45 protein-coding genes are annotated in these 44,340 nt (G+C 65.9%); 20 read left to right on the top strand and 25 right to left on the bottom strand.

The features are described from left to right. The 6 genes from VNW74_RS31490 to VNW74_RS31515 all read right to left on the bottom strand — a co-directional run. The coding region (locus VNW74_RS31490; protein WP_325684262.1) for a prolipoprotein diacylglyceryl transferase at window positions 1–1,394 on the bottom strand (1,394 nt) is incomplete at its 3' end. After that, window positions 1,391–2,206 carry a tryptophan synthase subunit alpha gene (gene trpA / locus VNW74_RS31495; RefSeq protein WP_325684338.1) on the bottom strand — a complete coding sequence of 272 codons (816 nt, stop codon included), beginning with the start codon at window positions 2,204–2,206 and terminating at the stop codon, window positions 1,391–1,393. The genes VNW74_RS31490 and trpA, both read right to left, overlap by 4 nt. Continuing rightward, window positions 2,206–3,480 carry a tryptophan synthase subunit beta gene (gene trpB / locus VNW74_RS31500; RefSeq protein WP_325684264.1) on the bottom strand — a complete coding sequence of 425 codons (1,275 nt, stop codon included), beginning with the start codon at window positions 3,478–3,480 and terminating at the stop codon, window positions 2,206–2,208. The genes trpA and trpB overlap by 1 nt, the downstream gene beginning before the upstream one ends. Before the next feature lie 125 nt (window positions 3,481–3,605). Next, window positions 3,606–4,424: an indole-3-glycerol phosphate synthase TrpC gene (gene trpC, locus VNW74_RS31505; protein WP_325684266.1), complete on the bottom strand. Its 819-nt coding sequence runs from the start codon at window positions 4,422–4,424 to the stop codon at window positions 3,606–3,608. Window positions 4,425–4,508: 84 nt separating this feature from the next. Next, window positions 4,509–5,192: a TIGR02234 family membrane protein gene (locus VNW74_RS31510; RefSeq protein ID WP_325684268.1), complete on the bottom strand. Its 684-nt coding sequence runs from the start codon at window positions 5,190–5,192 to the stop codon at window positions 4,509–4,511. Window positions 5,193–5,202: 10 nt separating this feature from the next. Then, entirely contained in the window at window positions 5,203–6,735 is a 1,533-nt protein-coding gene (locus VNW74_RS31515) for an anthranilate synthase component I (protein WP_325684270.1), read from the bottom strand. A 62-nt stretch (window positions 6,736–6,797) separates the two neighbouring features. On the opposite strand from VNW74_RS31515, the gene VNW74_RS31520 reads away from it, so the two are divergent. The 3 genes from VNW74_RS31520 to VNW74_RS31530 all read left to right on the top strand — a co-directional run bounded on the left by VNW74_RS31520 (window position 6,798) and on the right by VNW74_RS31530 (window position 9,465). Further along, window positions 6,798–7,256: a peroxiredoxin gene (locus tag VNW74_RS31520; RefSeq protein WP_325684272.1), complete on the top strand. Its 459-nt coding sequence runs from the start codon at window positions 6,798–6,800 to the stop codon at window positions 7,254–7,256. A gap of 48 nt (window positions 7,257–7,304) precedes the next feature. Beyond that, window positions 7,305–7,856 (top strand): hypothetical protein, encoded by a 552-nt coding sequence (locus VNW74_RS31525; RefSeq protein WP_325684274.1) that lies wholly within the window; start codon window positions 7,305–7,307, stop codon window positions 7,854–7,856. Between the two features lie 79 nt (window positions 7,857–7,935). Beyond that, window positions 7,936–9,465, top strand: coding sequence for a protein kinase domain-containing protein (locus tag VNW74_RS31530; RefSeq protein ID WP_325684276.1), 1,530 nt, complete (start codon window positions 7,936–7,938; stop codon window positions 9,463–9,465). A gap of 1 nt (window position 9,466) precedes the next feature. Here the strand turns inward: VNW74_RS31530 and VNW74_RS31535 are convergent, their stop codons facing one another. The 9 genes from VNW74_RS31535 to hisD all read right to left on the bottom strand — a co-directional run bounded on the left by VNW74_RS31535 (window position 9,467) and on the right by hisD (window position 18,481). Further along, window positions 9,467–11,638 (bottom strand): bifunctional diguanylate cyclase/phosphodiesterase, encoded by a 2,172-nt coding sequence (locus VNW74_RS31535; protein ID WP_325684277.1) that lies wholly within the window; start codon window positions 11,636–11,638, stop codon window positions 9,467–9,469. Between the two features lie 476 nt (window positions 11,639–12,114). Continuing rightward, window positions 12,115–12,465 (bottom strand): phosphoribosyl-AMP cyclohydrolase, encoded by a 351-nt coding sequence (hisI, locus tag VNW74_RS31540; RefSeq protein WP_325684279.1) that lies wholly within the window; start codon window positions 12,463–12,465, stop codon window positions 12,115–12,117. Continuing rightward, the gene (hisF, locus tag VNW74_RS31545) at window positions 12,462–13,259 is read right to left on the bottom strand and encodes an imidazole glycerol phosphate synthase subunit HisF (RefSeq protein WP_325684281.1); all 798 of its coding nucleotides are present in this window, start codon (window positions 13,257–13,259) and stop codon (window positions 12,462–12,464) included. Before hisF ends, hisI begins: the two co-directional genes overlap by 4 nt. Continuing rightward, window positions 13,249–14,049: an inositol monophosphatase family protein gene (locus VNW74_RS31550; RefSeq protein WP_325684283.1), complete on the bottom strand. Its 801-nt coding sequence runs from the start codon at window positions 14,047–14,049 to the stop codon at window positions 13,249–13,251. Before VNW74_RS31550 ends, hisF begins: the two co-directional genes overlap by 11 nt. 7 nt (window positions 14,050–14,056) lie before the next feature. Then, window positions 14,057–14,791 (bottom strand): bifunctional 1-(5-phosphoribosyl)-5-((5-phosphoribosylamino)methylideneamino)imidazole-4-carboxamide isomerase/phosphoribosylanthranilate isomerase PriA, encoded by a 735-nt coding sequence (priA, locus tag VNW74_RS31555; RefSeq protein ID WP_325684285.1) that lies wholly within the window; start codon window positions 14,789–14,791, stop codon window positions 14,057–14,059. Window positions 14,792–14,803: 12 nt separating this feature from the next. Next, on the bottom strand, window positions 14,804–15,424 hold the full coding sequence (gene hisH, locus VNW74_RS31560) for an imidazole glycerol phosphate synthase subunit HisH (RefSeq protein ID WP_325684287.1): 621 nt from the start codon (window positions 15,422–15,424) through the stop codon (window positions 14,804–14,806). Further along, window positions 15,421–16,035 (bottom strand): imidazoleglycerol-phosphate dehydratase HisB, encoded by a 615-nt coding sequence (gene hisB, locus VNW74_RS31565; RefSeq protein ID WP_325684289.1) that lies wholly within the window; start codon window positions 16,033–16,035, stop codon window positions 15,421–15,423. The genes hisH and hisB overlap by 4 nt, the downstream gene beginning before the upstream one ends. Then, a complete protein-coding gene (locus tag VNW74_RS31570; RefSeq protein WP_325684291.1) occupies window positions 16,032–17,156 on the bottom strand; it encodes a histidinol-phosphate transaminase in 1,125 nt (374 codons plus the stop codon). Before VNW74_RS31570 ends, hisB begins: the two co-directional genes overlap by 4 nt. Beyond that, entirely contained in the window at window positions 17,153–18,481 is a 1,329-nt protein-coding gene (hisD, locus tag VNW74_RS31575) for a histidinol dehydrogenase (RefSeq protein ID WP_325684340.1), read from the bottom strand. The genes VNW74_RS31570 and hisD overlap by 4 nt, the downstream gene beginning before the upstream one ends. An 84-nt stretch (window positions 18,482–18,565) precedes the next feature. On the opposite strand from hisD, the gene VNW74_RS31580 reads away from it, so the two are divergent. Next, window positions 18,566–18,976, top strand: a complete 411-nt coding sequence (locus tag VNW74_RS31580; RefSeq protein WP_325684293.1) for a nitroreductase family deazaflavin-dependent oxidoreductase — start codon at window positions 18,566–18,568, stop codon at window positions 18,974–18,976. Here VNW74_RS31580 and VNW74_RS31585 read toward each other — a convergent pair. Next, window positions 18,973–20,001: an alcohol dehydrogenase catalytic domain-containing protein gene (locus tag VNW74_RS31585; RefSeq protein ID WP_325684295.1), complete on the bottom strand. Its 1,029-nt coding sequence runs from the start codon at window positions 19,999–20,001 to the stop codon at window positions 18,973–18,975. The two genes, VNW74_RS31580 and VNW74_RS31585, sit on opposite strands and share 4 nt — an antisense overlap. Before the next feature lie 40 nt (window positions 20,002–20,041). Between VNW74_RS31585 and VNW74_RS31590 the strand changes: the two genes are divergently transcribed. Genes VNW74_RS31590 through VNW74_RS31605 form a run of 4 tightly spaced genes read left to right on the top strand, consistent with a single transcriptional unit; the run spans window position 20,042 to window position 22,813 of the window. Next, complete coding sequence (locus VNW74_RS31590) at window positions 20,042–20,608, top strand: TetR/AcrR family transcriptional regulator (RefSeq protein ID WP_325684297.1); 567 nt, start codon at window positions 20,042–20,044, stop codon at window positions 20,606–20,608. Between the two features lie 44 nt (window positions 20,609–20,652). After that, window positions 20,653–20,961 (top strand): hypothetical protein, encoded by a 309-nt coding sequence (locus VNW74_RS31595; RefSeq protein ID WP_325684299.1) that lies wholly within the window; start codon window positions 20,653–20,655, stop codon window positions 20,959–20,961. A gap of 12 nt (window positions 20,962–20,973) precedes the next feature. Further along, complete coding sequence (locus VNW74_RS31600; protein ID WP_325684301.1) at window positions 20,974–22,044, top strand: hypothetical protein; 1,071 nt, start codon at window positions 20,974–20,976, stop codon at window positions 22,042–22,044. A 25-nt stretch (window positions 22,045–22,069) separates the two neighbouring features. Next, a complete protein-coding gene (locus VNW74_RS31605) occupies window positions 22,070–22,813 on the top strand; it encodes a class I SAM-dependent methyltransferase (RefSeq protein ID WP_325684303.1) in 744 nt (247 codons plus the stop codon). Window positions 22,814–22,816: 3 nt separating this feature from the next. Here VNW74_RS31605 and nadC read toward each other — a convergent pair whose 3' ends face one another. From nadC to nadA, 3 genes are read right to left on the bottom strand one after another with little or no spacing between them, the layout of a single operon-like run. Then, window positions 22,817–23,674: a carboxylating nicotinate-nucleotide diphosphorylase gene (gene nadC, locus VNW74_RS31610; protein ID WP_325684305.1), complete on the bottom strand. Its 858-nt coding sequence runs from the start codon at window positions 23,672–23,674 to the stop codon at window positions 22,817–22,819. Continuing rightward, a complete protein-coding gene (locus VNW74_RS31615) occupies window positions 23,674–25,260 on the bottom strand; it encodes an L-aspartate oxidase (protein WP_325684307.1) in 1,587 nt (528 codons plus the stop codon). The genes nadC and VNW74_RS31615 overlap by 1 nt, the downstream gene beginning before the upstream one ends. After that, window positions 25,257–26,330, bottom strand: coding sequence for a quinolinate synthase NadA (nadA, locus tag VNW74_RS31620; protein WP_325684309.1), 1,074 nt, complete (start codon window positions 26,328–26,330; stop codon window positions 25,257–25,259). The genes VNW74_RS31615 and nadA overlap by 4 nt, the downstream gene beginning before the upstream one ends. 48 nt (window positions 26,331–26,378) lie before the next feature. On the opposite strand from nadA, the gene VNW74_RS31625 reads away from it, so the two are divergent. Beyond that, the gene (locus tag VNW74_RS31625) at window positions 26,379–27,092 is read left to right on the top strand and encodes an NUDIX hydrolase (RefSeq protein WP_325684310.1); all 714 of its coding nucleotides are present in this window, start codon (window positions 26,379–26,381) and stop codon (window positions 27,090–27,092) included. A gap of 740 nt (window positions 27,093–27,832) precedes the next feature. Continuing rightward, window positions 27,833–29,170: a lipase family protein gene (locus VNW74_RS31630; RefSeq protein WP_325684312.1), complete on the top strand. Its 1,338-nt coding sequence runs from the start codon at window positions 27,833–27,835 to the stop codon at window positions 29,168–29,170. Here the strand turns inward: VNW74_RS31630 and VNW74_RS31635 are convergent. From VNW74_RS31635 to bioB, 3 genes are read right to left on the bottom strand one after another with little or no spacing between them, the layout of a single operon-like run. Beyond that, window positions 29,165–29,794, bottom strand: a complete 630-nt coding sequence (locus VNW74_RS31635; protein ID WP_325684314.1) for a DUF2567 domain-containing protein — start codon at window positions 29,792–29,794, stop codon at window positions 29,165–29,167. The two genes, VNW74_RS31630 and VNW74_RS31635, sit on opposite strands and share 6 nt — an antisense overlap. After that, window positions 29,791–30,033 (bottom strand): hypothetical protein, encoded by a 243-nt coding sequence (locus VNW74_RS31640; protein WP_325684342.1) that lies wholly within the window; start codon window positions 30,031–30,033, stop codon window positions 29,791–29,793. Before VNW74_RS31640 ends, VNW74_RS31635 begins: the two co-directional genes overlap by 4 nt. A 28-nt stretch (window positions 30,034–30,061) precedes the next feature. After that, window positions 30,062–31,096 (bottom strand): biotin synthase BioB, encoded by a 1,035-nt coding sequence (bioB, locus tag VNW74_RS31645; RefSeq protein ID WP_325684316.1) that lies wholly within the window; start codon window positions 31,094–31,096, stop codon window positions 30,062–30,064. Between the two features lie 200 nt (window positions 31,097–31,296). Between bioB and VNW74_RS31650 the strand changes: the two genes are divergently transcribed. The 4 genes from VNW74_RS31650 to VNW74_RS31665 all read left to right on the top strand — a co-directional run bounded on the left by VNW74_RS31650 (window position 31,297) and on the right by VNW74_RS31665 (window position 35,129). Further along, entirely contained in the window at window positions 31,297–31,485 is a 189-nt protein-coding gene (locus VNW74_RS31650) for a hypothetical protein (RefSeq protein WP_325684318.1), read from the top strand. Window positions 31,486–31,648: 163 nt separating this feature from the next. Next, window positions 31,649–33,403, top strand: coding sequence for a hypothetical protein (locus VNW74_RS31655; RefSeq protein WP_325684344.1), 1,755 nt, complete (start codon window positions 31,649–31,651; stop codon window positions 33,401–33,403). A 5-nt stretch (window positions 33,404–33,408) separates the two neighbouring features. Beyond that, the gene (locus VNW74_RS31660) at window positions 33,409–33,774 is read left to right on the top strand and encodes a hypothetical protein (RefSeq protein ID WP_325684346.1); all 366 of its coding nucleotides are present in this window, start codon (window positions 33,409–33,411) and stop codon (window positions 33,772–33,774) included. Then, on the top strand, window positions 33,771–35,129 hold the full coding sequence (locus tag VNW74_RS31665; RefSeq protein WP_325684320.1) for a hypothetical protein: 1,359 nt from the start codon (window positions 33,771–33,773) through the stop codon (window positions 35,127–35,129). The genes VNW74_RS31660 and VNW74_RS31665 overlap by 4 nt, the downstream gene beginning before the upstream one ends. A gap of 8 nt (window positions 35,130–35,137) precedes the next feature. Here the strand turns inward: VNW74_RS31665 and alsS are convergent, their stop codons facing one another. Next, entirely contained in the window at window positions 35,138–36,808 is a 1,671-nt protein-coding gene (gene alsS, locus VNW74_RS31670; protein WP_325684322.1) for an acetolactate synthase AlsS, read from the bottom strand. Window position 36,809: 1 nt separating this feature from the next. Continuing rightward, a complete protein-coding gene (gene budA / locus VNW74_RS31675; RefSeq protein ID WP_325684348.1) occupies window positions 36,810–37,535 on the bottom strand; it encodes an acetolactate decarboxylase in 726 nt (241 codons plus the stop codon). A 295-nt stretch (window positions 37,536–37,830) separates the two neighbouring features. On the opposite strand from budA, the gene VNW74_RS31680 reads away from it, so the two are divergent. Continuing rightward, window positions 37,831–38,931 (top strand): GGDEF domain-containing protein, encoded by a 1,101-nt coding sequence (locus VNW74_RS31680; RefSeq protein ID WP_325684324.1) that lies wholly within the window; start codon window positions 37,831–37,833, stop codon window positions 38,929–38,931. 78 nt (window positions 38,932–39,009) lie between these two features. Continuing rightward, entirely contained in the window at window positions 39,010–39,549 is a 540-nt protein-coding gene (locus VNW74_RS31685) for a tat pathway signal sequence (RefSeq protein ID WP_325684326.1), read from the top strand. A 19-nt stretch (window positions 39,550–39,568) separates the two neighbouring features. On the opposite strand, the gene VNW74_RS31690 is transcribed toward VNW74_RS31685, so the two are convergent. After that, a complete protein-coding gene (locus VNW74_RS31690) occupies window positions 39,569–40,246 on the bottom strand; it encodes a GntR family transcriptional regulator (RefSeq protein ID WP_325684328.1) in 678 nt (225 codons plus the stop codon). Window positions 40,247–40,426: 180 nt separating this feature from the next. Between VNW74_RS31690 and VNW74_RS31695 the strand changes: the two genes are divergently transcribed. The 4 genes from VNW74_RS31695 to VNW74_RS31710 all read left to right on the top strand — a co-directional run. Further along, a complete protein-coding gene (locus VNW74_RS31695; RefSeq protein WP_325684330.1) occupies window positions 40,427–41,209 on the top strand; it encodes a hypothetical protein in 783 nt (260 codons plus the stop codon). A 51-nt stretch (window positions 41,210–41,260) separates the two neighbouring features. Next, complete coding sequence (locus tag VNW74_RS31700; RefSeq protein WP_325684332.1) at window positions 41,261–42,109, top strand: aldo/keto reductase; 849 nt, start codon at window positions 41,261–41,263, stop codon at window positions 42,107–42,109. Between the two features lie 117 nt (window positions 42,110–42,226). Beyond that, window positions 42,227–43,255 (top strand): cupin, encoded by a 1,029-nt coding sequence (locus tag VNW74_RS31705; RefSeq protein WP_325684334.1) that lies wholly within the window; start codon window positions 42,227–42,229, stop codon window positions 43,253–43,255. Window positions 43,256–43,423: 168 nt separating this feature from the next. After that, the coding region (locus tag VNW74_RS31710) for an NAD-dependent formate dehydrogenase (RefSeq protein WP_325684336.1) at window positions 43,424–44,340 on the top strand (917 nt) is incomplete at its 3' end.

Below are 44,340 nucleotides of genomic sequence, written 5' to 3' on the forward strand. Positions count from 1 at the left end.
AGACTTGACACCAGTTCCTCCGCTGATGTGCTCTCGTCGCCGGCCGATTCTGTGAGTTCCACCGCTTCGGCGGCTTTCGGCGCGGGGCTTTCGGTGTCGGGTACGTCGGCCCCTTCGGGTTCCTGCCCCTCAGCGCTGACCACCTCGGCGTCCTCAACCTCGCCAGCCGTCTCACCGGCGCCAGACACGTCAACCCCTTCGGGTTCCTGCCCCTCAGCGCTGACCACCTCGGCGCCCTCAACCTCGCCAGCCGTCTCACCGGCGCCAGACACGTCAACCGCTTCGGTGACCTCGACCTCGAGCGCGTCCAGCTCTGCCGCGTCCGCCTCCTCCACGACCGCTGCAGCTTCCGGTCCGTCCAGCGCGGTCACCTCCGCCGTTTCCGTATCCGCGGCCGCCGCAGCGACGGGTGCTGTCGACTCTGTCGACCCGGCGGCCGCTCGAGCGGTCGCGGCGACGGGGCCGACGGACGGCGAAGAAACTGTCGGCGCCTCTTCAACCGAGTCCGGCACCAATCGATCAGCAGCTGAACCACTGAGCGTCGCCGGATCCTCACGGCCCTTGGGCGCCAGGATCAGATACACCACCGCGCCGATGAAGACAAAAGTCGCTGTGAAGGAGTTGATCCGGATTCCGGCGATGTGGGTGGCCGCATCGTCACGCAACAGCTCGACGCAGAAGCGTCCTATGCAGTACCCGGCGACATACAGCGCGAATAGCCGACCATGTCCCATCGTGAAACGCCGATCCAGGTAAATCAGCACGGCGAACACCAACAGGTTCCAGAGCAATTCGTAAAGGAACGTGGGCTGCACAACCATCGCGAGCTGTCCGGTCGACACGCCATCAAGCGAATGCACATCCACGAATCCGGCCGGGTCACGCCGGTAGAAAATCTCCAAACCCCAGGGCATCGTGGTCTCGCGGCCGAAGAGCTCCTGGTTGAAGTAGTTTCCCAGCCGGCCGATCGCCTGGGCCAGAACGATACCGGGAGCGATGGCGTCGCCAAAGGCGGGAAGCGGAATTCCGCGACGCCGGCAGGCGATCCACGCACCCACACCCCCCAGTGCCACCGCGCCCCAGATGCCCAAACCGCCGTCCCAGATGCGCAGCGCCGCAAGCAGTCCCGCGCCACCCTCACCGAAGTACGTGCGCCAATCAGTGGCCAGGTGATAGAGCCGGCCTCCGATGAGTCCGAAAGGTACGGCCCATAGCGCGATGTCATAAATCACACCGCGCTCGCCGCCACGGGCCACCCATCGCCGATCACCGATCAGCAGCGCGGCGACGATGCCGATGATGATGAACAACGCGTACGCGCGGATGGGCACCAGCCAGATGTGCCAGACTCCGCGCGGCGGGCTCGGGAAATACGCGATGACGGTCGTGGTCATAACCCGGAAATCCTTTGGCGCACCCCGGCCGCCAGCTCCTCTGTCAGCCCCCGCAATGCCGGCAAACCCGTAGTCAATGCGGAGACAAGCGCCGAACCCACGATCACACCGTCGGCATAGCTCGCGATTTGAGCCGCCTGTTCCCGCGACCGCACGCCCAGGCCGACGCCGACAGGGATGTCAGAGACCGCCTTGACCCGGCCTACCAATTCAGGTGCGGCCTGCGATACGGCATCGCGGGCACCGGTCACACCCATGATCGACGCCACGTATACGAATCCGCGCGATGCCTCGACCGTCGACGCCAACCGCTGCGGCGTCGACGACGGCGCGACCAGAAAGATGCGAGCCAAGTGGTGGTGGTCCGACGCCGCCAACCACTCGTCAGCCTCATCGGGGATTAAGTCCGGCGTAATCAAACCGTGCCCACCGGCCGCGGCGAGGTCGCGCGCGAATGCGTCAACCCCATAGCGCAACACCGGGTTCCAGTACGTCATCACGACGGCATGACCACCGGCTGCACTGATCCTCTCAACGGCCGTCAGCGTGTCCCGAACTCGTACACCTCCGCGCAACGCAACCTCTGACGCCGTCGCGATGGTCGGGCCATCCATACCCGGATCCGAATAGGGCACGCCGACCTCGATGAGGTCGCAGCCGGATTCGATCAACGCCGTCATCGCATCGATCGACGTCCGCACATCCGGGTACCCGGTCGGCAGGTAGCCGATCAGTGCCGCTCGGTTGTCGCGCTGACACGTCTCGAAAAGCGCAGTCAGACTACTTGGTTCGCTCTGTTTGACGATCATGATCAGCTGCTGCCCGCATCGTCGCCGTCCTGTATTAGACCGAACCACTTCGCGGCGGTCTCGACATCTTTGTCGCCGCGGCCAGACAAATTCACGACGATAACTGCCCCGCTGCCCATCTCGACGCCCAATTTGACCGCCCCGGCCACCGCGTGCGCCGATTCGATCGCCGGGATGATGCCTTCCGTCCGGCAGAGGAGACGAAACGCGTCCATCGCCTCGCTGTCGGTGATTGGCCGGTATTCGGCACGCCCGTTGTCTCGCAGCCACGCGTGTTCGGGGCCCACACCCGGATAATCCAGGCCGGCCGAAATCGAATGCGATTCGATGGTCTGCCCGTCCTCGTCCTGCAGCAGAAACGAGAACGATCCCTGAAACGCCCCGGGCGACCCGCCGGTGAACGTCGCCGCGTGCCGGCCGGTCTCAACGCCGTCGCCAGCAGCCTCGAACCCGACCAGCCGCACGCCCGGGTCGTCGAGGAAGGCGTGGAAGATCCCGATGGCGTTGGATCCTCCACCGACGCACGCGGTGACGGCGTCGGGCAGTCGTCCGGCCTGATCCTGAATCTGCACACGCGTCTCGAGCCCGATGATCCGCTGGAAGTCGCGGACCATCGTCGGGAAAGGATGCGGCCCGGCGGCGGTGCCGAAGCAGTAGTAGGTGCTGTCGGCGTTGGTCACCCAGTCGCGGAACGCCTCATTGATCGCGTCTTTGAGTGTCTGCGAGCCCGATTCGACCGACACCACCTCGGCGCCCAGCAGTCGCATCCGCGCCACATTGAGTGCCTGCCGCGCGGTGTCGACGGCGCCCATGTAGATGACGCAGTCAAGGCCGAGCAGCGCGCAGGCGGTGGCGGTAGCCACCCCGTGCTGGCCCGCACCAGTCTCGGCGATCACCCGGGTCTTGCCCATCTGCCGGGCCAGCAGAGCCTGGCCCAGTACGTTGTTGATCTTGTGAGAACCGGTGTGGTTCAAGTCTTCTCGTTTGAGAAATATGCGTGCGCCGCCGGCGTGCGCGCCGAGCCGAACAGCCTCGTAGAGCGGCGACGGCCTGCCGGTGTAGTGCACCTGCAACTTATCCAGAGCGTCCAGGTATTCCTGGTCGGTGCGCGCCTTCTCGTAGGCGGCGGTAACCTCCTCGATCACCGCCATCAATGCCTCGGCGACATAGCGGCCCCCGTACACACCGAAATGCCCCCGGGAGTCGGGATCGTGGTGGGTGGGCTCGGCGATCGCCGCGCTGGAACGCGGAAGTTCCGGGCGCAAAATGTCTGCCATCACGAAGGCTCAACGCGCAAGCGGCTCATAGGGTTCAACCATTTCCCTGCATGCGCCTCATGAATGCCTAGCCAAATTGCCCGGCTCCTCCTCATTGCGCTACGCGCTCCAGTATCGTCGCCGGGCTAGCGGGCCGGCTTCGGACACGACGGATGCCTACCCGCGGTGACGAGGTCGGCGACGGCTGCACGGGGATCGCCGCTGGTGACGACGCCCTCGCCCACCAATACAGCGTCCGCACCCGCGCCGGCGTAGGCCAGTAGGTCGGCCGGGCCACGCACCCCAGATTCGGCAATCCTGATCACGCCGGTGGGCAGCCCCGGCGCGATGCGCGCGAAGCAGTCTCGATCAACTTTCAGCGTCTTGAGGTCTCGGGCGTTGACGCCGATCACCCGCGCGCCGGCCTGCAGCGCCCGGTCCGCTTCCTCCTCGGTGTGTACCTCGACCAGTGCGGTCATGCCCAGCGACTCGATGCGCTCCAACATCGACTCCAGCGCGGACTGGTTCAGCGCCGCGACGATCAGCAGCAGCATGTCGGCGCCGTGCGCGCGGGCCTCATGAATCTGGTACGGCCCCACCACAAAATCTTTGCGCAGCACCGGCACCGCCACCGCCGCGCGCACCGCGTCGAGATCGTCCAGCGAACCGTTGAAGCGTCGTTGTTCGGTCAGCACACTGATGACGCGCGCACCGCCGTCCTCGTACGCGCGCGCCAATTTGGCCGGATCGGAGATCGACGCAAGTTGTCCCGCCGACGGGCTGGCGCGCTTGACTTCTGCGATGACACCGATACCGGGCTCGCGCAACGCCGCCAGGACGTCCAATGGCGACGGCATGGCCTCGGCGGCCGCCTTGATCTCGGACATGCTCACGACGGCCTCACGAGCGGCGACGTCTGCGCGGACTCCTTCAATGATGGAGTCGAGCACGGTTGCCGAACTCATGTTGGTGCTTCTCCTTTTGGCCCCACGGCTGCCAGCAGATCGATGGCGTCCTTCGAAGGGTAGCGACCGTCGGCGCGCGGTCCGTCACCGACCCTCGCTGTCAGCTTCGTGTCGCACTTCGCGATCCGGCCGGGTCGCCGACTCGTGCGGTTGATCGGTCGGGTCCTGAGTTGGGTCCTCGCCTTCGTCGAGCGCATCCCAGATCATTCGCTCCGACATGATCTTCTCGTCGCGCTGCGCCACCAACCGGCGCGCAGCGGGCGTCACGTATTTCGTGTCTGCGCCGCGACCCGAGGCCGCCGCCCGCATCAACAGCACGGCACCGACCAGCGTGCACACCGCGGTCGCGAGGGTGATCGCCGGACCCGGGAAGTGCCGCTGGCTGCCCACCAACCACAGCACCGGGACGTGTGCGAGGTCGGCTGCGCGCACGGCCACATCGCGGATCACCAACAGGCTGATCGCCAGATATCCAGTCGCCAAGCTGGCGATAGCCACCACCACCGCAAGTATCCGCAGCGGCCAGCCGCGCACCGCCAACGCGGCGACGGCGGTAACCAGCAGCACCAGCGCCAACGGGACCAGCGCGGACGACCATGCCGCGCCGGACAGCGCGATGAGCTTCGGCGGGCCCAGCCCGTCGAACGTCCGCAGGTCGACCCAGGTCAGCCCCGCTGACGCCCACAATCCGGCGGCGGCGGCCACCAGCAGGGCCTGTGCTATCCGGATGGTCCGCCGGCCCGGGCGGTCGGGCTGGGCATCAGCCATCCTGGCCACGTTAATTGCCATCGGGGGCGGCCAAAGTCTCCGCCGCCGCGATCGCGTTCAGCACCGCCCGCGCCTTGTTCGTCGCCTCGGTGTGCTCGTAGGGCCCGTTGGAGTCGGCCACCACTCCGCCGCCGGCCTGAACGTAGGCGGTGCCGTCACGCATCAGAGCCGTGCGGATCGCGATCGCGAAGTCGGCGTTACCGGCGAAATCGAGGTAGCCGATCACGCCGCCGTAGAGGCCACGACGGGTCTTTTCCACCTCTTCGATCAGTTCCATCGCGCGCACCTTCGGGGCACCGGACAGCGTTCCGGCCGGGAAGCAGGCCGTCACGGCGTCCAGGGTGGTGCGACCCTCAGCAAGCATCCCGGTCACCGTGGACACCAGGTGCATGACGTGGCTGTAACGCTCGATGTGGCTGTAGTCCTCAACGCGAACGCTGCCCGGCACACAGACTCGACCCAGGTCGTTGCGGCCCAAATCGACCAGCATCAGGTGCTCGGCGCGTTCCTTCTCGTCGGCCAGCAGCTCCTTTGCCAGCAGCTGATCCTCTTCTTCGGAATGCCCCCGCCATCGAGTTCCGGCGATCGGATGCGTCGTCGCCCACCGATCCTGGACGGTCACCAGCGCTTCGGGACTCGACCCGGCGATCGAAAACGCCGTTCCGCCAGCGTCATCCGGGACGTGCAGCAGATACATGTACGGGCTGGGATTGGACACCCGCAGCATCCGGTACACATCAATCGGCTCAACGTCGGTGTCCATCTCGAAACGCTGTGAGGGCACCACCTGAAATGCCTCGCCGCGCTCGATTTCGTGGACGAGATGCTCGACGATCGCCCCGTATTCCTCGACAGTGCGCTGCGCGCGGTGCCGCGGCTCGGGTCGGGTGAACGTGGCGACGGTCGAGGGTAGCGGCTGGCCCAACGCGGCGGTCATCACGTCGAGTCGGGCGATCGCGTCGTCGTAAGCCTCGTCGACCCGCTCCTGGGTGCCGTTCCAGTTCACCGCGTTGGCGATCAACGTGATGGTGCCCTCGTGGTGATCGACGGCCGCCACGTCGGTGGCCAGCAGCAGCAGCATGTCCGGCAAGTTGAGGTCGTCGACGGCCAACTCGGGCAGCCGTTCCAACCGTCGCACCAGGTCGTAGGCGAAGAAGCCCACCATGCCGCCCGACAACGGCGGCAGCCCGGGCGGCGCGGCGGTGGCCAGCAACTCGCACGTGGCACGCAGGGCTTGCAGCGGGTCCCCGCCGGTAGGGGCATCCCGGGGCACCGCGCCGAGCCACACCGCCTCCCCGTCACGCACCGTCAACGCCGACGGTGCCCCCGCCCCGATGAATGACCACCGCGACCAGGACCGGCCATTCTCGGCTGACTCCAGCAGGAAGGTGCCCGGCCGGTTGGCGGCCAGCTTGCGGTACGCGGACAGCGGTGTCTCGGCATCGGCCAGCACCTTGCGGGTCACCGGCACCACACGATGCTCGGCCGCCAGCATGCGAAAATCATTCCGCGAGGTGGTGGCCGCGGGGAGGTTGGCGTTCACCCTTCTATCTTCCAAGTGGTCTCCCCAGATGCCGCAGCGACCCCCGGCGTAACCTTACGGCCATGAAAACCGGTGACACGGTGGCCGACTTCGAGCTTCCCGACCAGACTGGCAACCCGCGCAGGCTCAGCAGCCTGCTGTCCGACGGGCCAGTGGTGCTGTTCTTCTATCCGGCCGCGATGACACCCGGCTGCACCAAGGAGGCCTGTCACTTCCGCGACTTGGCCGGAGAATTCGCTGCCGTCGGGGCCAACCGGGTCGGTATCAGCGTCGATCCTGTTGCAAAACAAGCCAAGTTCGCCGACACGCAGGGTTTCGACTACCCGTTGCTGTCCGACAGCGACGGCGCGGTAGCCGCCCAGTTCGGTGTCAAACGAGGGCTGTTGGGCAAGTTGATTCCGGTCAAACGCACAACGTTCGTCATCGATACCGATCGCAAGGTGCTCGACGTGATCTCCAGCGAACTGAGCATGGACACCCACGCCGACAAGGCGTTGGTCGCGCTAAAATCACGTAAGTAACTCTTCGCAGTTCTTCTGCCGCATTCGAAGAATCCCTATTCTCTCGGGATGGCAAACCGTCCCGTCGGCACGGTGTCGCTATCCGTTGCGGCACTCGCCTTGCTGTTCGGGTGCTCGTCGTCGCCTGAATATTCGGCTCGCCAATCGTTCACCGTCGGCAACAGTGCGGTAGCGCAGCTCGTCCAAGAAACAGTCGGCGGTGACCGATTTGCCGCGCCGATCGAGGGCTCACCGATCGTCACCTGCACTGGGCGAACGACGTGCACCATCAGCTACACGGTTCGGGAGACCACCAACACGATTTTTCACAAGGAAGTCGCTGCCGATATGCAATTGTTCTTGCCGACGGCGCCGATGTGGCAAGCGTTATTCGCCGATCCGCAGTTTCAGAGCGGAACGGTCACCGTAAGGGGTCCGGCGGACATTTCCGATAGCCACGGCGAAACCGCAACCTATTTCACGCTGACCTGCGACCGCGCGGATGCAGCAAAAATCGACTGGGGTGCCGTGGACGGTCATGGCATCCGTACCCAGTGCGACTACAAGCCTGAGGCTCAAGGCCTACCTGACCACACCGAATCGTCGCAGGCGGAACGTTAGCAACGTTCCCGTCGGCGCGGACGTGCCCGATCAGCAGCAGGTGGGCGCCTGGGGACGGTCGCCTTTGTAGCATGCTCGCATGCCGCTGAACCAGGGAGACGTGTTCGCCGGATACACGATCGTGCGGCGGTTGGGATCCGGAGGGATGGGCGAGGTCTATCTGGCCCAACATCCGCGGCTGCCCCGCCGAGACGCCCTCAAGGTCCTACCTGCCACCCTGACTACGGATCAGGAGTACCGGCAGCGATTGAGCCGTGAAGCAGACATCGCCGCGGAGTTGTGGCATCCCCACATTGTCGGAATCCACGACCGCGGCGAGTTCGAAGGACAGCTGTGGCTTTCGATGGACTATGTCGAGGGAACCGACGCCGCCGAGTTGCTGCGCACCCGGTATCCATCCGGGATGCCGAAAGCCGAAGTGTTCGGGATCATCACTGCCGTCGCTGACGCGCTCGATTACGCCCATCTCCGGGGATTGCTGCACCGCGACGTCAAGCCCGCCAACATCTTGCTGACTGAGGCCGATCATCGGGGACGGCGAATCTTGCTGGCCGACTTCGGCATCGCCAGAGAGATCGGTGGTATCAGCGGTCTCACCGCCACGAACATGGTGGTCGGGACTACCGCCTACGCCGCGCCCGAACAACTCATGGGGTCAGACATCGACGGGCGCGCCGACCAATACGCCCTCGGCTGCAGCGCTTTTCACCTGCTGACCGGGGCAGCGCCGTATCAAAACTCCAATGCGGCAGTGATCATCACCCAACACTTGTCCGCGCCGCCCCCGCATATCGGCGAACGACGACCGGATCTGGCGGACCTCGACGAGGTGATGACCAGAGTGCTGGCAAAGGATCCGGGTGATCGCTATTCGAACTGTTCGGATTTCGCCACAGCACTTACAGGCCGACCGGGTGTTGGCGCGGCACAGACGGTCGCTGGGCGCGCAGCCGCGGCACAGACGACCCGCGTTACCGCGCCGCAGCAGTCCACGCCGCCCAAAGCACCGCGTCGCGGACTGCGGCCGGCAATCGTGATATCCGCCATTGCCACGCTGTTGGTGCTCGTGGTGGCGGGAGTCGTTGGTGTAGGACTCCTGCGTCATCGCGCCAACGAGGCGGGCAGCAACGCCGCGATCGACGCCAACCAGCCGGGCAACAGCGCCAGCCCTGCCCCGAGCGAGCCGGGCAACAGCGCCACCGCAGCACCGCCGTCGGTCCAACTCACCAGGTACATCACCGATTCCTCACGCGTTTTGACCCCTGCCGGCCGCACCGCCGTGGAGGGCGCCATCTCGAAGCTCTACACTCAACGCAACGTCCACCTATGGGTGGCATACGTCCACGATTTCTCCGGGCTCACCCCGTACAGGTGGGCTGAGGACGTCATGCGCTCCAACGGATTCAGTGATACCGACGGACTTTTGGCTATCGCCACCGCCAACCGGTCCTTTGCGTTTCGACCACCGGCCGCGATGACCAACGGGACCAACGGAACTCGCGTCAACGCTGAGCTCATTCGGAAGGATCGAATCGCGCCCGCGGTGCGGCGCGACGAATGGTCCCGGGCAGCAGTAGGGGCTGCCAACGGACTGGAGGCTGGCCGCTAAGTCATCGTGGCGCTGGTGATGCGATCAACTCCATTATCGCGGGGGCCGTGACGGGCGGGCTGTAGTAGATGCCTTGCGCGACTTCGCATCCACAGTTCCGCAGGTATGCTGCGGTCTCGGCGTTCTCCACGCCCTCAGCGACAGTTGTCACGTTAAGAGCGTGCGCCAGATCAATGACAGCGCGCACGATGGCGTCGGCTCGCGGGTCTGTCAATACATTGCCGATCAAGTCCTGATCAACTTTGACCTCATCGATGGGCAGCTTGCGTAGATAGGTCAATGCCGAGTAGCCGCTGCCGAAATCGTCAAGCGCGATGTGAATGCTGCGCTCCCGCAAGGCTTCAAGTACATTGCGGGTTCGATCGATATTGTCCAGGACTAAGTCTTCGGTGATTTCGATGATCAATGACTGGCCCGGCAGGTTGTGTCGTGCCAGCGCATCGAAGATACGGCTGGGCAGGTTGACGTCTCCTACCAGCGGGGGAAAGAGGTTGACGGCGACTGGCACATCAACCCCTCGGAGCCGCCATTGGGCGGCGTCGCCCAGGGCTTGGTCCAGTACCAAATCGGTGACCGTGCGCATCAGGCCGTGTTGGCGCACCAGCGGCAGGAACTGCTGGGGGCGCACCAATCCGAAGACGGGGTGCGGCCACCGAACGAGTGCTTCGGCGCCCACCACGTCGGCGCTGCGCAGATCGACCTTGGGCTGATACAGCACGGTCAGGGCATGACGGCCGATCGCCTGACGCAGGTCGCTGAGCAGACGGACCTCGACCAACCCGCCGCGCGACGGCAGGGCATCGGATGCGGGAAAGCCCGGGCCGGCGTCGTCTCTGACATGCATGTCGGGACTGTATGTTTGCAGGCCGCCGCGCAGCCGCTTGGCCGAATACATTGCCATATCAGCGTGTTTGAGCAGCTCGGCGGCGTAGAGGTCGGAATCATCGGCATCGGCTACAGCCAGGCCGGCGCTGGGTCTCATGAAGATGACTTCGCCGTCGGTGCTAAACGGCCGTTCGAACGCTTCCATGATCTGGTAGGCGATGAGATGGGCGTTCTCTCCCGCGTCCTCGATGAGCACGGCGAATTCGTCACCGCCGAGTCGGGCGACGGTGTCCCCGGGTCGCGTGCAGCCCAGCAGCCGTTGTGCGGTTTGGATCAGCAGCGCATCGCCGGCCGGATGGCCCAAGTTGTCGTTGATGAGTTTGAAGTCGTCGAGGTCCATCGACAGCACCGCCACCGAGCGCTTGTCCCGGTGATAGAGCTGAATTGCATGCTCGAGCCGGTCGTGGAACAAGACCCGGTTAGCCAGGCTGGTCAATGGGTCGCGCAGTGCACGATCGGACACACTGTGCAGCAGTCGGCGATTCTCGGCGACCACCAGGAATTGGCGGGCCAGGACCGCGATTACCAGCCAGGGCACGACGGCGAACGCGGGATCGGATTGCACGCTGTTGCGGAACACGACGAGTTCCAAGCCGCCGGCGATGGCCAACGGTATATAGGGCAGCGACAGCGAGACCGGCGCGGTCAGCGATGCTGGCGGCTCCAACGGCGCATAGGGCGGCTCCGGCGGACAGCTGAGCGCAGCGATTCCCACGATCACCACCCCTGCCGACCAGCCGAGACCCACGGGGTTGTCAAAGGCGTAGCTGTTACGCGCAAACAGGTACTCGTAAGCGCTGCCGGACGCGGCGACCAGAGTCAGGCCCACCGTCAGCAGAGCGACCGTCACACGCCAACGGGCGTGCGCTCGGGCGAGCACCAAAACCGCCACGGTGACGGTCACGACCTCCGACACCGGATAGGCCAGCGACACGATCGCGGCGGAGTTTTTCACTCCTGTCGCGGCGTACGCATGGCGCAGCACCACCACCCAGGACACAACGAACAGCGCTGCCGCGACGATTGCGCCGTCCAACACCATCCGAAACCGATTGCCACCCGGATAACCGGCCGGTAAGACCAGCATCGCTACGCAGGCGGCCACCGGAAAGAGCAAGAACCCGGCGTTGGCTACGGATGGGTACAAGGGGTGGACACTACCGAGCCAGACTCGGTGATAAACCACCACTAGCTCACTGAACGTCCAGGCAGCCAGCCCGACGGTCATGTACACCCACGCCCGTCGCTGCCGGCCGCGGGTTCGTCGCGCGGCCAATCCGGCGCTCACTGCCGCGAACGATGGGAATCCGAGCCCTCCCACGACTATCAGCACGCGCATCGTTGATGGGCCGCCCCATCCTGTGAGCCACCAGATGGAGAATGCAAGGAACGCGGTGGTCGGGACCGCTGCGATACGTAAGAGGCGTGAGTGCGCCGCCGGTGATCGTGCCACTCCGCCCATGGCCCATCTCCGCGTTGTAGTCGCCGGCCCCCACGGTGGCGTATCACGCCACGCTAGCAACTGTGCTGCCGCTTCGCCGTGACATTTGCGCAGATCGTCATATGTTTGCCATCACGTCGAGCAGCAAGCAAAGCGGTCGAGTGCGGCAGCGGTCGTCGGGTCGGACTACCAGGCCGATTGTCCGGACTCAAATATCGGATGCCTCCGCGTCCAGCGGGACGAGAACGTGTCGCTGACGTTGCCGTCAATACTCGGTGCTCGCGCCCCAACCAGTATTTGCGGTCGCATAGCAACCGATCCCGTCAGGCATCGTCGGGGTCCAGCAGCATGTCGGCGTCGAAGCAGCTGTGGTCGCCGGTGTGACAGGCGCCGCCGACCTGGTCTACCACAAGCAGCACCGCGTCGCCGTCACAGTCCAGTCGCACCGAATGCACGTGCTGGGTGTGGCCGGAAGTCGCGCCCTTGACCCACTGTGCGCCGCGGGACCGCGAAAAGTACGTCCCTTCCCGGGTTTCCAGCGTCCGGGCCAGCGCCTCGTCGTCCATCCAGGCGACCATCAAAACGTCGCCGCTGCTGCGCTCCTGGACGACGGCGGTGAACAGTCCGTCGTCGTTGCGCTTGAGGCGCGTGGCGATGGCGGGGTCGAGCGTCATCGCACGGTGATCCCTTCCGCGGCCATGGCCGCCTTCACCTGTCCGATCGTCAACTGCCGGAAATGAAAGACGCTGGCGGCCAACACCGCGTCAGCACCCGCGGCGACGGCCGGGGCGAAATGCTCGGCCGCGCCCGCGCCTCCGCTGGCGATCACCGGCACCGTCACCGCTGCCCGAACCGCCCGCAGCATCGCCAAGTCGAAGCCGGCCTGAGTGCCGTCGGCATCCATCGAATTGAGCAGGATCTCCCCCACGCCGAGTTCGGCACCGCGGGCCGCCCATTCGACAGCGTCGATGCCGGTACCGCGCCGCCCGCCGTGAGTGGTGACCTCCCACCCCGATGATGTGGGGGCCGAGCCAGCAGGCACGGTGCGCGCGTCGACCGACAACACGATGCACTGGGAGCCGAACTGGTTAGCCATTTCGGCCAGCAGCTCCGGCCGTGCGATGGCGGCGGTGTTGATCGATACCTTGTCCGCTCCCGCACGCAGCAACACGTCGACGTCCGCGACCGTACGCACCCCGCCGCCCACGGTGAGCGGGATGAACACCTGCTCGGCGGTGCGACGCACCACCTCAAGCATGGTGGCTCGTCCCGACGACGACGCGGTCACGTCGAGAAAGGTCAGCTCGTCGGCGCCCTCGGCGTCGTAGGCCGCGGCGAGTTCCACGGGATCGCCTGCGTCGCGCAGGTTCTCGAAGTTGACGCCTTTGACCACCCGACCGTCGTCGACATCCAGACAGGGAATCACCCGCACCGCCAGGCTGCTGCCGCAATAGGCTTCAGTACTCATCCGGTCGTCCTACCTCGTGCAGAATCTCGAGTATCTGAGCGTGCACACCGGGGGCGGCGGCCAACGCGGACCGTGAGTCGGGGGTCCACTCGTCGCCGGCCAGGCTCGTGACGACGCCACCGGCGGCCCGGACCAGCGCCACACCCGCCGCGTGATCCCACACGTGGTGACCGAAACTGATGGCACCGCCGAGAATCCCGTCGGCAACATAAGCGAGGTCGATGCCGGTCGCACCATGCATCCGTAGCCGTGAGGACACCCGGCTGAGCTCTTCGAGCACCGCCAGCCGGTAGCGCCCGGGAAATCGGCCACGCGAGTCGGCATTGAAAGTTCCGATACCGATGACCGAATCCGAGAGCTCGACCTTGGCCAACGGCGCTTGCGGGACACCGTTTTTCATCAGCGGACCGCCCGAGACCGCGACGTAACGCTCGCCGGTGAACGGTAGCCACGTCAGGCCGGCCACCGGATCTCCGTCGTGCAGCAGACCCAGCAGAATCGCAGCCATCGGCGAGCCTGCGGCGTAGTTGAAGGTCCCGTCGATCGGGTCCAGAATCCACACCCACGGCGAGTCGATTTCGGCGCCGCCGAACTCCTCGCCGTGCACTTCGATGCCGGTGGTCTTCACCAGCGCGTCGACGACCTGGCGCTCGATTTCCAGATCAACGTTGGTGGCGAAATCGTCGCCGCGCTTGCTGACCGCCGATTCCGCGCCGTGACCGGCGATGAACGGCTCCGCTGCGGCGTCCAGGATCACCGACGCCTCGGTCACCAGCGCGTCGAGATCCATTGCGGTCCTACCCCGCCACCGCTGCCAGCGCCTGCGGCAGGGTAAACCGTCCGGCGTAGAGCGCCTTGCCTACAATCGCGCCCTCGACCCCGCTACCGGTCAGCGTGGCGATAGCGCGCAAATCGTCGAGGCTGGACACACCGCCGGAGGCGATCACCGGAGCGTCGGTGCGCCCGGCGACCGCGCCAAGCAGATCGAGATTGGGCCCGGTCAATGTGCCGTCCTTGGTGACATCGGTCACGACGAACCGCGAACACCCTTCGCTGTCAAGGCGTTCCAGCACTTCCCACAGGTCCCCGCCGTCGGTCTCCCAGCCGCGGCCGCGCAACCGATGATCGCCGTCGATGATTTGCACGTCCAGCCCGACAGCGACCTTGTGGCCGTGCTCGGCGATCACCTGAGCACACCACCGTGGATTCTCCAACGCCGCGGTCCCGAGGTTGACCCGAGAGCATCCGGTCGCCAGTGCGGCGGTCAACGACTCGTCGTCGCGGATACCACCGGAAAGTTCGACCCGTACGTCGAGCTTGCCCACCACCTCGGCCAGCAGTTCGCGATTGGAGCCGCGGCCGAACGCCGCGTCCAGATCGACCAGATGAACCCACTCTGCGCCATCGCGCTGCCAGCCCAGCGCGGCGTCCAATGCAGAGCCGTACTCGGTTTCGCTGCCGGCCCGGCCCTGCACCAAGCGCACGGCCCTACCCTCGACCACGTCGACGGCGGGCAACAAAATCAACGGCACGGCTTAACCCCTCTATAACCCTTCGACCCAATTGCTCAACACTGCCGCCCCCGCGTCCCCGCTCTTCTCCGGATGGAATTGGGTGGCGGCCAACGGTCCATCCTCGACGGCGGCCAGGAACGGCACCCCATGGGTGGCCCACGTCAGTAGCGCCTCGGATCGGCCTTCCCACTGCTGGGCAGCATAGGAGTGCACGAAGTAGAACCGGGCGTCGGCGTCAAGGCCTTTGAACAGCGCGGTGCCCGGCGCACCCGCCACCACGTTCCAACCCATGTGCGGGATCACCGGCGCGTCCAATCGAGTCACGGTGCCCGGCCACTGTCCGCAGCCGCTGCTCTCCACGCCGAACTCGACACCACGGGCGAACAAGATCTGCATGCCGACACACACGCCCAGCACCGGTCGCTGGTCGGCAACTCGATCGGCGATGACCCGCTCGCCGCCGATCCCCCGCAGCCCGGTCATACATGCTTCGAAAGCGCCGACGCCCGGCACCACAAGCCCGTCGGCGATCGCGGCGGCTTCCAGGTCGGCCGTCACGTCCACCGAGGCGCCCACGCGCTGCAGCGCGCGCTGCGCCGAGCGCAGATTGCCGGAGCCATAGTCCAAAACCACAACGGATTTGGCTTTCACAGGGTCCCTTTGGTGGACGGCACGCCCGATACTCGCGAATCCAGCTCAACAGCCTGGCGCAGTGCGCGGGCGACGGCCTTGTACTCGGCTTCGGTGATGTGGTGCGGGTCGCGACCGTACAGGACGCGGACGTGCAGCGCGATGCGCGCATTGTTCGCCAACGTTTCGAACACGTGCCGGTTGACGACGGTGTGATACGGCACGGCGTTACCGGCAATAGTGAAGTGCTGCAGATGATCCGGCTCGCCGGTGTGCACACAGTAGGGTCGACCGGACACGTCGACGATGGCGTGCGCCAAGGCCTCATCCATCGGGATGTAGGCGTCGCCGAACCGGCGGATGCCCTTCTTGTCCCCAAGCGCCTGGCCGAGAGCCTGACCGAGCACAATCGCGGTGTCCTCGATGGTGTGATGCGCCTCGATCTCCACATCGCCCTTGGCACGCACGGTCAGATCGAAACTGGCGTGGCTGCCTAGCGCGGTCAGCATGTGGTCGTAGAACGGGATTCCGGTGTCGACATGGACCTTCCCGGTCCCGTCCAAGTCGAGTTCGACCACGATGTCGCATTCTTTGGTGGTGCGTTCCACGCGGGCGTGGCGCTGCAGGCTCATGACGCTCCTAGGGGCTGGGCCAATTCGGTGGCGGCAATCTGGGCGCTCGTCTGCAGGAAGACGTCATTCTCTTCGGCCAGTCCGGTGGTGACGCGCAAATACCCGGCAATACCGACGTCGCGTATCAGCACACCGGTATCGAGATAGCGTTGCCAGGCCGTCGGTGCGTCGGCGAACTGTCCGAACAGCACAAAGTTGGCGTCGCTGGGAACGACCCGAAATCCCATGCCGCTCAATGCTGCGCTCACCCGCTCGCGTTCGGCGATCAGGGTCGCGACGCTGCCCAGGGTGTCATCGGCGTGCCGCAGCGCTGCCCGGGCGGCGGCCTGCGTAACCGAAGACAGGTGGTATGGCAACCGAACCAACAGCATTGCGTCGATCACGGCGGGGGTGGCGATCAGGTAGCCCAACCGGCCACCGGCGAAGGCGAACGCCTTGCTCATGGTGCGGGTGACGACGAGCTTGGTCGGATACTCAGCGACCAGTGCCGCCGCACTCGGCTGCGAGGAGAACTCGCCGTAGGCTTCGTCCACGATCAGGATCCCCGGCGTCACATCCAGTAGTTGCCGCAGATCGTGCAGCGAAATGCTCTGCCCCGAAGGGTTATTGGGGCTGGCGACGAACACCACATCGGGCCGACGTTCTGTGATCGCCGCGACGGCGACGTCGACGTCGAGACTGAAGTCCGCGGCGCGCACCGTCTCGATCCATTCGGTACGGGTGCCGTCGGAGATGATCGGGTGCATCGAATAGGACGGAACGAACCCGATCGCAGTTCGACCCGGTCCGCCGAAGGCCTGCAGCAGCTGCTGCAGAATTTCATTGGAACCATTTGCAGCCCAGAGGTTTTCCGCTTCAACGTGCACGCCTGTCTGCAGGCTGAGGTAAGCAGCCAAGTCACGGCGCAGGGCCACCGCGTCGCGATCGGGGTAGCGGTGCAGATCACCGGCCACATCGCGCACGGATGCGACGACGTCGTCGACGAGTGCCTTGGTGGGCGGGTGCGGATTCTCGTTGGTGTTGAGCCGCACCGGAACCGCCAGCTGCGGTGCGCCGTAGGGAGATTTGCCGCGCAAGTCTTCGCGCAGCGGCAGCTCGTCGAGCGCCGGGTGTCTGCTCATCGCTCGAACCTCCGCCGTACCGCCTCGCCGTGCGCGGGCAGGTCCTCGGCCTTGGCCAACGTCACCACATGCCCCGAAACGTCTTTCAGGGCCGCCTCGGTGTAATCGACCACATGTATACCGCGCAGAAAGGTCTGTACCGACAGGCCGCTGGAATGCCGGGCACTGCCCGCCGTGGGCAGCACGTGGTTGGAGCCGGCGCAGTAGTCGCCGAGGCTGACCGGCGAATACGCGCCGACGAAGATGGCACCGGCCGAATGAATCTGCGCGGCAACCTGATTCGCGTCGACGGTCTGGATCTCCAGATGCTCAGCGGCGTAGGCGTTGACGGTGCGGATTGCAGCGTCGATGTCGTCGACCAAGATGATCGCCGACTGGCGCCCGGCGAGTGCGGTTGTCACCCGCCGGCGGTGCACGGTGGTCTCCAGCTGAGCGGCCAGCTCTTTGTCGGTGGCATCGGCGAGGTCGGCGCTCGGTGTCACCAAGACGCTGGCGGCCATTTCGTCGTGTTCGGCCTGGCTGATCAAATCGGCGGCGACATGCGCCGGGTCGGCGGTGTGATCGGCCAGGATCGCGATCTCGGTCGGGCCCGCTTCGGCGTCAATCCCGACCCGCGAGCGGCAAAGCCGTTTGGCGGCAGTGACGTAGATGTTGCCGGGCCCGGTGATCATGTCGACCGGTGCGAGCTCGGCGCCGTCGGTGTCGACGCCGCCGTAGGCCAGCAGCGCCACCGCCTGCGCGCCGCCGACCGCCCACACCTCGTCGACACCGAGCATGCGGGCGGCGGCCAGGATCGTCGGGTGCGGCAGACCCTGAAACCGGCCCTGGGATTGCGCCTGCGGCGGGCTGACCACGACCAGCGAGCCGACACCGGCGGCCTGCGCCGGCACCACGTTCATCACCACGCTGGACGGGTACACGGCGTTGCCGCCGGGCACGTACAGCCCGACCCGCTCGACGGGAACCCACCGCTCGGTGACGGTGGCGCCTGGGCCCAGGGTCGTCGTGGAGTCGGCGCGGCGCTGATCGGCATGCACGGCACGGGTGCGCTCGATCGCGACTTCCAGTGCGATCCGGACATCGGAATCCAGGCCGGCCAGCGCGGCATCCAACTCGGCGGCGGGCACCCGGACGGTCGACGGCCTCACGTGATCAAACGACTCGCCGAACTCCAGCGCGGCCTCCGCGCCCCGCTCAGCGACCGCCTCGACGATCGGACGCACCGACGGCAGCGCAGCATCTACATCCACTCCGCCGCGGGGCAACGCCGCCCGTAGCCGGGCAGTCGAGAGCTCCTCGCCCCGCAGGTCGATGCGCGCCATCACGTTCACATGGACCATTGTCCCAGAACAGAGCAACTGCATATCGGGCCGGTACGCTGACCCCAAACCACGAAAAACGGAGCCGCCATGTCCCGAAAGGACCATCCCAACAACGCCCCGGGCGTCCCGATGCTCTTCCCGGTCTGGTTCGAGAAGTGGCAAACCAAGTACTTCAACCCGGCGGTCAAGCCGATCGCGCGCTATCTTCCGACGTTCTCGGTGATCAAGCACCGTGGCCGCACGTCCGGCAAGGAGTACCAAACCATCGTAACCGCCTACCGCAAAGGCAACGTGGTGGCGATCGGGCTGGCCCACGGCAAAACGGATTGGGTCAAAAACGTGCTGGCTGCCGGTGAGGCCGACCTGCACTTCATCCGCAAGGACATCCACATCACCAACCCGCGGGTCCTGCCCGCTGGCAGCGACGGCAAGGGGCTGCCCTTCTTGGCGCGCCAGCAGATCGGACGGGTCGCGGTCTTCGTCGGCGATATCGCCTAGAGACGGCTAAAAACCGTCTTGGCGGCCATCGTCGGCCACACCGATGGCGCGTCGTCCCATGCCACGACGCGGTCGACGACCGGCAACAGATCGCAGCCGCCGGCCAGCACCTCCAAGACTTCCGGGATCACGGCACGCGCGCTGACCCGCCCGGTGATGAACCGCACACCGCGCGTGTACATCGGCAGCAACGGCATTTCCACGCCTGCCTGGTAGTAGATCCCGGTGTCGGTGCACACGCCGTCCGGCCAGGTCGCCCGCAGCGTTGCGGCCAGCAGTGCTGGATCAGCGGATGTGTGCACGGTGACCGGATAGGGATCCCACGATTTGTCCGGCTTGGCCAGGTCGTGCGCGGCGGCGCCGACTTTCTCCGCCGCGGCGAGGCGGTCCGGATGGGTGTCGACGTAGTCGACGTGATAGCCGAGGGCAGCGGCGAGCGCGGTCGCATACAGTCCGATCGACTGCCGACCGACGACCAGTACGCGACGATCGGCCGCGTCGAGGGCCGCCAGTTCCGCCCGGAACGGGCCCACTGCGCGCCAGCCGTCGGGAATGTTGTCCGAGAGTGACGCGACGGCGATCGGATCGACGTTCGCCGGAACGGGGATCAGCATCGCGTCGGCGTAGGGCACGAGCACCAGATCGGACATGAATCCGCCGCCGTCCAGGCCGGCAAGCGGGCCCAGCCCGTACATCGCCATCAACGGCACCGAGCCGCAGGAACCCGTCACACCCCGGCGGCACTCGCGGCAGTCGCCGCAGCTGATCTGGAAGGGCACCACCACCCGGTCGCCCACCTGCACACCCGACACGCCGTCACCGACCGCGACGACCTCGGCCAACCCCTCGTGTCCGACCGCATAGCCGGGCGGCAGCGGTGCCGCTCCCCGTGCGACCGCGACGTCGAGGTCGCAGCAGGCCACCAGCACCGGCCTGACCAGCGCCTGTCCGGGCGCCGTGATCGTCGGGTCGGGAGCCTCGTGCCAGGCGTATTTGCCGGCTTCTTCGAACGTCAGCTGCCTCATTTCAGCATTCTTGAGCGATCACTCAAGTATTGTCAATAGGGTGCCGAGACCTGACCGCAGCCGGACCGCGTTGATCGACACCGCGGCCACGCTGTTTCGCCGCCAGGGCTACGCCGCGACCGGGCTCAACCAGATCCTCGACGAAGCGGGCGTCAAACCCGGTTCGCTGTATCACCACTTTCCGGACGGCAAGCAGCAGCTGGCCGCGGCCGTCGTCGACGGCAGCGGCGCGGCCATCGAGCGACTGTTGCGCAGATTCCTGGCCAGTGGCCTGCCGGTGGCCGACATCGTCGATCGCTGGGTTGACTTGCTGACCGAAGGGCTGACCGCCGACCGGCGCGACGGCTGCCCGATCGAGCCGATCGCCACCGAATCGGTCAACGCCAGTCCACCGGTGCGCGAGGCGTCGGCCCGTGCCTTTGCCGGCTGGTGCATGGCGATCGAAGAGCGACTGATCGCCGAAGGCTGGCCGACGTCCGAAGCGGAAAGCGTTGCCGTTGCGGTCATCTCATTGATCGAGGGAGCACTGATTTTGTCCCGCATAGCGGGAAATGCACGCGCGCTTGTCGCCGCCAAACCGGCAGCACGCCGCCTGCTTGGCCGCTAGATCGCCGCCGCCGGCGCGCCTATGCTGGACAGTTGGGGCACGGCATGACTCGGGATGAACTGTTCGCCTCGATCGTGGCGGCAGGCCCCGATCGCGATGACCTCGTGTACCTCGAGCGCTGCGGCGATGCGTATCACTGGCGGCTGCTGACGGGTGCCGAAATCCCCTCTCCGGCCACCGCCCCCGACGTGTGGATGTCGTTTACGGCCAGTTGGCCCATCGACGAACCGGCGCGACTGCGCGCGTTCTTCGACGATCTGCTCGCCGAACTCGAGTCGATGGCCGACACCGCGGACCGGTGCCGGTGGCCGATCGACGAGCCCTGGCCGCAGCAGCACGCGCACCATCACTGAGGGGCTGGATCCATGGTCGAGTATCGGATCACCGCCGAGGAGCGCACCCGGTTCAAGCGCTGCCGGCGTCAGTGGGATTTCGCCTCACCGCATCGCCGCAACCTGCAACCGACCGACTTCGTCGAGCCGGCCCTGCCCGCCGCGCTCAAGGATGCGCTGGCCCTGTACTACTACCCCGGCACCTGGGACTGGCAACACGAGGTGACGCAGCCGCTGGTGCACAAGGCCCTCGAACGGTCGTTGGACGATCTCGACGCGACCGACGTGCTCGACAGGGCGGCAGCCCTGCTGGACTGTTATGACGCCTGGGCGAATGTTGTCGACGACTTCGCACCGGTCAAGATCAACCTCGATGTCGACGCGCTGGTCCCGGATCCCGATGACCCGGAGCGCGGATTGATGGTGCACGACGGAACGCCGGTGATCTACCCGTGCCGAATCGATTTGGTGGCCGTGGATGCCGCCGATGAGTACTGGGTGGTCTGCCATCGAATCGTCGACGAATGGCAGGACGTCGACGCGCTGGTCCGCGACGAGCAGGCGGTGGCGTCGTGTTGGGCGTTCGAGCACGACTACATCGGCGTGCAGATCGCCGGAACCATCCACAACGAGGTGCGCGTCGCTGGCCCGATCAAGTTCCCGCCGGCCGGGTCCGCGCTGAAGCGGCTGCCGAAACCGGTGGCCCAACACGAGCCCAGCGGCGGTGGTCGATCGCTCCCACAGCACCAACGGGTGTCGGTGCAGGCATCACGGCCCGCTGCAACCGACCGCGCCGAGCAGCGCACCGCCGGTCTGCTGCGTCGTACTCGCATCCGTCGGAGCCGCCACGAGATCACCTCGGTGGGGCCCGCGATCGCTGCGGAGGCGGTCGATATGACCGGTTGGCCAACTATTTACCCGACGTTCGCGGCGCATTGTCGTGACTGCGAATTCCGCGCGCCGTGTTCGGCGATCACCGAGGGAACCGACGCAGAACCATTGCTGCAGGCTGACTTTCAGCGACCGCCCGACAAACCACATAAGCCCAGGTTGGGTCAGTCGACGTGGGGCTTCGGCCGGGGAGCCGCGCCGCCACGGTGGTGAGACCCCGGCACTAGGCTGTGTCCTCATGGTTACCGATTACAACCAGAATCGGATCGCAGAGCAGTATCGGGAAGCCAAGGCTCAGTCCTGGCGTCAGCACGCCGAAACTCATTCTTTCATGAGGCTCATCGGCGATGTCGAGGGAAAAAGGGTGCTCGACGTCGCCTGTGGTGAGGGCCATTTCACGCGACTGTTGCGCAACGCCGGTGCCGCCGACGTGGTCGGGATCGATATTTCCGAGCGGATGATCGAGTTGGCCCGTGGGCAGGAAGCGCGTCAGCCGCTAGGTGTCGAATACCGCGTCGAAGATGCCCGGGCCGTGGCCGCGCACGCGGATTTCGACCTGGTGGTCGGAGCGTGGCTGCTGGTGTACGCACAAACCCGGGCCGAACTCGCGCAGATGTGCAGCGGGCTGGCGAGCCGGCTCAGGTCGGGCGGTCGCCTTGTCACCGTGGTCAACAACCCCGCCGTCTACACGTTCGACCCACTGCCCGACTACCGCAAGTATGGCTTCGAGTTGTTGCTCGCCGATCGGCCCGTCGAAGGTGCACCGACCAAAACTATTCTGCTGCTAAAGGATTCCACGCTGGAGATCGAGAACTACTACATGCCGATCGCGGCCTACGAGTCCGCCCTCACCCAGGCGGGCTTCCGGGACGTTGCCGTGCACAAGCCCGAAGTGTCATCCGTCCCGGACGGCGATCCCGACTTTTGGAACGATTTCCTGAACTATCCGAGTTTCGTTCTGCTGGACGGCGTCAAGGCCTGACGGTCAGATGTCTAGACCGATATCGAGCACCTGCACCGAGTGGGTGAGCGCGCCGACAGCCAGGTAATCCACGCCCGTGCCGGCGTAATCCGCGGCGGTGGCCAGCGAAAGCCCGCCGGACGACTCCAGTTTGGTTGCCGGCGCGCGGGCATCGCGGCGTTGCACCGCGATCTGGGTCTGCCAGACCGGAAAGTTGTCGAGCAGCACCAACTCGGCTCCCTCGTTCAATACCTCGTCGAGCTGCTCGAGCGAGTCGACTTCGACCTCGCACGGCAAATCGGGCGCGGCCGCCCGTACTGCGCGTAGCGCCGCGACGACCGATCCCGCCGCCGCGACGTGGTTGTCTTTGATCAGCGCGGCATCGCCCAAGCCGAGCCGGTGGTTGACTCCGCCGCCGACGCGGACCGCGTACTTCTGCAGCGCGCGCAGGCCCGGCAGCGTCTTACGGGTGTCGCGGATCTTCGCCTTGGTGCCGTGCACGGCGTCGACCCAGGCGGCCGTTGCGGTGGCAATCCCGGACAGGTGGCAGACCAGGTTCAGCAGGGTCCGCTCGGCGGTCAACAGACCGAGCATCTGGGCCTCCACCGTCAACGCCGGCGCACCCGGCTGCAGCCGCGCACCGTCCTCGACACGGTCGAGGACCCGGTAGCCACCGGCGCCGAGCACCTCGTCGAGAACCAGCAGTGCGACGTCCAGACCGGCGATTACACCGGGCTCACGGGTGATCAGCGACGCGCTGGTGATGGCGCCGTCGGGCACCGTCGCCGACGTCGTGACGTCCGGCCCGTAGCGCAGGTCCTCGTCGAGCGCGCGGCTGATCGTGGCGCGAGCTTCGGCGAGCTCGCACTGCGAGAGGTTCATCAGCACACCGCCGCCAGCGCGTCGGCCTGCGCGCTGTCGTCATCGGCCAGCCGAATAACGATGCTTCGCGCTTCGGCGAGTGGGGCGTCAGGGTATTCGGCGCGGTGGTGACAGCCCCGACTCTCGTCGCGAGCCAGCGCGGCGACCGCGACGGCGCGGGCGGTCACCGTCAACGCCGCGTCTTCGAGATCGACATGAGTGAACATGGCCCGGACCGGCGCCGCCGACAACGTGCCGGTCAGCCGGCGCAGACCATCGGCGTCGCGAACCACCGACGCATCGCGGCTCATCGCGCGCTGCAGGTCAGCGCGGGCCAGCGTGGCGCGGCCGGTCGGCTCCGGCACGCTCGCGCGTGGGCGGCCGACCAGCGCCGCATGTTCCGCCGCGGCCCGTCCCGCCCGGCCCCCGACGACCAGCCCCTCCAGCAGGCTGTTGGAGGCCAGCCGGTTGGCGCCGTGCATGCCGGTTCGAGCGACCTCGCCCGCGGCGAATAGGCCGGGCAGCTCGGTTTGTCCATGCACATCGGTGACCACGCCGCCGCAGCTGTAGTGCGCACCGGGAACGACCGGGATGGGCTGGCGGACCGGGTCGACGCCGACTTTGCGGCACGCGGCGGTGACGGTCGGGAAACGGTTCTCGAAATCCACGATGCTGCGGGCGTCGAGGTAAACGCACGGGTCTCCGGTTGCGCGCAGCCGGGCATCGACGGCGGCCGCCACCACGTCGCGTGGCGCCAGGTCGCCCATCGGATGCACGCCTGCGGTGACCGAATCGCCTTGGCTGTCAACCAGAATCGCGCCTTCACCGCGGATTGCTTCGGTGACCAGCGGCCGCCGGCCGCCGCGGTGGCCGTTAAACAGCATGGTGGGGTGAAACTGGATGAACTCGACGTCGCTCACCGCGACACCGGCCCATAGCGCCAACGCGATCCCGTCACCTGTCGAGCCGTCGGGATTAGTGGTCGCGCCGTAGAGGTGTCCCAGCCCGCCGGTGGCCAAGATCACCGACGCCGTGTGCACGATGCCGACGCCATCCGGATTGGCCACCAGCACCCCGGTGACGGCATCCGTGCCAGCGCCCGCATCGTGCAACAGGCGCAGGGCGACGTGGTTGGTGCGGATGTCCAGCGCGGCCGCCGCATCGTCGAGCGCGCGCTGGACCTCGGCGCCGGTGGCATCGCCGCCGGCGTGCACGATGCGCCGCCGTGAATGCCCGCCTTCGCGACTCAGCGCCCATCCGCCAGCCGCCGCCTCGTCGAATCGTGCTCCCGCACCGACCAATTCGGTCACCGCCTGGTAACCGTCGGCGACTATCGACGTCACGGCGTCCGCATCGCAAAGGCCGGCACCGGCGGCAAGGGTGTCGGCCACGTGTGCGTCGACGGAGTCGTCGGTATCCGGCAGCACCACCGCGATGCCGCCCTGGGCATAGTGCGTGGCCGTCACGCCCGACCTCCGGCCCGCCTTGCTGAGCACGACAACCCGGCGCCCGGCACGATGAGCAGCCAACGCGGCGGCCAGGCCGCCGACCCCGGTGCCGATGACGACGACGTCGGCCCGCTGCTCCCAGGCCGGCCGAATCCTCATTCGCCGCCGCCGGGTTGGCCGATCTCGATCATCCGCTGAACGCTTTGCCGCGCCAGGCGGGCGATCCGGGCATCGACGTCGACTTCGTCGGCGCCCTCGATCAGGCAGCGCAACAACGCCGCCGGCGTGATCATCTTCATGTACTTGCACGACGCGCGATCGTTGACCGCGCGGAAGTCGACGCCGGGTGCGGCATTGCGCAACTGATACAACATCCCGACCTCGGTGGCGACCAGCACCTGACGGGCGTGGGTGGCCCGCGCGGCGTCGAGCATGCCGCCCGTCGACAAGATCTTCACCCGGTCCTGCGGGAAGGCGCCCTCGCCGGCGAGGTAGAGCGCCGACGTCGCACAGCCACACTCGGGGTGGACGAACAACTCGGCGTCCGGGTGCGTGCGGGCCTGAGCGGTGAGCTCGTCGCCGTTGATCCCGGCGTGCACATGGCACTCGCCGGCCCACACGTGCAGGTTCTCTCGCCCCGTCTCCCGGCGCACATGCGCCCCGAGGAACTGGTCGGGGCAGAACAGCACCTCACGGTCCGCGTCGATGGAGGCGACCACGTCGACGGCGTTCGACGACGTGCAGCAGATGTCGGTGAGCGCCTTGACCGCCGCGGTGGTGTTCACGTACGAGACGACGACGGCGCCCGGGTGTTCGTCCTTCCATGCCTGCAGATCCTCGGCGGTGATCGAGTCGGCTAGCGAGCAGCCCGCCCGCTGGTCGGGGATCAGCACGGTCTTTTCCGGGCTGAGGATTTTCGCGGTCTCCGCCATGAAGTGCACGCCGCAGAACACGATGGTTTCCTCGGGCGTCTCGGCGGCAATACGCGACAGCGCCAACGAGTCACCGACGTGATCGGCGATGTCCTGGATGGCGGGCAGCTGGTAGTTATGCGCCAGAATCGTCGCGTTGCGCAACTCGGCCAGCCGCCGGATCTCGGCCGCCCATCGTTCGTCCCCGTCGACGCCGGCGTAACCGGTGGGAGAACTGGTGATTGCCGCGGCCAGTCCATTTCCCAGGTCTTTTGCCAGCTCAGATGCCACCGGATCTGAGTGATTCAGGACCGTCATGGCCGTTCCTTTCGCACCCGACCCGGTTTTCGACTTATAATCGAAAACATGGCCCATGGTAGCACTGCCCACGAAGTGCTCGCCGTCGTATTCCAGGTTCGCGGTCTCGGACCCGGGCCTAAGGCCCAAAAGCCGCAGCTCAGCGTCCTGCTGTGGCAGCGCGCCCGCGACCCGCAGCGAGGCGCGTGGTCGTTGCCGGGCGGACGGCTGCGCCACGATGAGGACATGACGACGTCGGTGCGACGTCAACTGGCCGAGAAGGTCGACCTGCGGGAGGTTGCTCATCTGGAGCAGCTCGCGGTGTTCTCCGATCCCGAGCGGGTGCCCGGCACCCGCACGATCGCGTCGACATTTCTGGGTTTGGTGCCCTCCCCCGCCACCCCGGAATTGCCGCCCGACACCTGCTGGCACCCGGTCACCGCACTGCCGACGATGGCGTTTGACCACGGCCCGATGATCGCCCACGCCCGCACCCGGCTGGCCGCCAAGATGTCCTACACGAACATCGGATTCGCTTTGGCTCCAACCGAATTCGCGCTGTCAACGCTTCGTGACATTTACGGTGCCGCGCTGGATTACCAGGTCGATACGACGAACCTGCAGCGTGTGCTGGCCCGTCGCGGCGTCATTACCGCGACCGGCACCGTCGCGCAATCCGGGCGCAGCGGGGGCCGCCCTGCGGCGCTGTACCGGTTCACCGATTCACAGCTGCGGGTCACCGACGAGTTCGCCGCCCTACGACCTCCCGGCGGGCCGAGCTAGCCACACCACGTTCCCGACGCGGAATTCGCTGCACCGCAACATGAACGGCTGACATACGCCGACCCCCTGCCTGCCTGGGGCGTCACGCATACCCATGGCTAGGTCGGCGGACCGTCAGTTTCGGATGCTGGACTGTTGCAGGGTCGCTTCCGTGCGAAGGCGGATCGGCAGCTCTCGGCAATCCCAGTCGCCCCGCATGATCCATTCGCAGACTAGGCGTGCATCCGCCAAGTCGGTGATCGGTCCGAGCCATCGCGCGGGCGCGGTGGGGGCGCGTTCGATCGAGCAGAGTTGCAGCAAAAGCATCGCGCCTTCGTGGGGCGGCCGAGTCGCGCAGGCTAATGGTCCAAGTAAGCATTCCGTCATGACCAACATGCCATGCGGGCAGCGGCGGACCACGTTTCGAAGCATCTGCAGAAGTTGGGGTGCCACGTCGGCCCCGCAGGCCGTGCAGATGGCGAGGGTGAACGGCTGCCTGGTAGGGCATCGCGCCGATGTCATTTGTGCCACTTGCGATATCGACGCATGGCGCGCTGTCCGTCCGGGTGTCGTCGCGGCCGACGATTCGGCATGGTCCCCCGTGTTGAAAATGGTTCTCATTAAGACGCCTCGACACTACCGCGCACGGTGCACATTGTCGAAAATGAATCTCATTACCACTTGCTGTCGACGGAGACTGTGCGTCGGCTTCCCGGCGGGCCGACTGGATTCTTAATGCCCTCTTAAGCAACAATGCCCGGATGGACACTGGCAGCCTCGCGACCACAACCGGCGCGGAATGGATCGGTCGCGCACCACACGAGGAATTGCGGCCCAAGGCCCGCCCGCTGCTGCCGTCGAACGACCCGTTCTACCAGCCGCCACCCGGTTACCAGCACGCCGTGCCCGGCACCGTGCTGCGTTCGCGCGACGTCGAACTGGCATTTCTGGGTCTGATACCGCAGCGGGCCATGGCCACCCAGCTGCTGTACCGGACGACGGACATGAACGGCAAACCGGACGCGACGGTGACCACGGTGATCGTCCCCGCGGACGTCGCTCCCGAACAGCCCTGCCCGCTGTTGTCGTATCAGTGCGCCATCGACGCCGTGACCTCGCGCTGTTTTCCGTCCTATGCGCTGCGGCGACGGGCCGTGGCGGTGGGCGCGCTGGCGCAGCTGGAGCTGCTGTTGATCACGGCCGCACTCGCCGAAGGCTGGGCGGTCTCCATACCCGACCACGAAGGCCGCGACGGAATGTGGGGCGCGCCCTACGAACCCGGGTACTGCATTCTCGACGGAATCCGGGCTGCGCTGGGCGCCGAGCACCTCGGGCTGTCCCCGTCGGCCCGGGTCGGACTGTGGGGATACTCCGGCGGCGGACTGGCAACCGCCTGGGCGGCTGAACTGTGCGCCGACTACGCACCTGAACTCGACATCGTCGGCGCCGTGCTCGGATCGCCCGTCGGCGACCTCGGTCACACGTTCCGTCGGCTCAACGGCACCTTCCTGGCTGGTTTGCCCGCGATGGTGATCGCGGCGCTGGTCCACATCTACCCCGACCTGGACCGGGTCATCCAGGAGCACGCCACCGACGAAGGGCGCGCCCTGCTGCAGCGGTTGGAGCGGATGACCACGGTGGGCGCGGTGATGCGGATGGCGAAGAAGGACGTCGGCGTCTACCTCGACCGGCCCCTCGAAGAAATCCTCACGATGCCAGAGGTTCAGCACGTCTTCGACAGCATCAAGCTGGGCGCAGCCGTGCCGACACCGCCGGTATTGATCCTGCAGGCCGTGCACGACTACCTGATCGACGTCGAGGACATCGACGAATTGGCCGAGACCTACTCGGCCGGCGGCGCCGACGTCACCTACCACCGCGATGCGTTCAACGAACACCTGCTGCTGCATCCGCTCTCCGCGCCAATGACCCTGCGCTGGCTGCAGGACCGGTTTGCCGGCCGACCGCTGACCGATCATCTGGTCCGCACGAAATGGCCGACGATGTTCAACCCGGCGACCTACGTCGGCCTGGCGCGACTAGCCGCAATCGCGGCCAAGGTGATCACCGGGAAGGCGGTCCACCGCCGCCCGCTATGACGGCGCGGACCGCGCTCTGCCAGTCTGCGGATACACCGTGTCGACGACCGGATACCCGCCCAGATCATCGCGTGCCGTCGCCGCGGCCGGTACCGCGTAAACCAGCGCGGCGGTAGCCGCCGGTAGCAACAGCGTGCAGGCGATCTGCAGCCCAGAAGCGCCGAAGAACACCGGCGGCGCCTCGGTGAAGTAATACAGCGGATGGTCATGGCTCACCGGCACCGCGGCGAAATTCACTGCGCCGTAGCGCAAGTGCGCCAGCAGCACGCCCACGCCGACCGCGGCCACGGCCGCGATCACCACACCCGAGCACAGCCCGGCGAGCATCCCGGGCCCGCGATGCGGCCGCCACTGCCATGCCGATACAGCTGCCACGGCGGCAACGACGTTCAGCAGTCCGAGCATCAGGAACGCTGCGACGAAGAAATGATCGGACTCGTTACCCAGGTAGTCGTGCAGCCGCTCACCGCTATGGGTCAACGCCACCACACCGTGGAGTGCCGGCGCGAGCCACGCCCAGAGGCCGCCGACGAGCACACCCGCGGGCAGCAATCCCGCCGCAACCGTGATGGCCGCCCGCCGTCGCGAGGCGCGCGGCGCGCTGACCGTCTGCACGTCCGTCATCGGTGCGCCTCCAGGTCGGCTGAATCCACCAGCCCGTGCCGCGAACACTTCGACCACCAGCCGTCGGGCCGGACCTGCACCACCATCCGGCGGCCGCATTGGGCGCAGAACCGGGGCGGCTCCAGACCGAGCCGCGCCGCGGTCGGCACCGCGCTCTCGGCCGGGTCGTCGCGGCACACAGCGCCCGTGTACACGTTGTAAACGCCCGCGCCAACCGGCGCCGGCAGATCTCGGACCATCACTCCCACTTCTACAGGCGAGCCCGTTTCACAGGCTTGCGTTGAGCGCCTTGATCGGCATCTGCAGATCGTCGAGCAGTGCGAGATCGGCCTCAGCAGGGCGGCCCAGTGTGGTCAGGTAATTGCCGACGATTATGGCGTTGATCCCGCCCAGAATGCCTTGTTTGGCGCCCAGGTCGCCAAGGGTGATCTCGCGACCGCCGGCGAAGCGCAGCATGGTGCGCGGCAAGGCCAACCGGAATGCGGCCACCGCCTTGAGCGCTTCGCCAGCCGGCAGCACCTCCAGGTCGCCGAACGGCGTGCCGGGACGCGGGTTGAGGAAGTTCAGGGGCACCTCGTCGGGGTCCAGCTCGGCCAGGTTGGCGGCGAACTCGGCGCGCTGCTCCACCGTCTCGCCCATGCCGAGAATGCCGCCGCAACACACCTCCATGCCTGCCTCGCGCACCATCGACAGCGTCTGCCAGCGCTCTTCCCAGGTGTGGGTCGTCACGACATTGGTAAAGAACGAGCGGGCGGTCTCCAGGTTGTGGTTGTAGCGATGCACCCCCATCGCCGCCAGCCGGTCCACCTGCTCGGCGGTCAGCATCCCCAGCGAGCAGGCGATCTGGATGTCGACGGCATCGCGGATTGCCTCGATGCCCGCGGCCACCTGGGCCAGCAACCGCTCGTCGGGTCCGCGCACCGCCGCGACGATGCAGAACTCCGTGGCACCGGTCTTCGCGGTCTGCTTCGCCGCCTCCACCAGGCTGGGAATGTCGAGCCAGGCGCTGCGCACCGGCGAGGCGAAGAGCCCCGACTGCGAGCAGAAATGACAATCCTCCGGGCAGCCACCGGTTTTCAGGCTGATAATGCCTTCGACCTCGACCTCGGGTCCACACCAGCCCATTCGCACCTCATGGGCCAGGGCCAAGAGTTCCTCGAGTCGGTCGTCGGGCAGTTGCAGCACCCGCAGCACCTGCTGCTGGCTCAGTCCTTCACCGCGCTCGAGCACCTGCCGACGGGCCACGGTCAGGATGTCGGTGTTGTCGCTGCCGGGAGTTGGCCGAGTCGCCGCCTGAGTCACCAGCTACTCCTTATATCTGTTGAACCACGTCCACGTCGTGTGCGAGCACGCGGGACGGCAGCGCCCCCGGCTCATCACGGCCTGCGTTGAACGGTGCCCACGCTAGGCTAGCGGTGTGCACCTGCACAAACGTGATGTGGTTGCATCGGCCGCCGCGGGTACCCGGATGGGTACAGGTAGAGCCCCCGAAATGAACGCAAGTGACTGATCAGCACGTCGAGTACCTGGGCCATCATTGGATCCTGCTGGCCGGGCCGGCGTTCTTGCCCGCGGTGATCGTCGTCGGGGTTGTGTTGTATATCGCGATCCGGGACCGTCGCCGCACTGCCGACGATGACCAGACGGCCGCCGAAGACAACCGAGGCCACCCGAAATCGCCCGAAGTTTAGACGGACGGCGGGGCGGCAACCTACCGTGAAGTAAGTTAGCGCCCGGCCCTGCCGGGCGGCCACAGCGCGGTGGGGAGGCTTCACGTTGGAACTGACCGTTCTTGCAGATCCGCCCGCACGCGGTGCCGGCCTCAACCAGGTGATCGGCTTGTCGATTGCCGCGATGGTGATCAGCGTGGTCATGCTGTGGGTCGGCTACGCCCATCGCACCCGCCGGATCACCTGGCTGGACCGTCTTGCCGAGTACATGGCCGGAAAGTTCGACCGTCCTTCGTGGGTCGCCCTGCCGGTTTTGGTGTTCACCACGTCGATCATCTGCGCACTGTTCGGCTTCATCTGGGACGTCAGCTGGCACATCGGTAACGGCCGCGATCCGGGCCCGTTGGCCAACCCCGCGCACTACTTCATCGTGATCGGCCTGTTCGGCATCTTCGTCGCGGGCATGTTGGCGGTCACGCTGCCGCACGACAAGCCGGGGTCGTCCGCGGTGCGCATCACCCGCAACTGGTATGCACCTGTCGGCGGGTTGCTGATGGCCGGCTGCGGGCTGTACGCATTGATCGGCTTTCCGCTCGACGACATCTGGCACCGCATCTTCGGTCAAGATGTCACGCTCTGGGGCCCAACGCATTTGATGATGATCGGTGGGGCTGGATTTTCTCTGTTCGCGGTGCTGATGCTGGAATACGAAGGCGAGCGATCGCTGTCTGACGCGGCCGAAGGATCTGACGGCTGGTTCATCCGATTCCTGCGCTACCTGTCTTGCGGCGGCGTGTTGATCGGGATGTCGGTATACCAGATCGAGTTCGACTTCGGCGTCCCGCAGTTCCGGCTGGTCTTCCAGCCCATGCTGATCGCCGTGGCGGCGACAATCGGTACCGTCATCGCCCGCATGACGATGGGGCGGGGCGCGGCGATCCTGGCGGCCCTGTTCGCGGCGGCGCTACGCGGCGCGGTTGCGTTGACGGTCGGACCGATCCTAGGCGCGGCGATCAACTGGTTTCCGCTGTATCTCGGTCCGGCATTAGTGGTCGAGCTACTGGCCTTCACTCCGTTGTTCCGGCGGCCGATGCTGTTCGGTGCCGCCGCGGGTTTGGGTGTGGGCACCGTCGGGCTGTGGCTCGAGTCGCTATGGATTGGCGCGATGTACCACTACCCCTGGCCGGTCAGTATGTGGGGCGAGGCGCTGACGATGGCGGTGCCAGTGGCCGTGCTGGCCGGGCTCTGCGCGGCGATGCTCGGCATGGTGCTGACAGCACAACCCTTGCCGGGCAAGGCAATTGGTATCACAATCGTGACCGCGACCGTGCTGGCGACCGGTTGCGCAGTGGCCAACGGTTTGCATATTCGAGTGCCTACGCAGGACACCGCTACGATCAAGCTGACCGATCTTCCGAGCCCACCCGGGCAACGAATGGTTTCGGCCGACGTACGAATCAGTCCGTCCAATCTGGTGAGCCGCCACCCGGATTGGGTGACGATTCTGTCTTGGCAGGGCCGAATGCAAAACGATCGGGGCCTGGTCATCGACTGGCTCACGCCGCTTGATCCCGGACACTACGTGTCCAACCGGCCCCTGCCGGTGTGGGGCTCATGGAAGACGTTGCTGCGCGTGCAAGACGGCAGGACCATGACCGCGGTTCCGATTTGGGCGCCGGCCGACGACGCGATTCCCGCACCGGAGATTCCGGCCCTGGCATCCAGCACGCGGCCGTTCGTGCTGGAGGTCAGCATCCTTCAGCGCGAACGCGACCCCAACGTCCCGACGTGGTTGTTCACCGCCGGCGGCATCGTGGTGCTGATCCTCACGCTGATGGTGATTGCGGCCCTCAGTTGGGGCGCGGGCCGCATCAACGCCGCCGACAGCTCACCCAAGCAACCACTCCAGGAGAACCGCGCCCCGCCGCGAGCGGCGTGATGAGGATGGTCAAAGGCCTGGTCGCCACTGTCGGTGCGGCGGTGCTGGTATGCGGGCTTGTCGCCTGCGGTGGTCCACCGAAAGCCACCCAAGCCTCGGGCGAGGGACTGGTCGTCGACATCACCATCGCCAAGGGCCAAGTCACGCCGAGCAATGCCACGCTGCAAGCCAAGGTTTCCCAACCGATCACGTTGCGTGTCACCAGTGATGCCGTCGATGAGCTCCATGTGCATTCAGTGCCCGATCACAAGTTCCAGGTCGCGGCCGCAGCCAACCAGACGTTTCAATTCAGCGTCGATATCCCGGGCAATGTCGACGTCGAGCTCCACCACTTGGACCGCACGATCGCCACGATCCAAGTGCGTCCGTGACCGACGCGGTGGTCCTGGCGCATGGTCTCGGCGGATCCAGCGATCTCCCAGTCCCCTACGCCTATTCGGTGATCGGGGCGGCGTGGGCGTTGACGTTTACCTTCGCCCTGGTCGCGTTCGCGTGGCGACGGCCACGCTTCGATCCGCTCAAGCCGGGCCACCCGTTGCCAGCGGCGCTGACCGCGCTGGTGGATTCGCCGGTCACCCGCGGGTTCGCGGCCGCCGGCGCGTTGGCGTTCACGGTGTGGGTGGTGTTGGCCGGGCTGTGCGGACCGCAAACGCAGGCGAACGCCCTCCTTGGTGTGTTCTATGTGCTGCTGTGGGTCGGGCTGGTGGCCGCCTCGCTGCTTTTCGGACCGGTGTGGCGAGTGATCTCGCCGGTGCGCACGGTATATCTGCTGCTGCAGCGCGTCACACCGGGACGCCTGGCCCGGCCGCGCCTGTCCTGCCCCGAAACGTGGGGGTATCGCCCAGCGGCGTTGGGCCTCTTCGCCTTTGTGTGGATGGAGTTGGCCAGCCCGAACCCGGCCTCGCTGCCTTGCGTCAAATGCTGGCTGTTGATCTATGCCATGGTGCTGTTGGGCGGGGCTTGGCTGTGCGGGCAACGCTGGTTCGCCCGGGTCGACCCGTTCGGGGTTTACAGCATGGCGGTTTCGCGGCTGTCGCCGTTTCGACGCGACCCGGAAACCGGGAGGATCGCGATCGGCAACCCGTTCGATCATCTGGTGTCGTTGCCGATTCGGCCGGGTGTGGTCGCGATTTTGGCGGTGCTGCTTGGCTCGACCGCGTTCGACAGCTTCTCGTCGTCGGCGACGTGGCGCAACTTCGCCGACCGGCTCGCGAAAGGCATTGGCGATGTGCCGGTGACGGTGGCGTTGTCGGCGCTGCGGACCGTGGGGCTGGTCATCTTCATTTCGGTTGTGGCGCTGACTTTTTCATTGGCCGCCCGGGCCACCGGGGGGATCGACCGCGAGCAGCGTCGCGCATTACCGGGCCACATGGCGCACTCGCTGATCCCCATCGTGGTGGGCTATATCTTCGCTCACTACCTGTCCTATCTGGTGGAGCGCGGTCAACGGGCCGTGTTCGCCCTCGCCGATCCGTTCGGCCGGGGATGGAACCCGCTCGGGCTGGCGCACCTGCACGCCGCTTACGTGCTGTCCCTGCACCCGACCGTGCTGGCGGTGATCAAGGTGTCATGCGTGGTTACCGGACACATCGTGGCGGTGATTGCGGCCCATGACAAAGCGCTGCATCTGCTGCCGGCCGGCCATCAGCTCACCGGCCAGCTCACCATGATGCTGGTGATGGTCGGCTATACCTTTACCGGCTTGTACTTGCTATTCAGCGCGTAGCACCGAGGTCATTCAAGGACGCCCTCGTGCAGCTCCGCGAAGAGCTCGGCGTTGTGGCTGTAGTCGACGAGCGCATCGAGAATGGTCACCCCGGGTTCGTCCAGCGATTGTTTGAGGGCGCCCTCGAACTCGGCCATGCCGGTGACTCGGATTCCTTTGGCGCCGAACGCTGCAGCGTAGTGAACGATGTCATAGTCGCCCAGCTGCACCCCTGACGTGCGGCCGTACTTAAGCTCCTCCTGGAATGCGACCATGTTGTAGGTGTTGTCACGCATGATAACGTGCGTGAAACTGAGTCCCAAGCGAGTCGCGGTCTCCAATTCCTGTGCGCTGAAAAGGAATCCACCGTCGCCCGATAACGATATCACCTGGGTGCCCGGGCGGACCATGGCGGCGGCCATGGCCCATGGCAACGCGACCCCGAGGGTCTGCTGACCATCGGAAAACAACAATCGCCGCGGTTGGTACACGCGAAAATGCCTGGCCATGTAGATGTAGTGCGACCCTATGTCGCAGGCGACAGTGGCCTCGTCATCGATCAGATCCCGGATCTTGAGGACAACCGCGGCCGGGTTGAGGCCATCATCGGTCTGCGGACCGTTCCGTGCCTCCGCGTCGATGTTCAGCAGCGCGGCGCGCTGTTCCGCGATGTCGGCGTTCACACTGTCGCTGAGGCGCAACCCTGACAGTAACGGGATCATCGCGGTCAGGGTCGCCGCGATGTCGCCGCGCAACTCGCACGCGGGCTGGTAGGCGTTGTCGATATCGGCGGGAATCTCGTCAATGTGGATGACCGTGCGAGCTGCATCCGAATTCCACAGCCGCGGATCGTATTCCACCGGGTCATACCCGATCGTGACCAAGACATCCGCGTGGCTGACGAGGATGTCTCCGGGCTGGTTGCGAAACAACCCGACGCGCCCGACGAAGTGATCCTCGAGTTCGCGCGACACCACGCCCGCGGCCTGAAATGTCTCCACGACCGGCAGGTCGGTGACCGCAAGCAATCCACGCAGCGCCGCACATGGTTTCGGATCGCCGACGCGCATACCGACGAACAGGACCGGGCACCGGGCCGCGCGAATCAGCTTGGCCGCGTGCTGGATTTGCTCTGCCGGCGCGGCGCCCAGAGCCGGTACCGGTGAGGGCTCGACGATTGCGGCCGACGTGGCAGCCGCCGCCACATCGGCCGGAAGCACCACGGCGGCGGCACCGCGCGGCGCTGTGACTGCGGCGCGAATAGCGTTTGCGACGGCTTCGGGCACGTTGTCGGGGTCGTTGACCTCCCCGGTGTATTTCGTGAAGGGTTTGAGTGCCGCGACAGCGTCCATCGATTGATGGGTGCGCTTAAGCCGGTCCGCCCTTATGACGGCACCGCAAATGGCGACCATCGGATCCTGCTCGGTCGTCGCGGTTATCAGACCGGTGGCCAAGTTAGTGGTGCCCGGGCCTGACGTCACCAGCGCGACGCCGGGTGTTCCGGTGAGCCGCCCGACCGCGGCGGCCATGAATGCCGCGTTCTGCTCGTGGCGGCAGACCACCAATTCCGGGCCGCCGTCAAAAAACGCGTCGAAGACGGCGTCGATCTTGGCCCCGGGTACGCCGAAGACGTATTGAACTCCGTAGGCGGATAGCGTCTCCAACACGCGTTCGGCGGATCTCACGTCGCTTTCGCTCACCTCATCCTCCCTCGGTGCGGCGGATTTGGGTGTCGAGGTCGGCCTTGTCCAGCTCGGCGGCAAGGAACTCCGGGGTTCGCGGCAGACTCAAGTGCAGCTCGGAACGAACGCTGATCTGTACCGTGCCGCGGGTGAACCGGTAATCGAGGGCGTGGCCGCCGTGGTGACGCTCGGTGTCGACGAAGTGGGAGTGGTAGCCCGCCACCGAGATACCTTGCTCATATTCGGGCATCCGGAATCCAGCCAGCGTGCCGGTCACGTCGGTGAACGCCAGCTCCTGTTGATCTTCGGTGGCCTCGGTGAACGGTCGGTAGGGCCGGTGCTGCTCGGTTACCGTGCGGGTGCGAATCACGCTGAAATCACCGGTGACGCGGACAGCGACGATGAGGTTGGTAGTGGGCAGCGACTCATCGATGCGTGCTTTGAGCCCGGCGCGGTCGACGGGCGCGGACACCTCGAATGTGCGGTCGGCGGCGAACCAGGTGACTACGGCAAAGGGGGTGCGTTGCTCCGGATCGGCGACCTGTGCGCTACCGTCGCCGCGCAATTGATAGCAGACTCCGTCGAGCACCAGCATCTCGCCGTCGAGACCATTGAACGTGCCGAGGCCGAAGTCCCCGTGCCGCAACAGCTCCCGGATTGTGACATCGCCGTCGTAGACGCCGTCGAGCAAAGCCCCCATCGTCGATGTCTGATAGACCTCGCTGCCGTGGCGATGCGCGAGCATCGCGTGTGCCCAACCCCGCAGGACGCTCGCTGCGGACTCGGCCGGATCAAAGGCCACCTTGGATCTCCCCGGTCGGCATGGATTGTCGTCGACACCCTGTGGTGCTGTGCACGAGAATCGTTGCGCTGATTCCCAAAGCCGTCAACCGCTGTCGCACGACTTCCGGGCGGTCCTCGTCGCCCGTTGGCAGATTCCTGGCCTGAGCTGCGGAATATCTGACAGCATGGGATGGCTGTCGAATCGGACACAGATGCCATAACTACCGGAATGGGTCGCATTACCAGGGGGTGTACCCGTGAACGCTGTGGGGCGCCGGTGGCAGCAGACCGATCACTTCGACTGGTTAAGTCTTTATTTGAACACCCGGGGTATCCGGCTGAGATGGCGGGCGATGGTTGCCGCTGTGATCGTCTCGATCGCCATGGTTCCGGTTGTGGTGTTGGTCAGGCCGACCGTGCCGCACTACCCAGCCGCGGTCGTCGTGGCACCGATTTCCGGCGGCTTCGGCGTGATAGTAGGGCTGTTTTGGTTGATCCGCTGGCCCACCCGCCGCCAATCGGTGCTGTTCTCCCTTGCCGGCAGCGTCGGCATCGCAGCCGCGTGCCTCGTACAAGGTGACCCGCGCGTGGGGTTGCTGGGCTGTAGTGCGTTTGCGGTGCTCGGCGGCTATATCGGGTTCTTCCACAGCGCCCGCGACATGATGGTCAACCTGTCGATCGCCATCAGCACCGGCGCGGTACTCGCGGCGCGCCTGGTCCGCTACTACGACGCCGCGGTGGCGGGCTGCGGGTTTTTGCTCGTCCTGGCGGTCAATGTGGCGTTTCCGTTCGCGGTCCATTGGCTGGTGCATGCGCTCGGCAGCGACTTGCGACATTCCAGCCGCGACACGCTCACGGGTCTGTTGATCCGCCGGGCCTTCTATCAGTCGGCATACGGGCTGCTGCTGCGCCGCAGGGCAGCGTCAAGTTATCTGGGCGTCGCGATGATCGATTTAGATAACTTCAAGCGCCTCAACGACACCCATGGCCATTTCACCGGGGATCGGGCCCTGGTCGCGGTCGGCGGTGCCCTGCGCCTCGCCTGTCCACCCACATCGTTGATAGCCCGCTTCGGCGGCGAAGAATTCGTCGTCGCCGACACCTACCGCACCGACGACCTGCACGACGTCGCCGAACAGTTGCGCAAAGCCATCGCAGACATCGACTACCCCGTCACGGCCAGCATCGGTATCGCGACCGCACCGCTGGCCGCGGGCTTCGACCCCGCCGATCGTGAACTCATCGACGATCTGGTCAACCTCGCCGACACAGCCATGTACGCCGCCAAACACGCCGGCGGAAACCAGAGCCGCTCCACCCACATTCCGCACGCCGACCTCAACGGCAGCCCCGCTTGACGCGCCGCGGCAAACGTCCAAGGGTGGATTCGTGCAGCTCGAGCGGCGCAGCACCCTAGAGAGATTGCGAGGCGCGGCATGGAATTAGACCGGCGATCGCTAATGGCCGCGGCACCACTGTTGCTGGCGGCGATGGCCGCCGGTGACAAGACGGGCAAGCTCGACAACGTCAAGTTGGCGCCGGCGCCCGAAGTCGGCCCGGATCCAACCGAAACGTTCGTCCAGCCCTACCAGGACATCGCCTTCGAGTCGTGGGGCAATTTGCCGCCGCACAGCGGCGAAATGGCCAAGTTGTATGGAGATTTCAACAGCCCGGGTCCGTATCTGGTTCTGATGAAATGGAATCCGGGTTGGTTCAGCGCGCCGCATACCTATGCGACCGACCGGATTCAGGTCGTGGTGTTCGGCACCTGGTTTGTCAACAGTGGCAATGATTTCCAACCGCACGATGCGGTTCCGGTCGGAGCGGGTGGCTATGTGAAGCGCAGCGCACGTACCCCGCACTACGACGGCGTACCAGCCGGGCAGCCCGACCCGGCCGTTATCGCCATCTTCGGCCTTGGCCCTGTCGACGTGCAGCTGGTCGACCCGAGCCAACCATCATGGCGTCAGGTGTGAGAGCGCGGGAGTCGGTGCACTAGGCCGGGTGCACGACGGCAAGACCGAGCGTGCGCATCGTGCTCACCAGGTGCGTCCGCAGTATCTCCTCGGTGCGTTCGAGATCCCCGTCGCGCATTGCTTCGGCGAAGACGCGATGCTCATCCAGGATCGTCGTGACCCGCTCGGCGTGCATCACCAATTCACGGTTCATACGCATCTGACGGTCGCGCAGCGATGAGTAGAAACCGGCCAAGATGGCGTTCCCTGACTCTTGGAGGGTCACGTCGTGAAAGGCGCGGTCGGCGTCTGAGAACTCTTCCCAGTCAGATTTGGCGGCGGCGTCGCGCTGCCTTTGCAGTTCCGCCGATAGCCGCTCGAATACCGCTGCGCACGCAGTGGGGCCGCGTTTAATGACTTTGCGTGCCGCGAACTGTTCGAGAACCAGCCTGGCCTCGATGACCGCTCGGGCCTCCTCGGAGGAAACCGGCACGACGAGCGCACCGCGCTGGGGGTAGAGCCGGAGTAGCCCTTCGGCCTCCAGTCGCAGGAAGGCTTCACGCACCGGCGTGCGCGACATCCCCAGGGCGGCCGCTACCTCGCCCTCACTAATCAGTTCCCCGCCCGGAAACCCTCCGGTCAGCACCTGGCGCTTCACGTAATCGTGCGCGCGGTCCTTGGCCGCACCCCGGACACCACCCGTTGCCTTGGTCGCCACCACGCCCCTCCGATGCAGCTAAGCCGTATCCCACTTGTGTGCATCACCGTACACCAGCGTATCGCCGCTGCTCGGCAGGCGCGCGTGTGACCGATCTCGCAGGCCACCAACTAAGATACAAGATAAACTCGAGTCATATCTCGACAACATTTAACGAGGTGCACAAAGAAGGAGGCCGCAGTGTCTGCCGCGGAAACTCACATGGATCTCGACCGCATCACCCACCCGCTCAGGTTGGCCAGAGGATCCCACCAGCCCGGATCAGGTAAAGGCTGCGCCATGAACGTCGTCTCCTACACCAACGGCGATGACCGCATCACGGACTTCCCCACCTGCTCAGCCCGTCCGCTGGCTGTCGTCGTCCAGGCCTGCAACGACCTGCTGGCCGGACCTAGTGGCTACCTGTCACCGGAACACAGCGTCCTCGCGATCGAGCTCGCCTGGCAGACGGTGGGAACAGCCGGCGTCGCCGACACCGTTGTCCACGCCTGGCTGGCCGAGCTGCTGACCAACCCCGTCTGGGGCGTTGTCCAGTACGTCAAAATCACCGAGGTGAAGGCGATCCTCGACATCGCCGAGCTGCACCGCCAAGCCGCGCGTGGCGACATGCCCGCGATTGCCGCCTGGGATGCCGCCGACCGTGCCGCTCGCGCCGCCGCCTGCGCGATGAGCCCCACGTCCAACGCCGCCGGCGCACTCGCGATCCGGGCGGCATACGAGTCGACCACACTGGTTAACGTGCGCCACTACCGGTCGACACTGGACGCCGCGACGGCATTCGCGATGCGCGCCCACGCGCGGGCCGCCGCGGACACCGCGGCCAGCCGCACGGTCGAACTGGCCAGGCAGGCGATCGCCTCGTGGCGTCACCTCGCCGGGCTGGACAACTCCCCCAACGAGGCGGCATCGGTGAACAATCGACACGAAGTGTCCGCCCAGGCCGAGTTTGTTCTGGCGCGGTGACGGGCAGCCAACCACAATCGCAACCACCGGGATCGCCAGGAGGCCAAGCAGATGAGTTCTATCCCATCGATCACGCTCAACGACGGCAACACCATCCCTCAATTGGGTTTCGGCGTCTTCCAGATAAAACCGGATCAGACTGCCGCCGCGGTGCGTTCGGCGTTGGAGGTTGGGTACCGGCACATCGACACCGCCGAGATGTACGGCAATGAAAAAGAAGTCGGGCAAGGCATCCGCGATGCCGGGCTGGATCGCGGTGAGGTATTCATCACCAGCAAGCTCAACAACGGGTATCACCGGCCGGACGACGCGCGCCGCGCGTTCGACACCACATTGAGCGCGCTGGATTCTGATCACGTTGACCTGTTCCTGATCCATTGGCCGCTGCCGACGCTTTATGACGGCGATTTCGTCTCGACGTGGAACGTGCTGGAGGAATTCGCCAGGGACGGCCGCGCACGCAGCATTGGCGTGTCCAACTTCCAGGTCGCCCATCTCGACCGGCTCGCCGAGGGATCGCAGACCGTGCCAGCCGTCAATCAGATCGAGGTACACCCATACTTCGGCAACGATCTGGTGCGCGCCTACGGCCGCGAGCACCAGATCGCCACCGAGGCCTGGTCACCAATCGCGCAGGGCAAGGTGCTCGACGACCCGGTCATTACCGGCATCGCCGATGCGCATGGCAAAACTCCTGCGCAGGTGGTGTTGCGCTGGCACATCCAGCGCGGCGACATCGTGTTCCCGAAGTCGGTGCACCCCGAGCGGATGAAGTCGAACTTCGACATCTTCGACTTCAGCCTCGCCAGCGACGAGATGGACGCCGTCACCGGCCTAGACCGGGGCGAATCGGGACGCACCGGCCCCAACCCCGACAAGTTCGACTACATCCCCGACTGACAACCTCGCCACAGGCCTTTCAGGTAAGGCGGCAGGCCGGCGACACTTGACAACTGAGATACAAGATAAATACTATTGATGTACAAGCGTTACGGAACACAGGCAGGAGGCCCCACGATGTCCACCGCGAATCGAGAAACGTCAGCCAATCTGGATCCGACAATTCCGGCTCCGATGACGAATGTCGCCCAGTACGGGTTCGAAGGGCGGTTTGAAGAGTGGGCCCACGACGCCCGCTATTTCGAATACTCGAAGGCCGCCAACCCCATTGGCTCGGGGCAGGCGCCGCAGGTACCGATCGTTCGGTTCGACCCCGAGATCTATGCCGGCCAGCCGACCGGCATCGTGCCGCTGGATTTGTCCAAGAAGCTGGGAGTCACGACCGGTGCGGCGACCAGCCCGGCGCTGCTGGCCAACTTCGTGAGCATTCGCGCCGGCGAGCAGATCGACACCAGCCCGAACGCCACCAGCCAGCTGTACTACATGCTGTACGGGCGGGGCTTCGCGGCAATCAACGGCCACCTGGTCAAGTGGGAAAAAGGCGACTTTTTGACGCTCCCCGCCGGATGCCGCGCGGTGTTCTACGCCGACGCTGAGACGGCCATGTACTGGGTGCACGACGAGCCGCTGTTGCGTTACCTGGGTGCCGACGCGACCCAGCCCAGGTTTCGGCCCACCAAGTTCCGCCGCGCCGACGCCGTCGCCAAGCTCGAGGACATCGCCGCGCGGCCCGGTGCCAACGACAAGAGTCGGGTCAGCGTTTTGCTGGCCAACGCCGATCAGGAGCAGACGCTGACCATCACCCACGTGCTGTGGGCCATGTTCGGCGTGCTGCCGCCCGGCCAGGAGCAGCGTCCGCACCGACACCAGTCGGTCGCCCTGGACCTGATCCTCGATGCGCCACCCAGCGGCTGCTACACCCTGCTGGGCACGCGGCTGGACGAGCGCGGGGAAATCGTCGACCCGATCCGGGTGGACTGGCAGGCGGGCGGCGCGTTCACCACGCCGCCTGGCATGTGGCACGCGCACTACAACGAGACCGATACCCCGGCGCACCTGATCCCCGTCCAGGACGCCGGGCTGCAGACCTACCTGCGCAGTCTCGACATCAAGTTCACGCAGCGCCGCGATTTGGTCGCCGGCTGATCCGCGGGCCTAGCCAAAGCGAGGGCAAGGATGATCTACTGGGCTGCAATGATTTTGGGCTCCTACTCCGTCATCGTAATCGAGGCAGTCAAGCGCCGGCTTGACCCACCGGATCGTCGACCGACCGCCCTGTAGTTTCGCAGGGCCACAACAAAAGAGGAGAATGCGATGGCCAAAGTACTGCTCGTTTTGTATCCCGATCCGGTCACTGGATATCCGCCGGTGTATGCCCGCGACAGCATTCCGGTGCTACACGGTTACCCGGGTGGCCAGACCTTACCGACCCCGTCGGCGATCGATTTCACTCCGGGCGAGCTGCTCGGCTGCGTGTCCGGCGAGCTCGGCCTGCGCAAATTTCTCGAAAGTGGCGGGCACCAGTTGGTGGTGACATCGGATAAGGAAGGCCCGGACTCGGAATTCGAACGCGAGCTGCCCGACGCCGATGTCGTGATCTCCCAACCGTTTTGGCCGGCATATTTGACTGCCGAGCGGATCGCCAAGGCGAAGAACCTCAAGCTCGCCCTGACCGCCGGGATCGGTTCGGACCACGTCGATCTCGACGCGGCGATTGCACGCGGAATCACCGTCGCCGAGGTCACCTACTGCAACAGCATCAGCGTGGCCGAGCACGCTGTCATGCAGATCTTGACGCTGGTCCGCAATTTTGTCCCCTCCCACAAATGGGTCACCGACGGAGGCTGGAATATCGCCGATTGCGTCGAACACGCCTACGACCTGGAGGGCATGGACGTCGGTGTGATCGCCGCCGGCCGTATCGGCCAGGCCGTGCTGCGCCGCCTGGCCCCCTTCGACGTCAACCTGCACTACACCGACACGCGTCGGCTGCCCGAAGAGGTCGAACACGAACTGGGCGTCACCTACCATCCCGACTCCGCGTCGCTGGTGCGCGCCGTTGATGTGGTTTCCATCCACGCTCCGCTGCACCCGCAGACCTATCACCTGTTCGACGAGGAGCTGCTGGCGTCGATGCGGCACGGCTCCTACATCGTCAACACCGCGCGCGCCGAAATCTGCGTGCGCGATGCGGTTGTGGCGGCGCTGAAGAGCGGGCAGCTGGCCGGCTA

It is taken from the genome of Mycobacterium sp. (assembly GCF_035570115.1).
GTDB lineage: Bacteria > Actinomycetota > Actinomycetes > Mycobacteriales > Mycobacteriaceae > Mycobacterium.

Excerpts from the sequence above, each read along its gene's own strand:
- trpB (WP_325684264.1), bottom strand. The coding sequence starts at position 3,480 with ATGGCAGACATTTTGCGCCCGGAACTTCCGCGTTCCAGCGCGGCGATC.
- trpC (WP_325684266.1), bottom strand. The coding sequence starts at position 4,424 with ATGAGTTCGGCAACCGTGCTCGACTCCATCATTGAAGGAGTCCGCGCA.
- VNW74_RS31510 (WP_325684268.1), bottom strand. The coding sequence starts at position 5,192 with ATGGCTGATGCCCAGCCCGACCGCCCGGGCCGGCGGACCATCCGGATA.
- VNW74_RS31520 (WP_325684272.1), top strand. The coding sequence starts at position 6,798 with ATGAAAACCGGTGACACGGTGGCCGACTTCGAGCTTCCCGACCAGACT.
- VNW74_RS31525 (WP_325684274.1), top strand. The coding sequence starts at position 7,305 with ATGGCAAACCGTCCCGTCGGCACGGTGTCGCTATCCGTTGCGGCACTC.
- VNW74_RS31530 (WP_325684276.1), top strand. The coding sequence starts at position 7,936 with ATGCCGCTGAACCAGGGAGACGTGTTCGCCGGATACACGATCGTGCGG.
- hisI (WP_325684279.1), bottom strand. The coding sequence starts at position 12,465 with ATGACGCTCGACCCCGCCATCGCCACGCGCCTCAAGCGCAACGACGAC.
- hisF (WP_325684281.1), bottom strand. The coding sequence starts at position 13,259 with ATGAGTACTGAAGCCTATTGCGGCAGCAGCCTGGCGGTGCGGGTGATT.
- VNW74_RS31550 (WP_325684283.1), bottom strand. The coding sequence starts at position 14,049 with ATGGATCTCGACGCGCTGGTGACCGAGGCGTCGGTGATCCTGGACGCC.
- hisB (WP_325684289.1), bottom strand. The coding sequence starts at position 16,035 with ATGAGCCTGCAGCGCCACGCCCGCGTGGAACGCACCACCAAAGAATGC.
- VNW74_RS31570 (WP_325684291.1), bottom strand. The coding sequence starts at position 17,156 with ATGAGCAGACACCCGGCGCTCGACGAGCTGCCGCTGCGCGAAGACTTG.
- VNW74_RS31580 (WP_325684293.1), top strand. The coding sequence starts at position 18,566 with ATGTCCCGAAAGGACCATCCCAACAACGCCCCGGGCGTCCCGATGCTC.
- VNW74_RS31585 (WP_325684295.1), bottom strand. The coding sequence starts at position 20,001 with ATGAGGCAGCTGACGTTCGAAGAAGCCGGCAAATACGCCTGGCACGAG.
- VNW74_RS31595 (WP_325684299.1), top strand. The coding sequence starts at position 20,653 with ATGACTCGGGATGAACTGTTCGCCTCGATCGTGGCGGCAGGCCCCGAT.
- VNW74_RS31600 (WP_325684301.1), top strand. The coding sequence starts at position 20,974 with ATGGTCGAGTATCGGATCACCGCCGAGGAGCGCACCCGGTTCAAGCGC.
- VNW74_RS31605 (WP_325684303.1), top strand. The coding sequence starts at position 22,070 with ATGGTTACCGATTACAACCAGAATCGGATCGCAGAGCAGTATCGGGAA.
- nadC (WP_325684305.1), bottom strand. The coding sequence starts at position 23,674 with ATGAACCTCTCGCAGTGCGAGCTCGCCGAAGCTCGCGCCACGATCAGC.
- VNW74_RS31615 (WP_325684307.1), bottom strand. The coding sequence starts at position 25,260 with ATGAGGATTCGGCCGGCCTGGGAGCAGCGGGCCGACGTCGTCGTCATC.
- nadA (WP_325684309.1), bottom strand. The coding sequence starts at position 26,330 with ATGACGGTCCTGAATCACTCAGATCCGGTGGCATCTGAGCTGGCAAAA.
- VNW74_RS31625 (WP_325684310.1), top strand. The coding sequence starts at position 26,379 with ATGGCCCATGGTAGCACTGCCCACGAAGTGCTCGCCGTCGTATTCCAG.
- VNW74_RS31630 (WP_325684312.1), top strand. The coding sequence starts at position 27,833 with ATGGACACTGGCAGCCTCGCGACCACAACCGGCGCGGAATGGATCGGT.
- VNW74_RS31635 (WP_325684314.1), bottom strand. The coding sequence starts at position 29,794 with ATGACGGACGTGCAGACGGTCAGCGCGCCGCGCGCCTCGCGACGGCGG.
- VNW74_RS31640 (WP_325684342.1), bottom strand. The coding sequence starts at position 30,033 with ATGGTCCGAGATCTGCCGGCGCCGGTTGGCGCGGGCGTTTACAACGTG.
- VNW74_RS31655 (WP_325684344.1), top strand. The coding sequence starts at position 31,649 with ATGGTGATCAGCGTGGTCATGCTGTGGGTCGGCTACGCCCATCGCACC.
- VNW74_RS31660 (WP_325684346.1), top strand. The coding sequence starts at position 33,409 with ATGGTCAAAGGCCTGGTCGCCACTGTCGGTGCGGCGGTGCTGGTATGC.
- budA (WP_325684348.1), bottom strand. The coding sequence starts at position 37,535 with ATGCTCGCGCATCGCCACGGCAGCGAGGTCTATCAGACATCGACGATG.
- VNW74_RS31685 (WP_325684326.1), top strand. The coding sequence starts at position 39,010 with ATGGAATTAGACCGGCGATCGCTAATGGCCGCGGCACCACTGTTGCTG.
- VNW74_RS31700 (WP_325684332.1), top strand. The coding sequence starts at position 41,261 with ATGAGTTCTATCCCATCGATCACGCTCAACGACGGCAACACCATCCCT.
- VNW74_RS31705 (WP_325684334.1), top strand. The coding sequence starts at position 42,227 with ATGTCCACCGCGAATCGAGAAACGTCAGCCAATCTGGATCCGACAATT.